Source organism: Actinosynnema sp. CS-041913, assembly GCF_050942485.1.
GTDB lineage: Bacteria > Actinomycetota > Actinomycetes > Mycobacteriales > Pseudonocardiaceae > Actinosynnema.
Genome location: NZ_CP192037.1, coordinates 1,645,965 through 1,700,724 on the forward strand (window position 1 = coordinate 1,645,965; position 54,760 = coordinate 1,700,724).

Annotated in this window: 59 protein-coding genes and 2 tRNA genes (1 of these 61 running past the window's edge); 37 read left to right on the forward strand and 24 right to left on the reverse strand. The window is 70.9% G+C overall.

Going from position 1 to position 54,760, the window contains the following annotated elements; genetic code table 11:
- Window positions 1–193: the 5' portion of a hypothetical protein gene (locus ACQPZF_RS08125; RefSeq protein ID WP_433269846.1), read on the reverse strand. The gene continues 77 nt to the left of window position 1, outside the view; only the first 193 of its 270 coding nucleotides appear in the window; the start codon lies at window positions 191–193; its stop codon lies beyond the left edge, outside the window.
- Window positions 194–210: 17 nt separating this feature from the next.
- Between ACQPZF_RS08125 and ACQPZF_RS08130 the strand changes: the two genes are divergently transcribed.
- On the forward strand, window positions 211–588 hold the full coding sequence (locus tag ACQPZF_RS08130) for an antibiotic biosynthesis monooxygenase family protein (protein ID WP_433269848.1): 378 nt from the start codon (window positions 211–213) through the stop codon (window positions 586–588).
- A gap of 102 nt (window positions 589–690) precedes the next feature.
- Window positions 691–2,076, forward strand: coding sequence for a glycine--tRNA ligase (locus tag ACQPZF_RS08135; protein WP_433269850.1), 1,386 nt, complete (start codon window positions 691–693; stop codon window positions 2,074–2,076).
- A 470-nt stretch (window positions 2,077–2,546) separates the two neighbouring features.
- Here the strand turns inward: ACQPZF_RS08135 and ACQPZF_RS08140 are convergent, their stop codons facing one another.
- Window positions 2,547–3,473: an AraC family transcriptional regulator gene (locus ACQPZF_RS08140; RefSeq protein WP_433269852.1), complete on the reverse strand. Its 927-nt coding sequence runs from the start codon at window positions 3,471–3,473 to the stop codon at window positions 2,547–2,549.
- Between the two features lie 47 nt (window positions 3,474–3,520).
- On the opposite strand from ACQPZF_RS08140, the gene ACQPZF_RS08145 reads away from it, so the two are divergent.
- From ACQPZF_RS08145 to ACQPZF_RS08160, 4 genes are all read left to right on the forward strand, one after another.
- Window positions 3,521–3,991, forward strand: coding sequence for a DUF1772 domain-containing protein (locus ACQPZF_RS08145; RefSeq protein ID WP_433269854.1), 471 nt, complete (start codon window positions 3,521–3,523; stop codon window positions 3,989–3,991).
- A gap of 159 nt (window positions 3,992–4,150) precedes the next feature.
- Window positions 4,151–4,504, forward strand: a complete 354-nt coding sequence (locus tag ACQPZF_RS08150) for a hypothetical protein (protein WP_433269856.1) — start codon at window positions 4,151–4,153, stop codon at window positions 4,502–4,504.
- Window positions 4,505–4,561: 57 nt separating this feature from the next.
- Window positions 4,562–5,149 (forward strand): carbonic anhydrase, encoded by a 588-nt coding sequence (locus tag ACQPZF_RS08155; RefSeq protein WP_433269858.1) that lies wholly within the window; start codon window positions 4,562–4,564, stop codon window positions 5,147–5,149.
- A gap of 15 nt (window positions 5,150–5,164) precedes the next feature.
- A complete protein-coding gene (locus ACQPZF_RS08160; protein ID WP_433274480.1) occupies window positions 5,165–6,619 on the forward strand; it encodes a SulP family inorganic anion transporter in 1,455 nt (484 codons plus the stop codon).
- Between the two features lie 108 nt (window positions 6,620–6,727).
- On the opposite strand, the gene ACQPZF_RS08165 is transcribed toward ACQPZF_RS08160, so the two are convergent.
- Window positions 6,728–7,648: a serine hydrolase gene (locus tag ACQPZF_RS08165; RefSeq protein ID WP_433269860.1), complete on the reverse strand. Its 921-nt coding sequence runs from the start codon at window positions 7,646–7,648 to the stop codon at window positions 6,728–6,730.
- Window positions 7,649–7,682: 34 nt separating this feature from the next.
- Window positions 7,683–8,408 (reverse strand): Type 1 glutamine amidotransferase-like domain-containing protein, encoded by a 726-nt coding sequence (locus tag ACQPZF_RS08170; protein WP_433269862.1) that lies wholly within the window; start codon window positions 8,406–8,408, stop codon window positions 7,683–7,685.
- A 47-nt stretch (window positions 8,409–8,455) separates the two neighbouring features.
- Here ACQPZF_RS08170 and ACQPZF_RS08175 point away from each other — a divergent pair, with 47 nt between their 5' ends.
- From ACQPZF_RS08175 to ACQPZF_RS08190, 4 genes are all read left to right on the forward strand, one after another.
- Entirely contained in the window at window positions 8,456–9,094 is a 639-nt protein-coding gene (locus ACQPZF_RS08175; protein ID WP_433269864.1) for a YdcF family protein, read from the forward strand.
- A gap of 600 nt (window positions 9,095–9,694) precedes the next feature.
- A complete protein-coding gene (locus ACQPZF_RS08180; protein WP_433269866.1) occupies window positions 9,695–10,951 on the forward strand; it encodes a deoxyguanosinetriphosphate triphosphohydrolase in 1,257 nt (418 codons plus the stop codon).
- 20 nt (window positions 10,952–10,971) lie between these two features.
- Complete coding sequence (locus tag ACQPZF_RS08185; RefSeq protein ID WP_433269868.1) at window positions 10,972–11,217, forward strand: hypothetical protein; 246 nt, start codon at window positions 10,972–10,974, stop codon at window positions 11,215–11,217.
- The gene (locus tag ACQPZF_RS08190; protein WP_433269869.1) at window positions 11,196–12,242 is read left to right on the forward strand and encodes a serpin family protein; all 1,047 of its coding nucleotides are present in this window, start codon (window positions 11,196–11,198) and stop codon (window positions 12,240–12,242) included. Before ACQPZF_RS08185 ends, ACQPZF_RS08190 begins: the two co-directional genes overlap by 22 nt.
- On the opposite strand, the gene ACQPZF_RS08195 is transcribed toward ACQPZF_RS08190, so the two are convergent.
- Window positions 12,212–12,418, reverse strand: a complete 207-nt coding sequence (locus ACQPZF_RS08195; RefSeq protein WP_433269871.1) for a hypothetical protein — start codon at window positions 12,416–12,418, stop codon at window positions 12,212–12,214. The two genes, ACQPZF_RS08190 and ACQPZF_RS08195, sit on opposite strands and share 31 nt — an antisense overlap.
- A 107-nt stretch (window positions 12,419–12,525) precedes the next feature.
- Between ACQPZF_RS08195 and ACQPZF_RS08200 the strand changes: the two genes are divergently transcribed.
- Complete coding sequence (locus tag ACQPZF_RS08200; protein ID WP_433269873.1) at window positions 12,526–13,092, forward strand: carboxymuconolactone decarboxylase family protein; 567 nt, start codon at window positions 12,526–12,528, stop codon at window positions 13,090–13,092.
- Window positions 13,093–13,156: 64 nt separating this feature from the next.
- On the opposite strand, the gene ACQPZF_RS08205 is transcribed toward ACQPZF_RS08200, so the two are convergent.
- Window positions 13,157–13,813, reverse strand: coding sequence for a dioxygenase (locus ACQPZF_RS08205; RefSeq protein ID WP_433269875.1), 657 nt, complete (start codon window positions 13,811–13,813; stop codon window positions 13,157–13,159).
- Between the two features lie 149 nt (window positions 13,814–13,962).
- Entirely contained in the window at window positions 13,963–14,853 is an 891-nt protein-coding gene (sigJ, locus tag ACQPZF_RS08210; RefSeq protein ID WP_433269877.1) for an RNA polymerase sigma factor SigJ, read from the reverse strand.
- A gap of 34 nt (window positions 14,854–14,887) precedes the next feature.
- Here sigJ and dnaG point away from each other — a divergent pair, with 34 nt between their 5' ends.
- Genes dnaG through ACQPZF_RS08225 form a run of 3 tightly spaced genes read left to right on the forward strand, consistent with a single transcriptional unit; the run spans window position 14,888 to window position 18,092 of the window.
- Entirely contained in the window at window positions 14,888–16,783 is a 1,896-nt protein-coding gene (dnaG, locus tag ACQPZF_RS08215; protein WP_433269879.1) for a DNA primase, read from the forward strand.
- Window positions 16,783–17,292 (forward strand): hypothetical protein, encoded by a 510-nt coding sequence (locus ACQPZF_RS08220; protein WP_433274482.1) that lies wholly within the window; start codon window positions 16,783–16,785, stop codon window positions 17,290–17,292. Before dnaG ends, ACQPZF_RS08220 begins: the two co-directional genes overlap by 1 nt.
- Window positions 17,293–17,345: 53 nt before the next feature.
- Entirely contained in the window at window positions 17,346–18,092 is a 747-nt protein-coding gene (locus tag ACQPZF_RS08225) for a trans-aconitate 2-methyltransferase (RefSeq protein WP_433269881.1), read from the forward strand.
- Between the two features lie 9 nt (window positions 18,093–18,101).
- Here ACQPZF_RS08225 and ACQPZF_RS08230 read toward each other — a convergent pair whose 3' ends face one another.
- Window positions 18,102–18,338, reverse strand: a complete 237-nt coding sequence (locus ACQPZF_RS08230; RefSeq protein ID WP_433269883.1) for a hypothetical protein — start codon at window positions 18,336–18,338, stop codon at window positions 18,102–18,104.
- A gap of 139 nt (window positions 18,339–18,477) precedes the next feature.
- Here ACQPZF_RS08230 and ACQPZF_RS08235 point away from each other — a divergent pair.
- The 3 genes from ACQPZF_RS08235 (at window position 18,478) to ACQPZF_RS08245 (ending at window position 19,724) form a co-directional block, all read left to right on the forward strand.
- A tRNA-Asn gene (locus ACQPZF_RS08235) sits at window positions 18,478–18,552 on the forward strand.
- A 167-nt stretch (window positions 18,553–18,719) separates the two neighbouring features.
- On the forward strand, window positions 18,720–19,565 hold the full coding sequence (locus tag ACQPZF_RS08240; protein ID WP_433269885.1) for an oxygenase MpaB family protein: 846 nt from the start codon (window positions 18,720–18,722) through the stop codon (window positions 19,563–19,565).
- Window positions 19,566–19,649: 84 nt separating this feature from the next.
- A tRNA-Ile gene (locus ACQPZF_RS08245) sits at window positions 19,650–19,724 on the forward strand.
- Window positions 19,725–19,817: 93 nt separating this feature from the next.
- Here the strand turns inward: ACQPZF_RS08245 and ACQPZF_RS08250 are convergent.
- The 3 genes from ACQPZF_RS08250 to ACQPZF_RS08260 are packed head-to-tail and all read right to left on the reverse strand — an operon-like array spanning window position 19,818 to window position 21,527.
- Window positions 19,818–20,543 carry a hypothetical protein gene (locus ACQPZF_RS08250; RefSeq protein WP_433269887.1) on the reverse strand — a complete coding sequence of 242 codons (726 nt, stop codon included), beginning with the start codon at window positions 20,541–20,543 and terminating at the stop codon, window positions 19,818–19,820.
- Window positions 20,544–20,594: 51 nt separating this feature from the next.
- Window positions 20,595–21,236, reverse strand: a complete 642-nt coding sequence (locus ACQPZF_RS08255) for a Crp/Fnr family transcriptional regulator (RefSeq protein ID WP_433269889.1) — start codon at window positions 21,234–21,236, stop codon at window positions 20,595–20,597.
- A gap of 21 nt (window positions 21,237–21,257) precedes the next feature.
- Window positions 21,258–21,527, reverse strand: coding sequence for a hypothetical protein (locus ACQPZF_RS08260; protein ID WP_433269891.1), 270 nt, complete (start codon window positions 21,525–21,527; stop codon window positions 21,258–21,260).
- Window positions 21,528–21,632: 105 nt separating this feature from the next.
- On the opposite strand from ACQPZF_RS08260, the gene ACQPZF_RS08265 reads away from it, so the two are divergent.
- Window positions 21,633–21,863 (forward strand): antitoxin, encoded by a 231-nt coding sequence (locus ACQPZF_RS08265; RefSeq protein ID WP_433269893.1) that lies wholly within the window; start codon window positions 21,633–21,635, stop codon window positions 21,861–21,863.
- Window positions 21,850–22,197, forward strand: a complete 348-nt coding sequence (locus ACQPZF_RS08270; RefSeq protein ID WP_433269895.1) for a type II toxin-antitoxin system PemK/MazF family toxin — start codon at window positions 21,850–21,852, stop codon at window positions 22,195–22,197. Before ACQPZF_RS08265 ends, ACQPZF_RS08270 begins: the two co-directional genes overlap by 14 nt.
- A gap of 90 nt (window positions 22,198–22,287) precedes the next feature.
- Here the strand turns inward: ACQPZF_RS08270 and ACQPZF_RS08275 are convergent, their stop codons facing one another.
- A complete protein-coding gene (locus ACQPZF_RS08275) occupies window positions 22,288–22,479 on the reverse strand; it encodes a ferredoxin (protein ID WP_433269897.1) in 192 nt (63 codons plus the stop codon).
- Entirely contained in the window at window positions 22,476–23,675 is a 1,200-nt protein-coding gene (locus tag ACQPZF_RS08280; RefSeq protein ID WP_433269899.1) for a cytochrome P450, read from the reverse strand. The genes ACQPZF_RS08275 and ACQPZF_RS08280 overlap by 4 nt, the downstream gene beginning before the upstream one ends.
- A gap of 185 nt (window positions 23,676–23,860) precedes the next feature.
- Between ACQPZF_RS08280 and ACQPZF_RS08285 the strand changes: the two genes are divergently transcribed.
- The 3 genes from ACQPZF_RS08285 to ACQPZF_RS08295 are packed head-to-tail and all read left to right on the forward strand — an operon-like array spanning window position 23,861 to window position 25,820.
- On the forward strand, window positions 23,861–24,733 hold the full coding sequence (locus ACQPZF_RS08285) for an ABC transporter ATP-binding protein (RefSeq protein ID WP_433274484.1): 873 nt from the start codon (window positions 23,861–23,863) through the stop codon (window positions 24,731–24,733).
- Window positions 24,730–25,584: an ABC transporter permease gene (locus ACQPZF_RS08290; RefSeq protein WP_433269901.1), complete on the forward strand. Its 855-nt coding sequence runs from the start codon at window positions 24,730–24,732 to the stop codon at window positions 25,582–25,584. The genes ACQPZF_RS08285 and ACQPZF_RS08290 overlap by 4 nt, the downstream gene beginning before the upstream one ends.
- Window positions 25,581–25,820 (forward strand): helix-turn-helix transcriptional regulator, encoded by a 240-nt coding sequence (locus ACQPZF_RS08295; RefSeq protein WP_433269903.1) that lies wholly within the window; start codon window positions 25,581–25,583, stop codon window positions 25,818–25,820. The genes ACQPZF_RS08290 and ACQPZF_RS08295 overlap by 4 nt, the downstream gene beginning before the upstream one ends.
- A gap of 571 nt (window positions 25,821–26,391) precedes the next feature.
- Here the strand turns inward: ACQPZF_RS08295 and ACQPZF_RS08300 are convergent.
- Window positions 26,392–27,540, reverse strand: coding sequence for a macrolide family glycosyltransferase (locus ACQPZF_RS08300; RefSeq protein ID WP_433269905.1), 1,149 nt, complete (start codon window positions 27,538–27,540; stop codon window positions 26,392–26,394).
- A gap of 135 nt (window positions 27,541–27,675) precedes the next feature.
- Window positions 27,676–28,260: a TetR/AcrR family transcriptional regulator gene (locus tag ACQPZF_RS08305; protein WP_433269907.1), complete on the reverse strand. Its 585-nt coding sequence runs from the start codon at window positions 28,258–28,260 to the stop codon at window positions 27,676–27,678.
- Window positions 28,261–28,321: 61 nt separating this feature from the next.
- On the opposite strand from ACQPZF_RS08305, the gene ACQPZF_RS08310 reads away from it, so the two are divergent.
- The 5 genes from ACQPZF_RS08310 (at window position 28,322) to ACQPZF_RS08330 (ending at window position 33,596) form a co-directional block, all read left to right on the forward strand.
- The gene (locus ACQPZF_RS08310; protein ID WP_433269909.1) at window positions 28,322–29,452 is read left to right on the forward strand and encodes an FAD-dependent monooxygenase; all 1,131 of its coding nucleotides are present in this window, start codon (window positions 28,322–28,324) and stop codon (window positions 29,450–29,452) included.
- A gap of 174 nt (window positions 29,453–29,626) precedes the next feature.
- Window positions 29,627–30,778, forward strand: coding sequence for a nitric oxide synthase oxygenase (locus ACQPZF_RS08315; RefSeq protein ID WP_433269911.1), 1,152 nt, complete (start codon window positions 29,627–29,629; stop codon window positions 30,776–30,778).
- 81 nt (window positions 30,779–30,859) lie between these two features.
- Window positions 30,860–31,969: an NAD(P) transhydrogenase subunit alpha gene (locus ACQPZF_RS08320; RefSeq protein ID WP_433269913.1), complete on the forward strand. Its 1,110-nt coding sequence runs from the start codon at window positions 30,860–30,862 to the stop codon at window positions 31,967–31,969.
- Entirely contained in the window at window positions 31,966–32,241 is a 276-nt protein-coding gene (locus ACQPZF_RS08325; RefSeq protein ID WP_433269915.1) for an NAD(P) transhydrogenase subunit alpha, read from the forward strand. Before ACQPZF_RS08320 ends, ACQPZF_RS08325 begins: the two co-directional genes overlap by 4 nt.
- Complete coding sequence (locus tag ACQPZF_RS08330) at window positions 32,238–33,596, forward strand: NAD(P)(+) transhydrogenase (Re/Si-specific) subunit beta (RefSeq protein WP_433269917.1); 1,359 nt, start codon at window positions 32,238–32,240, stop codon at window positions 33,594–33,596. The genes ACQPZF_RS08325 and ACQPZF_RS08330 overlap by 4 nt, the downstream gene beginning before the upstream one ends.
- Before the next feature lie 31 nt (window positions 33,597–33,627).
- On the opposite strand, the gene ACQPZF_RS08335 is transcribed toward ACQPZF_RS08330, so the two are convergent.
- Genes ACQPZF_RS08335 through ACQPZF_RS08345 form a run of 3 tightly spaced genes read right to left on the reverse strand, consistent with a single transcriptional unit; the run spans window position 33,628 to window position 35,762 of the window.
- The gene (locus tag ACQPZF_RS08335) at window positions 33,628–35,232 is read right to left on the reverse strand and encodes a diguanylate cyclase domain-containing protein (RefSeq protein WP_433269919.1); all 1,605 of its coding nucleotides are present in this window, start codon (window positions 35,230–35,232) and stop codon (window positions 33,628–33,630) included.
- Window positions 35,229–35,576, reverse strand: a complete 348-nt coding sequence (locus tag ACQPZF_RS08340) for a hypothetical protein (protein ID WP_433269921.1) — start codon at window positions 35,574–35,576, stop codon at window positions 35,229–35,231. Before ACQPZF_RS08340 ends, ACQPZF_RS08335 begins: the two co-directional genes overlap by 4 nt.
- Window positions 35,577–35,582: 6 nt before the next feature.
- Window positions 35,583–35,762, reverse strand: a complete 180-nt coding sequence (locus tag ACQPZF_RS08345) for a hypothetical protein (protein WP_433269923.1) — start codon at window positions 35,760–35,762, stop codon at window positions 35,583–35,585.
- A 182-nt stretch (window positions 35,763–35,944) separates the two neighbouring features.
- Between ACQPZF_RS08345 and ACQPZF_RS08350 the strand changes: the two genes are divergently transcribed.
- The 3 genes from ACQPZF_RS08350 to crcB are packed head-to-tail and all read left to right on the forward strand — an operon-like array spanning window position 35,945 to window position 37,186.
- Window positions 35,945–36,382, forward strand: a complete 438-nt coding sequence (locus ACQPZF_RS08350; protein WP_433269925.1) for a MarR family winged helix-turn-helix transcriptional regulator — start codon at window positions 35,945–35,947, stop codon at window positions 36,380–36,382.
- The gene (locus ACQPZF_RS08355; protein WP_433269926.1) at window positions 36,372–36,845 is read left to right on the forward strand and encodes a fluoride efflux transporter FluC; all 474 of its coding nucleotides are present in this window, start codon (window positions 36,372–36,374) and stop codon (window positions 36,843–36,845) included. Before ACQPZF_RS08350 ends, ACQPZF_RS08355 begins: the two co-directional genes overlap by 11 nt.
- Window positions 36,842–37,186, forward strand: coding sequence for a fluoride efflux transporter CrcB (crcB, locus tag ACQPZF_RS08360; RefSeq protein ID WP_433269928.1), 345 nt, complete (start codon window positions 36,842–36,844; stop codon window positions 37,184–37,186). The genes ACQPZF_RS08355 and crcB overlap by 4 nt, the downstream gene beginning before the upstream one ends.
- Window positions 37,187–37,325: 139 nt before the next feature.
- Here crcB and ACQPZF_RS08365 read toward each other — a convergent pair whose 3' ends face one another.
- Entirely contained in the window at window positions 37,326–39,578 is a 2,253-nt protein-coding gene (locus ACQPZF_RS08365) for a HelD family protein (RefSeq protein ID WP_433269930.1), read from the reverse strand.
- 226 nt (window positions 39,579–39,804) lie between these two features.
- Between ACQPZF_RS08365 and ACQPZF_RS08370 the strand changes: the two genes are divergently transcribed.
- The 5 genes from ACQPZF_RS08370 (at window position 39,805) to ACQPZF_RS08390 (ending at window position 44,328) form a co-directional block, all read left to right on the forward strand.
- On the forward strand, window positions 39,805–40,701 hold the full coding sequence (locus tag ACQPZF_RS08370; RefSeq protein WP_433269932.1) for an NAD(P)-dependent oxidoreductase: 897 nt from the start codon (window positions 39,805–39,807) through the stop codon (window positions 40,699–40,701).
- 164 nt (window positions 40,702–40,865) lie between these two features.
- Window positions 40,866–41,552 carry a hypothetical protein gene (locus tag ACQPZF_RS08375; protein WP_433269934.1) on the forward strand — a complete coding sequence of 229 codons (687 nt, stop codon included), beginning with the start codon at window positions 40,866–40,868 and terminating at the stop codon, window positions 41,550–41,552.
- A gap of 169 nt (window positions 41,553–41,721) precedes the next feature.
- The gene (locus ACQPZF_RS08380) at window positions 41,722–42,426 is read left to right on the forward strand and encodes a TetR/AcrR family transcriptional regulator (protein WP_433269936.1); all 705 of its coding nucleotides are present in this window, start codon (window positions 41,722–41,724) and stop codon (window positions 42,424–42,426) included.
- Window positions 42,427–42,462: 36 nt separating this feature from the next.
- Complete coding sequence (locus ACQPZF_RS08385) at window positions 42,463–43,839, forward strand: dihydrolipoyl dehydrogenase family protein (protein WP_433269938.1); 1,377 nt, start codon at window positions 42,463–42,465, stop codon at window positions 43,837–43,839.
- A gap of 117 nt (window positions 43,840–43,956) precedes the next feature.
- Entirely contained in the window at window positions 43,957–44,328 is a 372-nt protein-coding gene (locus ACQPZF_RS08390; protein WP_433269940.1) for a hypothetical protein, read from the forward strand.
- Here the strand turns inward: ACQPZF_RS08390 and ACQPZF_RS08395 are convergent.
- Window positions 44,322–45,596: a hypothetical protein gene (locus ACQPZF_RS08395; RefSeq protein ID WP_433269942.1), complete on the reverse strand. Its 1,275-nt coding sequence runs from the start codon at window positions 45,594–45,596 to the stop codon at window positions 44,322–44,324. The two genes, ACQPZF_RS08390 and ACQPZF_RS08395, sit on opposite strands and share 7 nt — an antisense overlap.
- Before the next feature lie 150 nt (window positions 45,597–45,746).
- Between ACQPZF_RS08395 and ACQPZF_RS08400 the strand changes: the two genes are divergently transcribed.
- Both ACQPZF_RS08400 and ACQPZF_RS08405 read left to right on the forward strand, forming a co-directional pair.
- Entirely contained in the window at window positions 45,747–47,168 is a 1,422-nt protein-coding gene (locus ACQPZF_RS08400; protein WP_433269944.1) for a S8 family serine peptidase, read from the forward strand.
- Window positions 47,169–47,407: 239 nt separating this feature from the next.
- Window positions 47,408–47,911, forward strand: a complete 504-nt coding sequence (locus tag ACQPZF_RS08405) for a DUF3145 domain-containing protein (RefSeq protein WP_433269946.1) — start codon at window positions 47,408–47,410, stop codon at window positions 47,909–47,911.
- A gap of 293 nt (window positions 47,912–48,204) precedes the next feature.
- On the opposite strand, the gene ACQPZF_RS08410 is transcribed toward ACQPZF_RS08405, so the two are convergent.
- From ACQPZF_RS08410 to lanKC, 4 genes are all read right to left on the reverse strand, one after another.
- A complete protein-coding gene (locus ACQPZF_RS08410; protein WP_433269948.1) occupies window positions 48,205–49,908 on the reverse strand; it encodes an ABC transporter ATP-binding protein in 1,704 nt (567 codons plus the stop codon).
- On the reverse strand, window positions 49,908–51,500 hold the full coding sequence (locus tag ACQPZF_RS08415) for an ABC transporter ATP-binding protein (protein ID WP_433269950.1): 1,593 nt from the start codon (window positions 51,498–51,500) through the stop codon (window positions 49,908–49,910). Before ACQPZF_RS08415 ends, ACQPZF_RS08410 begins: the two co-directional genes overlap by 1 nt.
- Before the next feature lie 153 nt (window positions 51,501–51,653).
- On the reverse strand, window positions 51,654–51,818 hold the full coding sequence (locus ACQPZF_RS08420) for a SapB/AmfS family lanthipeptide (RefSeq protein WP_433269952.1): 165 nt from the start codon (window positions 51,816–51,818) through the stop codon (window positions 51,654–51,656).
- A gap of 28 nt (window positions 51,819–51,846) precedes the next feature.
- The gene (gene lanKC / locus ACQPZF_RS08425) at window positions 51,847–54,378 is read right to left on the reverse strand and encodes a class III lanthionine synthetase LanKC (RefSeq protein ID WP_433269954.1); all 2,532 of its coding nucleotides are present in this window, start codon (window positions 54,376–54,378) and stop codon (window positions 51,847–51,849) included.
- Between the last annotated feature and the right edge of the window lie 382 nt (window positions 54,379–54,760).

Below are 54,760 nucleotides of genomic sequence, written 5' to 3' on the forward strand. Positions count from 1 at the left end.
TCAGCAGCCGCCAGGTCGCGGCGAGCAGCGCGGCCACGCCGAGGACCAGCACGCCGAGCAGCACCGCCCCGACCGTGCCCCGCAACCATACTCCGAGCCCGAACAACGCCAGGACCAGCAAGAACGCCGCCGGGCCGGGCACCCGGGCCAACGGTCCGGCGCCGGGGATCAGCGTCCGCTTCGAATCCGCCACCGTGGCATCCTTGCACCGTGCTCCTCGTGTGCCGGTTCACCGTCCCCGAATCCGACGTCGAGCAGTTCACGGCGCGCACCGCCAGGGCGCTGGAACTGCTCACCGCGCAACCGGGCTGCCGGCGCGGCGCGCTGAGCCGGTCCACCGACGAGGCCGACCTGTTCGTGCTGACGGTGGACTTCGACTCGGTGGTCGCCTACCGCCGCGCCCTGTCCCCGTTCGAGGTCCGCGAACACGTCATCCCGCTGCTGTCCGAGTCCTCGGCGGAACCCGCCGCCTACGAGCCGCTGCTGGTGGCCGATGACGGCGCGGTGGAGAAGCTGACCAGCCTGGTCGCACGGGACGCGGGCACGGTCCGGCTGGGCGAGGCGGCAGGCCCGACGACACCGCGTTAGATCCGCAAGGCTGGCATGGCCCCACCGTGGTCGCCGGACGGCGGCGGGGAGCCGAGGACTACGCTGGCAAGCCCGTTTGTTCGCCCCTCCGATGGAGTGTCCGTGGCAGCCGATCGCATCGAGACCGTCGTCAGCCTGTGCAAGCGCAGGGGGTTCGTCTACCCCTGCGGCGAGATCTACGGCGGCACCAGGTCGGCCTGGGACTACGGCCCGCTGGGCGTGGAGCTCAAGGACAACATCAAGCGGCAGTGGTGGAACTTCATGGTCCGAGGCCGTGAGGACGTCGTGGGCCTGGACTCGTCGGTGATCCTGCCGCGCGAGGTGTGGGTCGCATCCGGGCACGTCGAGGCGTTCGTCGACCCGTTGGTGGAGTGCAACTCGTGCCACAAGCGGTTCCGCCAGGACACGCTGTCCGAGGAGTACGCCGAGCGCACCGGCAAGGACGTCGCCGAGGGCGACGTGTCCGACGTGCCGTGCCCGAACTGCGGCACGCGCGGCCAGTACACCGAGCCGAAGATGTTCAATGGCCTGCTCAAGACCCACCTCGGCCCGGTGGAGACCGACGAGGGCCTGCACTACCTGCGCCCGGAGACCGCGCAGGGCATCTTCACGAACTTCCTGAACGTGCAGACCACGTCACGGCGCAAGCCGCCGTTCGGCATCGGCCAGATCGGCAAGAGCTTCCGCAACGAGATCACCCCCGGCAACTTCATCTTCCGGACCCGTGAGTTCGAGCAGATGGAGATGGAGTTCTTCGTAGAGCCCGGCACCGACGAGGAATGGCACCAGTACTGGATCGACGAACGCACCCGCTGGTACCACGAGTTGGGCATCTCCCAGGAGAACCTGCGGCACTACGAGCACCCGAAGGAAAAGCTGTCGCACTACTCGAAGCGGACCGTCGACATCGAGTACCGCTTCCGGTTCGGCGGCCAGGAGTGGGGCGAGCTGGAAGGCATCGCGAACCGCACCGACTTCGACCTGAACACCCACTCGGACCACTCGGGCATCGACCTGTCGTACTTCGACCAGGCCACCAACTCCCGCTACCGCCCCTTCGTGATCGAACCGGCGGCCGGCGTGGGACGCCCGATGATGGCGTTCCTGCTGGAGGCCTACACCGAGGACGAGGCCCCCAACGCCAAGGGCGGCGTGGACAAACGAGTGGTGCTCCGCCTGGACCGCCGGCTCGCGCCGGTGAAGGCGGCCGTGCTGCCGCTGTCCCGCAACGCCGACCTGTCACCCAAAGCGAAGGACCTGGCCAACGCGCTGCGCAAGCACTGGAACGTCGACTTCGACGACGCCGGCGCAATCGGCCGCCGTTACCGCCGACAGGACGAAATCGGCACGCCATTCTGCGTGACAGTCGACTTCGACACCTTGACCGACCACGCGGTGACAGTCCGGGAACGCGACACCATGTCCCAGGAACGCGTCTCGATGGACCAGTTGGAGGGCTACCTAGCTGCCCGACTGGTAGGCGCCTAACCTCGAATAATCTTTCAAAAAAAGAAAAATACGCAACGACACCACCGCAGAGGAACCACAACGCAAGGCGACCAGTACCTACGCAGGTCTGGTCTCAAGCCGGGAACGTTAAGCAGCGGGACCACATTATCGATAAACCCTGAAGCTGCCAGGGACGGCTGGAACGCCACACGCGCTACGGAGCGTGCACTTGCGGTTGCCAGGTCGCGTGCTTCTCGGGCCGAAGGCACGCGGCTTGGCACGCTGGGCGGGTTGCTTTGCGGGCGGCGTGTTGCGCTGACACCGGTCCCCCGGCGGCCTTTAGGGCTTTCGATGATGTGGTCCTTTTGCGTGCTGTTCCCGGCTTGAGCCCAGACCTGCTCAGGTACTGGTCGCCCTGCTTCGTGGCCACTCTTCTGCCGTCTTTTTGCGTAAAAGCCTTGAGGAAAAAAAGATTGCCGTCTTGCCGTCTTGCCGTCTTGGCGTTTTTGTCAGGCGGTTGTGCGGTATTCGGAGGGGCTGATGCCGCGTACCCGCTTGAACGCCGTGCTCAAAGCGAACGGGGTGCTGTAGCCGACCTGTCTGGCTACGGAGGCGACGGTTGCGGACGGTTCTCGTAGGAGGTCGGCGGCCAGGGTCAGGCGCCAGTTCGTCAGGTAGGCCATCGGGGGTTCGCCCACCAGGTCGGTGAAGCGTCGCGCCAGCGCGGCTCGGGAGACGCCGGTCGCGGTGGCCAGGGTTGCCACTGTCCACTGCCGTGCCGGGTCGCCGTGCAGGAGTTTCAAGGCGCGGCCCACCACCGGGTCGCCGTGTGCGCGGTACCAGCCGGGGGCGTTCGCTTCCGGGCGGCAGAACCACGACCGGAGCACGGAGATCAGCACCAGGTCGAGCAGACGGTCCAGCACGGCTTCCTGGCCCGGTTCGTCCTTGGCCACCTCGGCGGCCAGCAGTGGCACCAGCGGCAGGTCGGACTGCGGTGCCACCAGCAACGGCGGCAGGGCGGACAGCAGGCGGCGGCTCACCTCGCCGTCCAGTTGGTACGTGCCGGACAGCAGCAGCACGGAACCGTCCGGGTTGCCGCCCCACGTCCGCACGCCCAGGTCCCACACGTCGCACAGCGCCGAGCCGTCCGGGGTCGTGCTGACTTCGCCGGGGTGGATCACGGCCTGCGGCGGTGTCGACGGGTCGTCGGCCAGCGTGTACGGGTCGGGGCCGCGCAGCACGGCCACGTCGCCGGACCTCAGCGGCACCGGGTCGCCCGCGTGCGGCAGGACCCAGCCGTCGCCGCGCACCAGTGCCACCACGGACAGCGGTGCGCGGTCTTCGATGCGCAGGGCCCACGGCGGATCCAGCACGGTGCGCAGGAGGAACGCCCCGCGTGCCCGGGGACCGTCCAGGAGACCGGCTAGTGCATCCACGCCCTGGAGCGTAGAGACGATCGGATATGGAATCGAGCCTCAAAACGATGGCAAGACTCGCGCGCCCGGACTTGACTGTCGCCATGTTCTTCACGTTGACGATCATCGCGGCCCTCGGCTGCGGCCTGATGGCAGGCGTGTTCTTCGCGTTCTCGGCGATGGTCATGCCCGGTCTGCGCCGGGCGACGCCCGCCGAGGGCATCGCGGCCATGCGCGCGATCAACATCGCCGTGGTGAACCCGGCGTTCGTCGGCGTGTTCCTGGGCACGGCGGCGGTGTCGGTGGCCGCCGCGTTCGGCGGGACGACGGCCGGCTGGGTCGGCGCGGCGCTGTACGTGCTCGGCGGCATCGTGCTCACGGCCGCCTACCACATTCCGCGCAACAACGCATTGGAGCAGCAGGGCACACCCGAGTACTGGACGCGCTACTTGCGGGAATGGGTGCCGGCGAACCACGTGCGCGCGATCGCCTGTCTCGGTGCCGCACTGGCTTTCACGTTTGCCGCGACGCAGCTCTGAGATGCGTCACGCTCAGTAAGGTTCACGATTTCGGATGACATAGATCACGCACGAACGAGTGAATATCTGGTCGAAGTCACGAAGCCGCTTCACCATTAACCCTGATGTCACCCCGCGCTGTGAAACTGGTACCACAAGCGCGGCTCTTCGGGGGGTGTCATGGCGCGTGTCGTCGTCACCGCGGTACTGCTGGCGCTCGTCGCCGTGCTCACACCGTCGCCGGCCGGCGCGGACTACGTCGTGGCCGTCGCCGTGACCGCCCACCGGACGGGCGTGCCCGTCGAGGCGCTGTCCGAAGAGGACCCCAACCGCGAGTGCCGGAAGGGGCCGGAGCCGCGCGCGTTCTCGGCTGCCGGCCAACGGTTCGGCCACCAGCGCCAGACCGGCCAGGCCGACCGGGCGGCGGGCGCGTACCCGGCCGCCCGGCTGCCCGAGCCCGTGCTGCTCGGCGCGGCCACCGACCACCTGCACACCCGGCTGACACCGTCGAGCCTCCAGGTGTTCCGCAACTGATCACCGTCGCTGTGCCACAACCGCATCCTCGCCACTACTGACCTGTGGGGAAATCCGATGGAATTCCGTCACCTAGTTCAGCATGCCCGGACGCATTCGCAGCGGCGCTCCCCGGAAACGGGACGTCGACTCGCGGCCGGCCAGTCACCGACCGCCCTGTTCATCACCTGCGCGGATTCCCGCATCGTGCCCGCCGCCATCACCGGCGCGGAACCCGGCAGCCTGTTCGAGCTGCGCACGGCCGGGAACGTGATCCCCGCGTTCACGCCCTACTCGGCGTCCAGCGAGATGGCCACCATCGAATTCGCCGTGGTGCAGCTCGGCGTCTCCGAAATCGTCGTGTGCGGCCATTCGCACTGCGGCGCGGTGAACGCCCTGCACAGCGGGCGGCGGGCGCTGGACCACCTGCCGACCATGCTCCGCTGGCTCGCCACGCACGCCCCGTTCCGCACCGCGGCGTCGAACGACCCCGGCCTGCGCGTCGAAGGGCAGGACCACGTGCTCGCGCAACTGCGCACTCTGGAGGACTACCCGTTCGTGCGTGAGCGGATCGCCACCGGCGATCTCCGCACCCACGGCTGGTTCTACGACATCGAGTCCGGCGAAGTGTCGGCGTTCGCCGCCGACCGCTTCCAGCCGCTCTAGGAGCTTGGCGTGACCATGCACATCGAAGAACCCGTGTCCCGCTCGCCCGGCGGGACCTCCTACTGGCCCGACGTCGGGGCGTCGCTGGTGGTGTTCCTGGTGGCGCTGCCGCTCTGCGTCGGCGTCGCCGTGGCCTCCGGCGTCCCGGCCGAACTGGGCATCATCACCGGCGTGGTGGGCGGCCTCGTCGTGGGGCTGCTGCCCGGCAGCTCGCTCCAGGTCAGCGGCCCCGCCGCCGGCCTCACCGTGCTGGTCGCCGACACGGTGGCCGCGCACGGGCTCGCCGCGCTGGGCGTCATCGTGCTCGGCGCGGGCCTGCTCCAGGTCCTGATGGGGCTGCTCCGCCTCGGCCGCTGGTTCCGCGCCATCTCGCCCGCCGTGGTGCAGGGGATGCTCGCGGGCATCGGCCTGGTGCTGGTGCTCAGCCAGCTCTACCCCTTCGCGGGGCGGGAAGCGCCCGCCACCACCGGCGAGAAGGTGGTCGGCCTGCCCGGCCTGGTCGTCGACGCGGTCGGCAGCCCCGCCGGCATCGGCGTCGGCCTGCTCACGCTCGCGGTCGCCGCGCTGTGGAACCGGTCGCGACTGCGGGTCGTGCCCGGCGTGCTGGTCGCGGTGGTCGCGGCGAGCGCGGTCGGGCTGCTGCTGCCGCTGCCGCGCATCCAGGTCGGGCCGCTCGCCGACGTCGTGGCACCGGTCGACGTCAGCCTGGTGGACGCCGGCGTGCTCGGCGCGATCGTGACGTTCGCGCTGGTGGCGTCGGCGGAGAGCCTGTTCAGCGCCGCCGCCGTGGACCGGATGCACAGCGGACCGCGCACCCGGTACAACCAGGAACTGGTCGCCCAGGGCGTCGGCAACGCGGTGTGCGGCGTGCTCGGCGCGCTGCCGATGACGGCGGTGATCGTGCGCAGCGCGACGAACGTGCGGGCCGGTGCGCGCACCAAGCTGTCGCGGGTGTTGCACGGCGGGTGGCTGCTGGTGTTCGTCGTGGCGCTGCCCGGAGTGCTGTCGTACGTGCCGCTGGCGGTGCTGGCCGCGATCCTCGTGCAGGCGGGGTGGAAGCTGCTGGAGCCGCGGCGGGTGGTCGAGCTGGTGCGGACCGACCGCGCGGAGAGCGTGGTGCTGCTCCTCACGGCCGGGCTCATCGTGACGACGGACCTGCTCACCGGAACCGTGGTCGGCCTGCTGGCCGCGGTGGTGAAGACGGCGTGGGACGTGTCCCGGCTGACCGTCACCGTCACCCCGGACGGGCAGGAGCACGAGCACGTGACCTTGCGCGGGAACGCGACGTTCCTGCGGCTGCCGCGCCTGCTGGAGACCTTGGAGTCCTTGCCGGTGACCAAGCACGTGCGGGTCGACCTCAGCGGCCTGCGCCACCTGGACCAGGCCTGCCGGCAGGCCATCGAGCAGTGGGCCGCGGCCCACCGCACGGCCGGCCGCACCGTGGACCTGATCCGACCGGCTTCGAGCTGACCGTGCCCGGCCGGATTTCGATCGGCCGATGCGGAATCGGCGTCGCGGTCGGCTGAGCGGTGCCTGAGACGAGCGGAGTCCCGGAGGACGGCGTGGTCCTCCGGGATGTCAGGCGAGCGCGGCCAGCAGGGTTCGGGTGACGTCGGTCAGTTGTTCGCGGGCTTGGTCGGTGCTCGCGCTGCTCTGCACGGACAGCAGGGCCACGGCGTAGCGGTTCGCCGCCACGCCTGCGGTGTGCAGGTACAGCTCGGCCGGCAGGTACCACATCCAGCCCTGCTTGGCGTACGCGTCGAGGTCCGGCGCGAGCAGGCCGAACGCCTGGTCGAAACCGTCGGCGGCGGTATCGGGCGCGGTCGACAGGGCGGTGACCACGAAGTCCCGCTCGGATTCCGGCAGCGTGGTCAGGATGTACTGGTAGAGGCGCGTCAGGTCGTCCGCCGACGTCTCGACGTCGCCCCACTGGGACGCGTCCTCCGGCGCGTGCGTCGTGGTCAGCCCGACGAGTTCGGCGACCCGCCGGACCGCGCCGATGCCGTCGTGCAGGGTCCACAGGGTGTTCATGGCGTCGTCGTCGCTCGCGCTCAACGCCCGGGTGAGGCGGTCGCGGTCCTCGTCGTCGATCTTGCCACCGGTCAGCAGGTCGACGGCGACGATCAGCTTGCTCAGCGACGCCGAGCGGAACGGCACGTCGTCCTGGTGGCCCGCCCGCGCGCCGGTCGTCAGGTCGAGGACGGACACCGCGAGGTCGATGTGCCCGGCTTCCTCCACCGCCCGTGCCACCGCAGCCGAGAGGTCCGGCGCGGCGGGCTCGGCCGCGCGCGGCACGGCTGGCCTGAGCGTGTTGTCCGCGGACGGCGTGGCTGCTTCCACGGTCGGTGCGGCGGTGGGCCTCGCCGTGGTGGTGGGCCTCGGCGTCGTGGCGACGGTGGTGGGTTTCGTGGTGCTGGTGGGGATGTTGGTGCGTGGCGCGTCAGCGTGTGCTGTGCAGGCCGCCGTCGTCACCGCGACGGCCACTGCTAACGATGTCACCCATCCGTGTCTCCCCACCTTTTTAGAAGTAGTTTCACAACCGCCTGATGTCGAGCGATTCCTCCTGTGCGGTTGCTGAAGAACCGTCACGTCGCACGACGTACGCCCCACCGCTTCGGCGTTCCGAAACGGCCTCGACCAACTCCGTGCCCCGGTACAGCAGCCCCGCGCCGTCGTCGGTGCAGTACGTCAGCGGCAGCACACCACTCGCGACCGCCGCGTGGATGGTCGGCCGCCGCTGCTCCTCGGTGTCGTAGTGCACCCCGTTGCCGTAGGGCAGCAACGCCAGCCCGTTCGCGACGACCCGCAGTTCCGGCCCGAACGAGTCCGTCGCACCGCCGACGTGCCAGCAGATCGACCCGGCCGACACCCCGCCCAGCACGACACCCGCTTCCCAGGCCCGGCGCATCGCCTGGCCGACGTCGTGCACCTCCCACACGGCGAGCAGGTTGGCCACGCTCCCGCCGCCGGCCCAGACCACGTCGTGCTCCAGCAGGAAACCCGCGATGTCGGCGGTGGGTGGCATCGTGAACAGGTTGAGGTGGCTGACCTCCCAGCCCGCCAGCCGACCGGCCTCGTCGAGGTCGGCGTTGAACGACCGTTGGTCCCCGTTGGCCGTGCCCAGGTGGCACAGCCTGGGTTTCCCGGCGCCGGACAACTCGACCGCGTAGTGGACCAGCTTGTGGAACTCCAGGTTGGTGCGGCGACCGACCTTGAAACCGCCGGAAGTGGCCAGGATCGTGGGCTGCTCTGCGGGCATTCCGTGATCCTCGCAGCAGTCGCGGCAGGTATGGGATCATCGTCGCCGTGACCTTCCTGGCCCGACTCCGCCGACTGGTCCAACGCACCCTGATCGGAGCCCTGGTAGTCGGATTCCTGGTCGTGGGCGGCACGGCGTTCCGGGTGTGGCAGGTGGCGCGCGAAGACGACCGGACCCACGCCGACATGGCGGTTGTACTGGGCGCCGCGCAGTACAACGGGGTGCCCTCGGAGGTATTGGAAGCACGCCTCCAACACGCCCGACGCCTGTACCAGCAGGGTGTCGTGAACTACATCGCCACGACCGGCGGGCGGCAGCCCGGTGACAACTTCACCGAGGGCGAGGCAGGCAAGATGTGGCTCGAACAGCACGGCGTGCCCGAGGACCGGATCCTGGAGATCGGAGAGGGCGCCGACACCCTGGGCAGCATCCGGGCACTCGCCTCGGAGGCGCGCGGCCGTTCACTGAAGACCGCCGTCATCGTGTCCGATCCCTGGCATTCTCTGCGGGCACGGACAATGGCCGAGGACGAGGGCTTGGACGCGTGGACCTCGCCCACTCGCAGTGGGCCCAATGTGCAGACCCGTGAGACGCAGTTGTTCTACATCAGACGGGAAACCGGCGCACTGCTGTACTACCACTTGATGAAGGCCCCGGTGGACGCTTTCGACGGCATCGTCCTCTGACGCCAGCCTCGCCCAAAGCCGACGCGAGCACAGCAGCAGCCCGAGGCTTGCGCGAGCACAAAGAAGGGGCCTCGTGTTCTCCCCGTATGGCCTGCCCGCAGGGCAACCGCGCTTGTCAAGGAGGCGCAAGCACGCTCTTCGCTTGCGCCTCCTTGACAAGCGCGGTGGTCTTTGACCAGGTCATACGGGGAGAACACGACGCCTTGGCATTTCCTCCCCGGAGGCCTGCCTAGCGGCGAGCGTCGCTTTTCGCTTTTAGTCGAAGAGCTTCAAGCGTCCTCGCCGGACCGGCAGGCCGCCAAGGATGTACACAAAAGCAAGACTCGGGCGTCGTGCCATCCCCGCATGACCTGGTCAAAGACCACCACCCTTTTCCTGGGAATGCAAGCGAAAAGCGTGCTTGCATTCCCAGGAAAAGGGTGGTTCCCTGCGGGCAGGCCATACGGGGATGACACGCAGCCCACCGCGAGGTGTGCGCGCTGCGCGCGCCATTGCGAAGAGCGCGAAGCGCGTAGGGGGTGAAGAGCGCGGAGCGCGGTGGGGGGTCAAGCGTGGAGCGTGGTGTGTGCGTGGTGGGGTCTGGTTCCTTACGCTGGGTCGATGAGTCGTGGTTACACCAGGCATGAGTCGGCTCGGTTGGTGGTCGAGGGGCCCAAGGGGGCTGTGTTGCCCGGGGCTCGGGCTGAACGGCGGACTCCGTTCTCTCGGGATCGGGCTCGGGTTCTGCACTCTGCCGCGTTGCGGCGGTTGGCCGGCAAGACTCAGGTTGTCGGGCCCGGTGAAGGGGCTGAGGTGACCGGTGTGCCCCGTACCCGGCTCACTCACTCGTTGGAGGTTGCCCAGATCGGGCGGGGGATTGGCGAGGAGCTCGGGTGTGATCCCGATGTCGTGGACACGGCGGGTCTGGCGCATGACATCGGGCATCCTCCCTTCGGGCACAACGGGGAGCGTGCGCTCGATGAGCTTGCCGGTGGGTGTGGGGGGTTTGAGGGCAACGCCCAGACGTTGCGGATTCTCACCCGGCTGGAGCCCAAGACCGAGCGGGGGCTCAATCTGACTCGGGCCTGTCTGGATGCGGCTACCAAGTATCCGTGGCCTCGGCGGCCCGGGGTGGTCAAGTTCGGGGTCTACCAGGACGACCTGGACGTCTTCGCGTGGATGCGGGACGGGGCGCCGGGTGATCGGCGTTGTCTCGAAGCGCAGGTCATGGACTGGGCGGACGATGTGGCCTACTCCGTGCACGACGTCGAGGACGGGGTGCTGGCCCACCGCATCACGTTGGCGTCGTTGGGGGATTCCGAGGAGCGGGCCGCTGTCGCCGAGCTTGCCGCCAAGCACTTCTCGGACCAGCCGGTGTCGGTGCTCGAAGCCACTGCCGAGGAACTGTCGCGGTTGCCCGTCATCGCGGCGTTGGCGGACTACGACGGGTCGTTGAGGGCGCAGGTCGCGCTCAAGCGCCTTACCAGTGAACTGGTCGGGCGGTTCGCCTCGGCTGCTGTCGGGGCCACCCGTGAAGTCCACGGGGACGGGCCGTTGGCGCGTTACGAGGCCGATCTCGTCGTCCCGCCGTTGGTTGCCGCCGAAGTGGCGTTGCTCAAGGCCGTTGCCGTCCGGTACGTCATGAGTGATCCGCAACGGCTCCGGCTCCAGGAGCGGCAACGGGAGTTGATCGCCGAGTTGGTGCAGCGACTGCTCGCCGGTGCGCCCGGGACGTTGGACCCCGCGTTCGCGCCCGCGTGGCGGGACGCTTCGGACGACGCTGCCCGCTTGAGGGTCGTGGTGGACCAGGTCGCGCTGCTCACCGACGCGCAGGCCATCGCCTGGCACGCGGCGAACGGCTCACCCGAAACCCTGTGACCGGTGGCACACTCGGTGGCATGGCCGAAGAGTCGACACGACCGCCAGGCCGCCCGTGGCCGTGGCGCAGACCCAGTCGGGAACCGGTGTACGCCGGGGACTTCCCCGACGAGGGGTGGACCGAAGATCCCGACGACGGGTCCGCCGGGGTGCGTGAACCCCGGTACCCCAAGCCGCTCGGGCCGTCCAGCGGCGCGGGGGAGCGCCCGATCCCGGACGACCCGGTAGTGCTGAAGGAGACCCAGTGCCTGATCGAGAGCACCTGACGTTCGCCCTGACCCTGCACGGCGCGATCGCATCCGATCCGACGCGCAACGCGTGCTGGTCGCCGTATTCGGTGGCCAGTGCGCTCGGCATGCTCGCCCATGCCGCGCGTGGCGAGACGGAGCGCGAGCTGGTCGCGTTGCTCGGTTCGGACAACGCCAAGCTGCTCAAGGCCTCCGACGTGGGTGACGACGCGGAGTTCGCCGTCGCCAACACGCTGTGGTCGTGGGACGCGTTGCCGCTCAACGAGGACTTCCTCGTGGAACTCGGCGGGTGGCCCGGCGGGAAGTCGCGGCCGGCGCCGTTCGCCGAGGACCCGGACGGCGCGCGCAAGCTGATCAACGCCGACGTCGCCGACACCACGCGTGGGCTGATCCCGGAGTTGCTGCCGCCCGGCACGGTGACGACGGAGACGGTGGCGTCGCTGGTCAACGCCCTGTACCTGAAGTGCGGTTGGACCGAGGAGTTCCCCGCGCACGACACCGCGCCGCGGCCGTTCCGGGGTGTGGGTGACGTGCCGACCATGCGGCTGGAGTCCACTTTGCGCTACGGCCAGGCCGCGGGCTGGGAGGCCGTCGCGCTGGCCGCGCGGGGCGGTGTCGAAGCGGTCGTGTTGCTGCCGTCCGATCAGCTCACCGGTACCGAAGGCGTGCCCGAGGCGCTGGAAAGCCTTGAGTGGCAACGGATCGAGCTGTTCCTGCCGAAGCTGGACCTCACCGTGCCGGCGGTCCTGGGCGACGCGCTGCGGGAGGTCGGCGTGCGGAAGGTGTTCACGCAGGAGGCCGACCTGACCGGGCTGAGCCCGGACCCGCGGCTGCTGGTGGACGAGGTGGTGCACGAAGCCGTGCTGCGGTTGGACGAACAGGGTTTCGAGGGCGCCGCCGCGACCGCCGTGATGATGCGCCTGACGTCCTTCGTCGAGCACCCGCCGCCCTTGACGGTCCGGGTCGACCGCCCCTACCTGCTGCTGGTCCGGCACGCCGAGACCGGCGCGGTCTACTTCCTGGCCCAGGTCGTCGCGCCCTGATCGGAGAACCGGAGCTGGAGCCGCATGCCCTCGCCGCCCCGGCCGGGCAGGGCGCACAGCAGGACGGTGCCCCACTCGCCGTGGCGGACCCGGACGGCGCACGAGTCGCCGGTCAGCAGGGTGCCCGCGAGCAGGCCGGCGGCTTCGGCGTCGAGTTCCAGGGTGAGGCTGGTCATGGCCCTCGACGCTATGCCCTTCGTCACGCCGGACCCAGTCACTCGAAGGTGTCACGTTCCGCGTGGCCGTCTCGTCCCCGGTGGGTAGCCCGACCCGAGGAGGGAACATGGCCAGGATTCCGATGGTCACCACCAAGCAGGCGAACCCGCTGGTCAAGGTCGCGTACTGGTTCTCACGCCGGAAGTTCGGCGCCGTGCCGGAGCCGGTCGCGGTGTCGGCGCACCACCGGAAGCTGATGATGGCGAGCGCCCGGCACGAGCTGGGTGTCGAACGCGGCGCGAAGACGCTGCCGGTGTCGCTGCGCGAGCTGGTCGTGTATGCGACGGCGGTGAAGCTCGGCTGCTCGTGGTGCGTGGACTTCAGCACCATGCTGATCAAGCACGAGGGGCTGGACGTCGCGCGGCTGCGCGAGATCCACGTGTACCAATCCTCGGACAAGTACACGGAACTGGAGAAATTGGCACTCGCCTACGCCGACGCGATGACGGACACCCCGACCACCGTGACCGACGAGCAGGTCGCCGAACTCGACCGGCGGCTGGGGCACGCGGGACTGGTGGAACTCACCTACCTGATCGCGCTGGAGAACCAGCGCGGCCGGTTCAACTCTGCGCTCGGCATCACCGACCAGGGGTTCACCTCCGGTGACGCGTGCCGGGTGCCGATGCCCTGAGCGTGTTGTGCCCTGAGCGGCTCGGCGGGGATGGCCGTGTCTCCCGGACGGCCATCCGCCCGGCTCAGGCGGTGCGGACGACGAAGTCGTACGTGCCCTGGTAGCGGTTGCCGGTGAGCGGGCCGAGCTTGATCACCGTGTCGCGGATGTAGTACGCGTCACGGCGGTTGAGCGCGCCCATGTTCATGCCGTACGCCCTGGTGTCGTCCGGGAAGTAGAGCTGCGTGGTCAGCACCGGCCCGCGCGGGGCCTGCACCTTGACGTGGATGTGCGGTGTCCGTCCGGGGTAGTCCTTCGGGACGATGGTCTCCAGCGTGTACCTGCCGCCGGCGTCGGTGAACTGGTGGCCCCGCATCCGGTAGGCGGCCGTGGTGTTGTCGTACTGACCGCGCTGGTCGGCCTGCCAGAAGTCGAGCAGGACGTTGGCCAGCGGGCGGCACCGGACGTCGTACACGAAACCGGTCAGGCTCAGCAGCACACCCGACACCCCTGTCGTGCGCAGGTTGGTCCGCAGTGGCGAGTCGCGCCGGAAGTACGGACCCTCGATGACGGGAGGGGTGTCATCGCCGTCCGTGCACTGCGGCGTCAGGGGCAGGGTCTCGCCCTCCGCCACCGGACTTCCGGCCAGGCCCACGCCGGCGGCGGTCAGCGCCACGGCGGCCGAACCGGTGGCGATGAACGACCGGCGTGACGGGCCGTCGTCCTTGAACTCTTCGGTCATGTGAGGCGTTCCTTCCTGGTGGGAAAGGCGGCGCCATTCACGGTAGCGTGGTCTAGACCAACGCGGATCTGCCGTTCAGTTCACTCCCTGTGGAGGGGCGGTTGCTCCGCGTGGCAGCGCAGTCGAAGGGTAGCCGCGCGGCCCGGGTTTCAGAACCGAACGTGGGTCAGCTTGTCCGGGTTGGCGAAGTCGTAGAACGCCGCCACCTTGCCGTCGCGCAGCACGAACGTGCTGACGCGGGCGGTCAGCCTGCCCTGCGCCGGCAACTTGACCCCCAACTCGCCGTTGACCAGCACCGGCTCGCCGTCGGGCAGGCCACCGTACTTGCGCAGCAGCCCCATGATGAAGCGGGCCACCTTGTCCGCGCCGGTGATCACGTTGACCGCGGTGCTCACCTTGCCGCCGCCGTCGCCCACCACCACGACGTCCGGGTGCAACAGGCCCACCACCGCGTCCACGTCACCGGCCGCCATCGCCGCTACGAACCGCTCCAGCACCTCGCGCTGCTCGTCCAGCGCGACGCGCGGCGGAGGGGGAGCGGCCGAGGCCGCGCGACGGCCCCGGGACGCGTGCTGGCGGGCGGTCGCCACCGCGCAGCCCAACGTCTCGGCGATCGACTCGAACGGCACCCCGAAGGCGTCGTGCAGCACGAACGCCACCCGCTGCTCGGGCGTGAGCCTGTCCAGCACCACCAGCGCGGCCATCCGCACGCCGTCGTCCCGGACCACCGCCTCCAGCGGGTCGTCCTCGGCCGACGTGACCAGCGGCTCGGGCAGCCACTGGCCCACGTACCTCTCCCGCCGCACGGCCGCCGACCGCAGCCGGTCCAGGCAGATCCGCCCCACCACGGTGGTCAGCCAGCCGCGCAGCTCCTGGATCTCCGCGCGCGCCTGGTCGGACAGCCTGGTCAGCCGCAACCACGACTCCTGCACGGCGTCCTCCGCGTCGGCCACGCTGCCGGTGAGCCGGTAGGCGACGCCGATCAGGTGCGACCGGTGCTCGGTGAAGGTTGCGGCCAGGGTCTGCTCGGCTGCGGTCACGCCCTCCAGTCTGCCGGCACTAGACTCGCGCACCGTGGCAGGACGAATCCGGGACAGCGATATCGCGTTGGTGCGGGACCGCAGCCGGATCGACGAGGTCGTCGGCGACCACGTCTCGCTGCGGCGGGCGGGCGGCGGCGCGTTGAAGGGCCTGTGCCCGTTCCACGACGAGAAGTCGCCCAGCTTCAACGTCCGCCCCACGCACGGCACGTTCCACTGCTTCGGCTGCGGCGAGGGCGGCGACGTGATCGCCTTCGTGATGAAGATCGAGCACCTGGGTTTCGTGGAGGCCGTCGAACGGCTCGCCGACCGCGCCGGCATCCAGCTCACCTACGAGGGCGGCGGCGCGACCGTCCAGCGCGACCGGGGCACCCGCAGCCGGCTCATCGAGGCGCACCGGGCCGCCGCCGAGTTCTACGCCGAGCAGCTCGCGACGCCCGAGGCGATGCCCGCGCGCGAGTTCCTCGCGCAGCGCGGTTTCGACGAGTCGGCCGCCCGGACGTTCGGCTGCGGCTTCGCGCCAGCCGGCTGGGACCGGCTCACCAAGCACCTGCTGGGCCGGGGCTTCGAGCTGACCGAGCTGATCAAGGCGCAGCTTTCCAAGGAGGGCCGCCAGGGTCCGATCGACCGGTTCCACCGCCGGCTGCTGTGGCCGATCCGGGACATGGGCGGGGACGTGGTGGGCTTCGGCGCGCGCCGGATCTTCGACGACGACCAGATCCAGGCCAAGTACCTCAACACCAGCGAGAGCCCGATCTACAAGAAGTCGCAGGTGCTGTTCGGGCTCGACCTGGCCAAGCGGGAGATCGCCAAGCGGCGGCAGGCGGTCGTGGTCGAGGGCTACACCGACGTGATGGCCATGCACCTCGCGGGCGTGCCCACGGCGGTGGCGTCCTGCGGCACGGCGTTCGGGGTCGAGCACATGACCGTGCTGCGGCGGCTGCTGATCGACGACGACCTCAACGGCGAGGTGATCTTCACCTTCGACGGCGACGCGGCCGGGCAGAAGGCGGCGCTGAAGGCGTTCGAGGGCGAGCAGCAGTTCTCCGCGCAGACCTACATCGCGATCGCGCCGGACGACATGGACCCGTGCGAGCTGCGCCAGACCAAGGGCGACGTGGCGGTGCGCGACCTGGTGGCGCGGCGCACGCCGCTGTTCGAGTTCGCCATCAAGACCCAGTTGCAGGCCTACGACCTGGACTCGGTGGACGGCCGGGTCGAGGCGCTGAAGAAGATGGTGCCGTTCGTCGCGCAGATCAAGGACCGCGCCAAGCGGGACGGGTACGCGACCAAGCTCGCCTGGTGGGTCGGCTGGGACGACGAGTCGGCCGTGGTGCGGCGGGTGCGCGAGACGGCGACCGGGCGGGCCGCGCCGGCGAAGGGCCGTCCGCGCCCGGTGGACCCGAACCAGGGCGCGCTCGCCGTGGAGGTGGACGGACCGGCCAGGCCCGATCCGCGCGACCCCCGGCTGTGGCACCAGCGGGAGGCGTTGAAGGCCGCGTTGCAGTTGCCGGAGATGGCCGGGCCGTACTACGACTCGCTGCCCGACGAGGCGTTCACGCACCCCGTGTACCAGGCGCTGCACCGGGCGATCCGGGACGCGGGCGGCGCGTCCGGGGGCCTGTCCGGGCCCGCGTTCGTGGACGCCGTGAGCAAGCGGTGCGACCAGCAGGCCGTGCGGTCGGTGCTGACCGAGCTGTCCGTGGAGCAGTTGCAGGTGCGGGCGGACGACGAGTACCGGTACGTGCAGAGCGTGCTGACCCGGTTGCAGCAGCTCCTGGTGGCCGGGCAGATCGTGGAGATCAAGTCGCGGCTGCGGCGGGTGTCGCCGGTCGAGGAGGCCGACGAGTACCGGGCGCTGTTCGGCGACCTGATCGCGCTGGAGGCGTACCACAAGGAACTGGGCGAGCAAGCGGTGGGCGGGCTGTGATGGGACTGTGGCGCAGGCTGTTCGGCTCGGGTGCGCCGGCCGGGTTCTCCGGCGAGCTGGCGAAGGACGAGCACGTGCTGGCGTCGGCCGCGTCCGGTGACGGCTTCCTGGTCGCGACGACGCTGGGGCTGTGGCTGCCGGGTCCGCGCCGGGTGGGGTGGCACCTGGTCAGCAAGGCCTCGTGGAGCGGCACGGCGCTGGCCGTGATCGAGGCCGAGGAGGACGGGGAGGCGGGGGAGGCCGTGCTGCTGCGCGATCTGCCGCCGCAGCGGTTCCCGCTGCCCTCGCCGGGCAAGGTGCCGGAGGTCGTGCACGCGCGGGTGACCGGGTCGATCAGGTCGAGCAAGCGGAACGAGGACCTGGGCGCGTGGTTCGTGCAGCGCAAGGTGGCCGGCCGGGACGGTGTCGTGCTCCAGGTGCGGCCCGACGCGGGGGCGGACGTGGAGCGGGTCCGGAAGGTCGCCGCCGAGGTCGCGGCGAAGATCGCCGCGTTGCGTGCTGTTGACTAATAGCAGTACGCGCGTACGGTAGCAGTACGTCCGTACTGCTGCTGGGAGCGCGCATGTGGGATCCCGTCAAGTACCTGTCGTTCGCGGACCACCGTTCGCGGCCGTTCCACGAGTTGGTGGCGCGGGTGGGCGCGGACTCGCCGCGCCGGGTGGTCGACCTGGGCTGCGGGCCGGGGAACCTGACGTCCACGCTGGTCGACCGCTGGCCTTCGGCGGTGGTGGAGGCGCTGGACTCGTCGCCGGAGATGGTGGCCGTGGCACGGGAGCGCGGGCTGGACGCGCGCGTGGCGGACGTGGCTTCCTGGCAGCCTTCCCCGGACACCGACGTGGTGGTGACCAACGCGGTGCTGCACTGGGTGCCCGGACACGAGGACCTGCTGCGGCGCTGGCTGGCCGCGCTGCCGTCCGGGGCGTGGCTGGCGATGCAGGTGCCGGGGAACTTCGCCGGGCCCTCGCACTCGATCGCGCGGGCGCTGGTGGCGTCGTCGTGGCCGGCGCTGACGGGCCTGCTGCGGGTGTCGCCCGTGCTCGACCCGGCGGGGTACGCGGACGTGCTGGGCGCCGCCGAGGTGGACGCCTGGGAGACGACCTACCTCCAGCACCTGGAAGGGCCGGACGCCGTGCTGGAGTGGATCGCCGGCACCACGCTGCGGCCCGTCCGCGCGGCGCTGGACGACGCCTCGTGGGCGGAGTTCCGGGCGCAGCTCGCGCCCTTGCTGCGCGAGGCCTACCCGGAACGGGCGGACGGGACCACGTGGTTCCCGTTCCGCCGCGTCTTCGCCGTGGCGAGGGTGCGCTGACCGGCCGTCTCAGGTGGCGTTCGCGCGCGGGATGACGGGGTCGCGGCGGTGCCCGTTGGCCTTGGCGGCGGACCGCCCGAACCCGGTCTTCTCGCCGACCTTGGCCCGCACGATCCCGGCCGCGCCCTGCACCGCCGGGTGGTCGGCCAACGCCCGACAGGCACGGGCGATCTGGTCGTACCGCTCACGTCCGGCCCGGGCGCCGAGCACGTAGCCGACGGCCACGCCCAGCAGGATGCCCTTCATGACGTCTCCTCTCGTCCCGTAGTGCCTGGTCACATCCCATCCTGCCGCACGGGGGGAGGGGGTGTGCGCGAGCACTGTTCCGGATGCGCTAGAGTTGTCCCCTGTCAGGCCGACGAGGCCCGGCGAGACAACCGAACATTCCCCCTTAGCTCAATGGCAGAGCATTCGACTGTTAATCGAAGGGTTACTGGTTCGAATCCAGTAGGGGGAGCCACGGCCCAGGTCAAAGACCTGGGCCGCTGTCGTCTCAGAGGTCATGGCCCCGTTTACCCCGCGAAAACCCCGCGGAAACTCGGCGAAGCGGTCGGCGTTGCACCGCGTCGAGGGCGCCACCCGTTTGACGCACGTGCGAGCGGACGCTTTTGCGGCACGCTGGTCGACATGCCGGACCGCTATGCCAACCGCCGCCTCATCACCTCCCTGGACCCCGTCCGCGACCACCAGCGGATCATGCGGCTGTCCTCGGGCTACGAGTTCCCGTGGGACTACGTCCGGGCGCTGGAGTTCGCGCTGTTCAAGACGTACTGCGTGCCGTCGATCTCCGGCTTGCTGGCGAAGACCGGCGAATTCGAGCGGCGTGCTCAGAAGCGCTACGACGACACCGCGCTGCTCATGGCGGAGCTGGTGGACCACGGTTACGACTCGCCGCGCGGCAAGGAGGCGCTGCGCGTGGTGAACCGCCTGCACGGCCGGTACGGGATCGCGAACGACGACATGAAGTACGTGCTGTCGACGTTCGTCTACGAGCCCATCGACTGGCTGGCGAGGTACGGGTGGCGTCCGTTGACCGACCAGGAACGCCTGGCGGCGTTCCACTTCTACCGCGCCGTGGGCGCGCGGATGGCGATCAGGGACGTCCCGGACGGCTACGAGGAGTTCCGGTCGTTCAAGCAGGCGTACGAGGAGCGGCACTTCGTCTACAGCGACACCAACTGCCGGATCGGCGAGTACACCGTCGACCTGTTCTGCTCCTGGTACCCCGCGCCCCGCGCGGCGACGTCCCGAGCCGTCCTGGCGCTGCTCGACGACCGCATGATCAAGGCCTTCGGCTTCACCGCGCCCCCGACGTGGCTGGGCACGGTGGCACGGCAGGCCCTACGCCTCCGAGCCCGCGTCGTGAAGCACCTGCCGCCCCGCACCACCCCACGCCTGACCAACGACCCGCGCAACCGCACCTATCCGGGCTACCCGACCGGCTACCAGCCGTCGGACCTCGGTGCCCCGTAGGCGGTTGCACACGGCTTGGTCACGTGCTGCCGGGTTGCCGAGACGCGGGGACCGCTGATCTGTACTCTCCTGAACCGCACATCGGGGGCTGTAGCTCAGTTGGTCAGAGCAGCGGACTCATAATCCGTCAGGTCGTGGGTTCGAACCCCACCGGCCCCACTTCTCGCCCTGGTCAGGTGGGTGGCGATGAAACCCCGGCATGATCAACGCCACCCTTTTGACCCACATTACGGGCGGAACCCCTCGACGCTCTCAGCCGGTCGGGCCGCCCATGTGGACGCCGCCGTGCACGACGCCTGCCTGCACGCCGCTAACCGACCCGTTGACCACGTTCACCACCCGCCCGGCCGGCTCGAAGGCTGCGGGCTCGACAACCGTCGGCTCGGCAACGGCCGGCGAGGGCTGCGGGCTCCGCAGGGCGAAACCCGGCACCCGGACCCACGCCGTTTCGGCGAATTCCTTGTCGCGCACCGCAAGGGGGCTGAACTCGGCGCGTCGGACGTGCCTGGTGTAGTCACCGCCGAACACCGCCCGCCACACCCCGTCGGACACGATCAGCGCGGTGTTCATCCCGGCGCACCGCCGCACCAGCTCCTTGAACGCCGACGCCTCCAGCAGCCGGCACAGCGCGATCTTCGGCGCGTACAACCCGGGCTGCGCCCCCACCGGACCGATCTCGACGGCCAGTCGCAGCCGGATGTCGGGCTTGCGGTGCCGGTTGTGCTCCACCGCCAGCCCGTCCAGGTGGTGCGCCGCGTCCAGCACCGCGCCCAGCCGCTTGCTCGGCAGCGTCAGCAGGGCACCGTCCCCGGTCGGCTCCCACTCCACCACGTCGAGCCGGCCGATCCCGGCGACGGCGAGCGCGTCGCGGACCATCCCGTCCACCGCACCGCGCACGGTGTTGAGGTGGTAACCCTCGTTCCGCGCCGAACCCACCACGTCGACGCCCAGCAACACCCGGTGCTCAGGAACCTCCATGCGGGTGATGTTCCGCGCGGTCGGGTGGTCGTACTCCCGGAAACTGCGGGTTCAGCGGACCAGGGAGCGGGCCAGGGCCGCCGGGTCCGGGAGTGTGAAGCTCAGCCGGGACGTGCGCAGCAGGCCCCTCGCGCGCAGCGCGCCCAGCGCCGTCTCCACGCTCTTCTCCGACGCGGCGACGGCGTCCGCCAGGTCGCGCTGGCTCAGGCCGTCCAGCCGCAGGCCCGCGTCGGTCGGGCGGCCCAGTTCCGTCACCCACTTGAGGAGCAACGCCGCCACCCGCGCCGGTACCTCGCGGGTCTGCGCCAGTTGCCGCTCGTCGGCGTCGCGCTGCCGTTTCAGGCCGGTCTGGTCGACCAACGCGTTCACGTCGTCGCTCTGCGCGCGCAGCCGGAGGAACGCGCTCGCGGCCAGGTGCACGGCGCGGCCGGCGGACAGCGCGACGACGTGCGCGCTGCGCGGGCGCTCGTTGATCACGCCCAGTTCGCCGATCAGGTCGCCCGGTCCGAGCAGGCTGACCAGCGGCTCCACCCCCAGTCCGGGGAGCAGCGCCTTCAGCAGGCCGGCCTCGACGAGCAGCACCTCGTCACTGGCGGTGCCGGCAATGATCAGCCGTTCGCCCTTGCGGAACGGCGCGGGCCGCCCGGCGGCGCGGATCACCGCACGGCCCCGGTCGGGAGCGTGGTCGGGCATGGCCCACCATCGTGCCGATCGTCATCCGTCCGATGGGCGGGATTCCGCCGTGTTCACACGTTCAGGTGAGCGACCGGCGCGCAGCGGCTCGATCCGGGACCGGTTCCGCGAGCCCCACTCGCCCAGCGCCTCGTCGAGCGTCACGCCCGGCTCGGTCAGCGAGTACTCCACGCGGGCACCGTCGTCGTCCCTGCCCGCAGTGGCCGGGCAGGTGGGCAGCGGCGAGTACACCAGCCGCTCGGCCCGGCCGGACATGCAGCTATCCGCCGCCGGGAACGTCAGTTGACGCACGGAATGTCGTTGGCGGTGGACGGGCTGGTGGTCGGGGTCGGCCGGTGCGATGAGCCGGGTCGGCCGAGGTGGCCACCCGGTAGTACCGCCGGTAGCATCGGGGGTATGAAAATCAGTGTGAGCCTCCCCGAGGAGGACGTAGAGTTCGTTGATCGCTACCTCCGGCAACATCGCAGCTCCTCGCGGTCGTCGGTGATCCACCAGGCGATCCTGTTGTTGCGAGAGGCCGGACTGGAGAACGCCTACGCCAGCGCGTGGGACGAGTGGGAAGCCGACGGTGCAGCCGAGATGTGGGACGTGACAGCGCCAGACGGTGTCGTCGATGCGTCGAGGTGACATCTACTGGGTCGATCTGGAGCCCGCGCTGGGCGCGGAGGCGAACAAGATCCGACCGGCCGTGGTCGTGAGCAACGACGCGGCGAACCGGGCCGCCGGACGGGGTGGCCGAGGTGTCGTGACCATCGTGCCGATCACCTCCAACACGACCCGCGTGTACCCGTTCCAGGTTCTGCTGCCCGCCAAGGACTGCGGGCTCGGCGCGGACTCGAAGGCGCAGGCCGAGCAGGTGCGCACGGTCGCGGCGGCCCGGCTGCGCGCCCGGATCGGCGGTCTCCCGCCGGCGGTGCTGAAGCAGTTGGACGAGGCGCTGCGAGTGCACCTGTCGCTCTGACCCGCGCGAGTCCTCCGCGGTCGGTACGAGCGGGGCACGGCCGAGCCCACCGGGGGCCGCCTGGTGACGACCCCCGGCGAACGCGTTCCCCTACTCGATCACCTTGATGGCCCCGGCGGGGCACAGGTGCGCGGCTTCCCTGGCTTCCTTCTCATGCCCGACCGCGGTCGGGTCGAGCAGCACGACCGTGCCGTCCACCTCGTCCTGATCGAACACCGCCGGGTCGGTCAGCGCGCACATCCCCGATCCGGCACACCGGTCCGGGTCGACCTCGATCCTCATGTGAACTCCACTGGCAGACTGTGCACACCGTAGATGCCCATGTCCTTCCTCATCGGCACCTCCGAGACCGGCACCGCGATTCGCAGGTCCGGGAACTCGCGGAGCAGCGCGTTGTAGGCCACCCGCATCTCGATGCGCGCAAGCTGTTGCCCGAGGCACTGGTGCACCCCGTGGCCGAAGCCTATGTGCCCGGTGGCCGGCCGGCGGATGTCGAACTCGTCCGGCCGGTCGAACCGGTTCGGGTCGCGGTTGGCGGCCGGGACCGAGATCGTGACCGACTCGCCGGCCTTGATCTGCACCCCGCCCAGTTCCAGATCCTCCGTCGCGACCCTCATCGGGCCGATCTGGATGATCGACAGGTATCGCATCAGCTCCTCGACAGCGTTGTCGATGAGCGACGGGTCGGCCCGCAGCGCCGCCAGCTCCTCGGGGTTCTCCAGCAGCGCCAGCGTGCCGATGCCGAGCATGTTCGCCGTCGTCTCGTGACCGGCGATCAGCAGCAGGAGCCCCATGTTGGCGACTTCCTCGTCGGTCAGCTCGCCCGTCTCGATCAGCCCGGTCAGCATGTCGTCGCCGGGCGTCTCGTGCTTGCGCCGCACCAGGTCGGCGACGAACGCCTCGATCCGCTCGACCGCCGCCATGATGTCGTCGAAGTCGTTCGTCAGGCTGAACGCCGTCTTCGAGTCCTGCTGGAACGACGCGCGCTCCTCGTAGGGAACCCCGAGCAGCTCGCAGATCACCATCGACGGCACCGGCAGCGCGAACGCCGACACCAGGTCGACCCCCGAGCCCTCCGCCCGCATCGCCGCCAGGTGGTCCGCCACGATCTGCTCGATCCGGGGCACGAGCTGGTTCATCCGCCGGACGGTGAACTGCCCGGTGAGCAGCTTGCGGTACTTCGAGTGCTCCGAGCCGTCCATGTTGATGAACATGCCCGGCTTGGCCGGTGGCGGCGCCGGCGCGACCTTGCCGCCGACGCGCACCGGCGAGTGCATCAGTTCGGAGCGGTTGCTGAACCGGCGGTCGGCCAGGACCGCGCGGGCCAGCGCGTGGTTCGTGACGAGCCACCCCAGGTGCCCGTCCGGGTAGCGCAGCCTGCTGATCGGCTGTGTCTCGCGGAGCGCCCCCAGTTCCGCGGGTGGTTCCAGGATGGAGCTGCGTTCTAACGGCAGCTCCTCGTGCAGTGTTCCGGTCATCTCGCACACCTCCCAGTGCGTAAAGGGACCTCTTCGCAAGCTACAGAAGATTCACGAACCCGTGAAGTAAATATGCCGTAAGTACATTCCTACTAGTACGGGATGTAGTAGGTGTGCTACAAAATGGCCGAGGACTCTGACAGGGGGAGGTGAGTGCTTTGATCATCGACGTGCGCGATCTGCGCATGAGGTACGGCACGCTCGACGTGCTGCACGGGGTGGACTTCACCGCCGCACGAGGCGAGGTGGTCGCACTGCTCGGACCCAACGGCGCGGGCAAGACGACCACCATCGAGATCCTGGAAGGCTTCCGGATCCCGTCCGCCGGGCACGTCCGCGTGCTCGGCGTCGACCCGGCCAAGGGCGACGAGCTGTGGCGGGCCAAGCTGGGCGTGGTGCTCCAGTCGTGGCGCGACCACTCCCGGTGGAAGGTGCGCGACCTGCTGGACCACCTCGGCCGGTACTACGTGCCCTACAGCACGCCCGACCACGTGCGGCCGTTCGACACCGACGAGCTGATCAGGACCGTCGGGCTGGAGGAGCACGCGCTGAAGAAGTCCGGCAAGCTCTCCGGCGGCCAGCGCCGCAGGCTGGACGTGGCGATCGGCATCGTCGGCAAACCCGAACTGCTGTTCCTGGACGAGCCGACGGCGGGCTTCGACCCACACGCGCGCCGCGACTTCCACGACCTGGTGCACCGGCTCGCCGACCTGGAGGGCATGACCATCCTGCTCACCACGCACGACCTGGCCGAGGCGGAGAAGCTGGCCGACCGCATCCTGGTGCTCGCCGGCGGACGGATCATCGCCGACGGCAGTCCGGACCAGCTCGGCAGGCAGGTCGAGGGGCAGGCCGAGGTGCGCTGGACCCAGGGCGGCCAGCGGCACGTGCACGCCACCGAGGACGCCACGGCGTTCGTGCGGGGGCTGTTGGCGCAGCACAGCACCGGGATCTCGGAGCTGGAAGTGCGCCGCAGCACGTTGGAGGACACCTACCTGGCGCTCGTGCAGCGGCACGAGAGCGGCCAGGCGAACGAGGAGGAGGTGGCCGCGCTGTGAGCCCCGGCACCTACGCGGTCCGACTAGGCCTGGAACGGGGCTGGCGCGAGTTCCGGCAGTCCCTGGGCAGCTCGGACCAGTGGTACACCGTCTTCATCACCGTCGCCTACCTGACCGTGCTGTGGTTCCAGCGCGACTCGAAGGTGGACGGCACGACACTGTCCCTCGCGGCGTTGACGCTGCCGAGCATGATCGGCATGTCGGTCGCGTTCGGCGGCGTGGTGGGCCCGGCCAGCCAGTTGTCGGTCAACCGCGAGGACGGCACCCTGCTGCGCGCCAAGGCCGTGCCGAACGGGATGGTCGGCTACCTGGTGGGCCGGGTCGTGCAGACGTCCCTGGACACGTTCTTCAGCCTGCTCGTGGTGTTCATCCCGGGCCTGCTGCTGGTCCAGGGATTCGCCCAGGCAGGGGTCAGCGGCTTCCTCTACGTGATCGTGGTGTTGGTGGCCGGCCTGCTCGCGACCCTGCCGTGGGGCGCGGTGATCGGCTCGGTGACGAAGAGCCCAGGGGGCGCCATGGGCTTCACCATGCTGCCGATGATGGGCATCATCGCGATCTCCGGCATCTTCTACCCGATCTCCGCCATCCCCGGCTGGCTCCAGGTGGTCGCCCAGGCGTTCCCGGTGTACTGGCTGGGCCTCGGCACGCGCTCGGCCCTGCTCCCGGACTCGGCGGTGGCCGCCGAGATCGGCGGTTCGTGGCGGACGCTGGAGATGTTCGGCGTCCTGGGGGTGTGGGCGGTGGTCGGCTTCCTCGTCGCGCCTACCATCCTCCGTCGAATGGCCCGTCGGGAATCGGGCTCCGACATGGAGCAGCGCCGCCAAGCAGCGCTACAGAGGGGCGTTGGGTGAGCGAGACCGTCTACAACCGGATCGCGATGCTGCGCGCGGAACGCGGAGTCTCGCGCCGGCAGCTATCCGAGGCTTTGGGCATCCACTACCAGACCGTGGGCTACCTGGAACGCGGCGAGTACAGCCCCAGCCTCTACCTCGCACTGCGGATAGCGCAGTACTTCGAGGTGCCGGTGGAGGTCGTCTTCTCGACGGACCCGTTCCCCCGGCTGGGCAGCGAAGAACGATCCGCTTGAGACAAGGCCGGACAACCGGCACGCGACGCACCAAAGCCGAGGCACGCGCACCGAGTGACAGGCGCGCAGCGCCACACCTGCCGGTGGGCTGCGTGTCATCCCCGTATGGCCTGCCCGCAGGGAACCGCGCTTTTCCTGGGAATGCAAGCACGCTTTTCGCTTGCGTTCCCAGGAAAAGGGTGGTTGTCTTTTGACCAGGTCATGCGGGGATGGCACGACGCCCGAGTCTTGCTTTTGTGTACATCCTTGGCGGCCTGCCTGTCCGGCGAGGACGCTTTTAGCTTTTCGTCTATGGGCAGTCGCGACCGCTTCGGGTCGAGAAGATCAAAAGCGGGCGCTCGCCGCTGGGCAGGCCTCCGGGGAGGAAGGGCAAGGCGTCGTGTTCTCCCCGTATGACCTGTCAAAGACCACCACCCTTGTCCAGGGAGCGCAAGCGAAAAGCGTGCTTGCGCTCCCTGGACAAGCGCGGTAGCCCTGCGGGCAGGCCATACGGGGAGAACACGAGGCCCCTCGTGTCTGCTGGCGCAGGGCTTGGGCGTGTGGTGGTTGTGCGGAGGGGTTAGCGCAGGGGTTAGCGCAGGGCTTCTTCCACTACGTCTGCCGCTGCCTTCGTGCCGCCGGCCGAGCGGATTTCGTCTCGGATTGTTGTGAGGCGGGTGGTGACTTCTTCGTTGTCGGTCAATTCCCGTACGGCTTCGCGTAGGGCTTCTACCGTGACCTCTTCGCGTGGCAGGTGCTTGCCCACGCCCAGTTCGGCCAGGCGCTGGGCGTTCATTGTCTGTTCGCCGATGTTCGGGACGCCGATCATCGGTACGCCGTGGTAGAGGCCTTCCATGGTGCCGCCCATGCCGCAGTGTGTGATGAACACCTTCGCGTGCGAAAGGATTTCCAACTGGGGGAGCCAGCCGTGTAGTTCTACGTTGGTCGGGATTTCGCCCAACGACGCCGGGTCGACGTGTTTGCCGATGTTCATCACCACGTGCCAGTCCTGGCCTCCGAACGCCTTCAGGCAAGTCCGGTAGAACGCGGGTTCGTTGGTGTAGGCCGAGCCGAGCGAGATCAGCAGCACCGGACGGTTGTCCGTCGGAGGCTGCCACGTGCCCTGGAACGATCGGTCTCCGATGCAGGGGCCTACGAAGGTGTACTTGTCCGCCACCGTCTCCCCGTACTGGAACGAACGGGCGATGCTGACGATTGCCCGGTCCGGATGGCCTACGTAGGTCTGCGCGGGGGTGGTGCAGCCCTCGGCGTTGAGCCACGCGTCGATGTCGGCGTAGGTGGCCTTCATCTCCGGCGTGTCGTTGATCGCGCCCATGTCCTCCTCCCAGCCCTCGTACGCGACGAAGGTGGGGGAGAACTGGATCGCCTGGACGCCCCAACGGGCGGCGAGGATGCGGGCTGTCCATGCGCCGATGTCGTACACGACCACATCGGGGCGGTCGTCGGCGTAGGCCGCTTCGAGTACCGGTAGGACGGTGACTGCCTCGTCCAGGAACAGTTTCATGGCCGGGGCCATCTCGGTCGGCCATTCCTCGGCCTCGGTCGGCAGCGTGGTCGGGTAGACGACCGGGATTGCGCCGGCGTGTTCGACCAACGTGGTGAAGTCCGACGGGACCGCGTAGGTGACCCGGTGGCCGCGTGCGACCAGTTCCGTCACGACGGGGAGCGTCGGGTTGACGTGGCCGTGGCCGGGGATGTTGAGGAAAGCGATGTGGGACAAGGGTTTCTCCGGTGATTCCGAGGTTGGCTCAGGTGCCCCGTCACGCAGGGAGCGCGGGGGCGGGCGGCTGAGCCGGAATCAGAGGTAGAAGACCTTGTACGCGAACATGTGATCAACCCTAGCGGGTCCGTCGAGTCAGTTTCCGAGCACTGCTCGCAGTGCGGTGCGGACGGCGTCCACCAGCTCCGCTCGGCTTTCCGGGGTGCCGGGCTCGGGCGCGAACATGGCTCCCGCGCCCACCAGGCGGTCGAACAGCAGGCCGTCCAGGAACGCCACCAGGGCCCGGCCCTGGCGGTCTGCGTCGGCTACGCCGGCCCGTTCCAGCAGGTCGCGTGCCTGCGCTCGGGCCTGTGCGCCGTGCGCCAGGATGCCGCGCAGTTCCGGCTGGCGGGTTGCCTCGAGCAAGCACGCGTATCGCGCGAGGGTGCGTTCGCGGCCGGTGGTCATCCACAGGTCCAGCACGTGGCCGATGGCGTGGGCCAGTTCGTCCACGTCCGGTTCGCCGGGGAGGTCTGCTTGGGCGGCTTCGGCCAGGTCCAGTTCGGCCAGCCGCTTCACCACGCCCTCCACCAGGGCTTTCCGGGTCCGGAAGTAGGCCGACGTGGAGCCTTGCGGCAGGCCCGCCTCGGCGTCGACGGCACGGTGCGTCAAGCCGCGCATCCCCCGGGTCGCGACCACGTGGATGGCCGCGTCGGCGAGGACGGCCACACGGTCCGACAAAGCACCACCTCCTTCTACACCTGTAGAGTACGAGATCTCTACAGGTGTAGAAGGAGTGCTCATGCGCGCGGTGGTGGTCGGTGGCGGGCTCGGGGGGATCGCGGCGGCGGTGGCGTTGCGGAAGGTCGGGTGGGAGGTCGTCGTGCTGGAGCGGGCGGCCGAGTTCGGCGAGGTCGGCGCGGGTGTGGGGATGATGCCGAACGCGATGCGGGCGTTGGGCGCGTTGGGGCTGGCCGACGAGGTGCGGGCGATCGGGACGCCTCGGGTCGGGGGCGGTGTGCGGAATCCGAAGGGACGGGCGTCGACGCGGGTCGACGCCTCCGCGTTCGAGCACGTCGTGGCCGTGCACCGGGCGGATCTGCACCGGGTGCTGCGGTCGGCGCTGCCGGAGCGGTGCCTGGTCACGTCGACCGAGGTGACGTCGGTGGACGAGCTGGACGCCGACCTCGTGGTCGCGGCGGACGGGATCCGGAGTCGGATTCGTGCGGCGTTGTTCCCCGCGTTCCCCGAACCGGTGTACGCGGGGACCACGGCGTGGCGGAGCGTGACCACCGCCCGGTTCCCGCGCGACCTGGAAATCAGCCAGACGCTGGGTCCGGGGTCCGAGTTCGGCGTGCTGCCGCTCGGCGACGGCCGGGTGTGCTGGTACGCGGCGACGGTCGCGCCGGCGGGCGGGCGTGCCGACGACGAGCTGGGGCTGGTGCGCGAGCTGGTGGGTGACTGGCACCGGCCGATCCCGGACCTGCTGGCCGCCACGCCGCCGGACACCGTGCTGCGGCACGACATCCACGAACTCGGCGCGTCGTTGCCGACCTACGTGCGCGGTCGGGTGGCGCTGCTCGGCGACGCGGCCCACGCGATGACGCCCTACCTCGGACAAGGCGCGTGCATGGCGATCGAGGACGGGGTCGTGCTGGCCGCCGCGTGCGCCCGCAACGACACCGTCGCGGAAGCGCTCGCGGACTACGACCGGGAACGCCGGCCACGCACCCAGGCGATCGTCAAGGCCTCGCGGCTGATGGGCCGGGTGGGGCACAAGCTGCGCAACCGGGCGGCGGTCGCGGTGCGGGACGCGGCCATGCGGGCGGTGCCGCCGAGCGTGAGCCTGAAGGGCATGACGAAGTTCATGGCGTGGGAGGCGCCGAACCTGTCACCCGATCGGGCAGAACTGGACCGTGACGTAAATCACTGATCACTGCGGTGATTCGGACGGGTAACGATCCAATATCACTCGTTTTCGCAGGATCGGTCACCCTTTCGCCCGATCAAGCACTCACCGTGCGCCATCGATCGCCGGGCGTGGCGGCCCCCGGGTGCCCGGCACGGCGGTGCACCACCCCCCGGACTCCAACTACGGTGTCCCGCCATGGCCCCCGTCCCCTCGTGCCCGACTGAAGCCATCCCCCTGCGCCGCACCCACTTCGCCCTCGCCGAGGCCGACGACTTCATCCGCCTGCACCGCTCCGAGCACCCCGAGGAAGGTCCCGTCGAGCACCGCCTGGCCGAGGTGCACGCGGAGGTCGCCGCGACCGGCACGTACCGCCACACGCCCGCCGAGCTGGTGTTCGGCGCCAGGGTCGCGTGGCGCAACAGCGCGCGCTGCATCGGCCGCCTCTACTGGCGCAGCCTCAAGGTCCGCGACCTGAGGGACCTGCGCGACCCGAAAGAGGTCGCCGACGAGTGCGTCGAACACCTCAGGCTGGCCACCAACGGCGGCAGGGTCCGCCCCGTCATCACCGTCTTCGCCCCGGACGAGCCGGGGCGGCCCGGTCCGCGGATCCACAACGAGCAGCTAATCCGCTACGCCGGCTACCGGGGCCGCGACGGCGGCGTCCTCGGCGACCGCCGCAACGCCGAGCTGACCGACCACGCGATGGCCCTGGGCTGGCGCCCGCCGGCCCGCCGGGGGCCGTTCGACGTGCTGCCGCTCGTCGTGGAACGGGAGGACGCCGACGCCACCGTGGTCGAGCTGCCCCGGGACGCGGTCCTGGAAGTGCGCCTGTGCCACCCGGAGTTCCCGTGGTTCGCGGGCCTGGGGCTGAAGTGGCACGCCGTGCCCGCGATCAGCAACATGCGGCTGCGGATCGGCGGCGTCGACTACCCGGCCGCGCCGTTCAACGGCTGGTACATGGGCACCGAGATCGGGGCCCGCAACTTCGCCGACACCGACCGCTACGACCTGCTGCCGTACCTGGGCAGGCGGATGGGCCTGGACACCTCCCGGGTGCAGACCCTGTGGCGGGACCGGGTGCTGGTGGAGCTGAACCGGGCGGTCCTGCACTCGTTCGACCAGGCAGGCGTCACGATCACCGACCACCACACCGAGTCGGACCGGTTCCTCACCCACCTGAAGAAGGAGGAGGCGGCGGGCCGGTCGTGCCCGGCCGACTGGACGTGGATCGTGCCGCCCATGTCCGGCGGGATCACCAGCGTGTTCCACCGGTACTACGACAAGCGCGAACTGGTGCCGAACTTCTTCCCGGCCGACACCCGCGGCATCTGCCCGGTCATCCACTAGGGCGACGACAGTACGTCTGTACGGTTAACGTCAACGGCGTGGTGTGGTGTGGATCACCTTTGATCGACTACGGTGAGTCTTGTGAAAGTGGGCATCCCCGCGGAATCGCGGCCCGCTGAGCGCCGCGTGGCAGGCCTGCCGGACACGGTGGCCTCGCTGATCGGCGCAGGCCTCGCGGTCGACGTGCAGTCCGGGGCGGGCGCGCACGCCCACGCCTCGGACGCCGCCTACCGCTCGGCGGGCGCAGAGATCGTTCCCGACCACCCCGCCGGCCGAGCCGACGTCGTCATCTCCGTGCAGCCGCTGGACCTGGACCAGGCCCGGCAACTGCGCGCCGGCGACATCACCGTCAGCTTCCTCCAGCCGGCCAACGAACTCGACCTCGTCCGGGTGCTGGTGGAGCGCAAGGTCACCGCGTTCAGCCTGGACCTGCTGCCCCGCGTGACGCGGGCCCAGAGCGCGGACGCCCTGTCCTCGCAGGCCCTCGTCGCCGGGTACCGGGCCGTCCTGGTGGCGGCCCAGCACCTGCCCCGCTTCCTGCCGATGTTCACCACGGCCGCCGGCACCGTGCCGCCCGCCAAGGTGCTCGTCCTCGGCGCGGGCGTGGCCGGGCTCCAGGCGATCGCCACCGCCCGCCGGCTGGGCGCGGTGGTGGAGGCCTACGACGTGCGCAAGGCCGCCGCCGAGGAGGTGCGGAGCCTCGGCGCGAAGTTCCTGGAGCTGAACCTGGAGACCCAGGAGGGCGTCTACGCCGCCGAGCAGTCGGAGGCCTTCCTGGAACGCCAGCGCGAGCTGATCGCGGAGCGGGTGGCCGCGAGCGACGTCGTCATCTCCACCGCCGCCGTGCCGGGCCGCAAGGCCCCGGTGCTGGTCACCACGGACATGCTCAAGGCGATGACGCCGGGCTCGGTGGTGGTCGACCTCGCCGCCGAGTCGGGCGGCAACGTCGTGGGTTCCGCGCCCGGCGAGGACGTGTGGGTCGGCGAAGTCCTGGTGCACGGCGTGCGGAACCTGCCGAGCAGCATGCCGGTGCACGCGAGCCGCCTGTACGCCAAGAACGTGGCCAACCTGCTCCAGATGATGATCAAGGACGGCCGGGTCGAGCCCGACCTGACCGACGAGGTGCTCCGCGGAGCGTGCCTCACCCACGCCGGCGAGGTCCGGCACGCGCCCACCGGGGAGCTGCTGTGATCGAGCTGCTGACGATCTTCGTGCTGGCCGTGTTCGTGGGCTTCGAGGTGGTCTCGAAGGTCTCGACCATCCTGCACACCCCGCTGATGTCCGGCGCGAACGCGATCCACGGCGTGATCCTGGTCGGCGCGATCCTGATCACCGGCCAGGCCGACGGCGGCATCGCGCTCGTCCTGGGCCTGCTCGCGGTCTTCCTGGCCACGGTGAACGTGGTGGGCGGCTTCGTGGTGACCGACCGGATGCTGGAGATGTTCAAGGGGCACAAGCGATGACCTGGGAACAGCTCGCCTACCTGGCCGCCGCGCTGTGCTTCATCCTGGCGCTCAAGGGCCTCAGCACGCCCAGGTACGCCCGTGCGGGCAACCTGATCGGCGCGGCCGGCATGGCGCTGGCCGTGGTCACCTCGTACACCACCGTCGACCGCAACGGGCTGCTCATCCTGGTCGCCGTGGTGGTGGGCACGGTCGTCGGCATCCCGGCCGCCCGCCAGGTCAAGATGACCGCCATCCCGCAGATGGTGGCCCTGTTCAACGGGGTCGGCGGCGCGGCGGCGGCGCTGGTCGCGCTCACCGAGTTCCTGGCCGGCCACGACACCGGCGCGCTGTTCGCCATCGCGACCGTGCTCACCGTCCTGATCGGCGCGGTCAGCTTCTCCGGCAGCGTGGTGACGTTCCTGAAGCTCCAGGAGATCATGACCACCCGGCCGGTGCTGCTGCCGGCGGGGCAGGTCCTCGCCATCGGCGTGGCGGCGCTCAGCGGGCTGCTCGCGCTGGCCGTGCTGTTCACCGACTCCAACGTGCTGCTGGTGCTGCTGGCGCTGGCCGGCCTGGCGCTGGGCGTGCTGTTCGTGCTGCCGGTGGGCGGCGCGGACGTGCCGATCGCGATCTCGCTGCTCAACGCGTTCACCGGCCTCGCGGTCGCCGCGTCCGGGTACGTGCTGGGCAACACGCTGCTGATCGTCGCGGGCACGCTGGTCGGCGCGTCCGGCACCATCCTGACCCGGCTGATGGCGCAGGCCATGGGCCGTTCCCTGGCCAACATCCTGTTCGGGGCGTTCAAGGCCACACCGCCTGCCGCCGCGACCGACGAGCAGCGCACGGTGCGGTCCGGCACGGTCGAGGACGTGGCGATCCTGTTGGGCTACGCGCACTCCGTGCTCGTGGTGCCTGGTTACGGGCTGGCCGTGGCGCAGGCGCAGCACGCGGCGCGGGAGCTGGCCCTGCTGCTGGAGTCGCGGGGGATCAGCGTCGACTACGGCATCCATCCGGTTGCCGGCCGGATGCCCGGTCATATGAATGTGCTGCTGGCCGAAGCCGATGTGCCGTATGAGAACTTGAAGGAGTTGGACGACGTCAACCCCGGTATCGGGAGTGTGGACGTCGTGCTTGTGGTCGGGGCGAATGACGTGGTCAACCCGGGGGCGCGGGATGAGCCGTCCAGCCCGATCTACGGGATGCCGATCTTCGATGTGGATCGGGCCAAGGCCGTGGTGTTCATGAAGCGGTCGATGCGGCCTGGGTTCGCCGGTGTGGACAACAGCTTGTTGTACAACCCTAAGACGACGTTGTTGTTCGGGGACGCCAAGGATTCGCTGACCAAGCTGTTGGCGGCGGTGAAGCAGGTCTAGGTCGCGATGCGGTGAGGTGCCGTTCCGTGCCTCAGAGTTCGTAGCCGGGCACCGCCGGTCCGGTGAACGCGCCGAACGCGCCGTCCACCCCGACGTTCCGCCACCAGCCGGCGAGGTCGTCGGTGGGGATGTCCGGCACGAACACGGCTACCCCGGACTCCCGGATGGCCGCCACCATCTGGCCGATCGCCTTGTGCGGCAACGACTCCCGTTGCTCGGCGAGTCGGCGCACGACCGATGGCGCGAGCACCATCGCGTCCACGGACAGCTCGCCGAGCAGGGACAGTTCGGCCTGCCCGCCGTTGAACCGGGCCAGTCCGACCGCGATCCCGTTGTCCCGCAACACCTGCGCGTTGTCACCGTCCGCGGTGAGCATCGACCGGGTGTCCAGGAACAGTCGCAGGCCGGTGCCTGCTAAGCCGGTCTCCTCCAGGGCCCGCTTCACGGTGCCGACCAGGTCCTCGTCGCGCGACTGCATCGGGGACAGCTCCACGTGCAGTGTGCCGCCCGACCAGCTTGCCGCCGCCTCGGCTGCCTCGCGCAGCGCCCACTGGCCCATTGTGAGCGACAAACCGTTGGCCTCGGCCAGGTCCACGCACTCGTCGTGGCCCAGCTCGTCCCACCGCAGCCGGGCTACGTGGCCGGACGGCTTGCCGGACACCAAATCCACCACCGGTAAGTACTCGACCTCCAGCTCTCCCCCGGCCAGCGCGCCGGGCATGCGGGCCGCCCGTGCCAGTCGGGTTCGGGACCGGGTGTCCTCGTGCCGGTCGTAGGGCAGCCACTGCCGCTTGCCGTTGGCCTTGGCCCGGTGCAGGGTCGCGTTCGCCGCGCGCAGCAGTTCGTCCGCGCCCCAGTCGGCGGCGGGCTGGTCGACCACGCCGATGCTCGCCGACAGCGCCGCGCCGCACTCCAGGGGCGCGGCCAGCACGTCGTTGATCCGCTCGACCATGTCCGGCACCTTCGGCGTGGTCGGGGAGGTGGCCACGACGATCGCGAACTCGTCGCCGCCGATCCGGGCGACCAGTGCGTCCTCCGGTGACACCACGCCTTCCAGTCGCCGTGCCACCGAGCGCAGCACCTGGTCGCCGACCGCGTGCCCGAGACCGTTGTTCACCACCGAGAACGCGTCGAGATCCAGGTGGTAGAGGGTGATCCCGCCGCGTGAGGCGCCGTGCATGGCCTCCAGCCGGGTGACGAAGTGCTGCCGGTTGGACAGGCCGGTCAGCGAGTCGTGCAGAAGCTGGAAGTCCAGGTTCTTCTGCAACAGGTGCAGTTCGGTGACGTCCTCGGTCATCGTCACGTGGTACGCGGGTGTGCCGTCCTCGTCCCGCAGCAGCGACACCGCCAGGTGCACCCACACCGGCTCACCGTCGCCGCGCACCAGCCTGCGCTGATCGCGGAACCGGTCCACCCGGCCCGCGCCGGCCGCCCGGTATGCGGCGGACAGCATCTCCGCGTCCGCGGGGTGGAACAGCTCGATCAGCCGTCGCCCGGCCAGCTCGTCGTGCGGCAGGCCGAGCATCTCGCCCAGCGCCTCGTTCGCCTCCACGCACACGCCTTGCAAATCCGTGATGACGATTCCGAACCCCGCTGCGGAGAAGAGTTCGCGGAACCGCCCCTCGCTGACCTTCACACCCGCTCCACTCGCTGTTCCGCCCTCATTTGGCCTCTTCCTGCCGGTCGAACGCGTCCAGCCGCACGGCTTGGGCGAAGCTCGTGCTGACGCTGCCGGCCGAGCACGTCGACCGTGCGCCGCAACGTCTCCGGACCGGTGAAGCGCGCCTCCGCCAACCGTTCGCCGACCACCGACACCGCGGTGAACGGCTCCGCCCGAACGGCGTCGGCGATCACGTCCACCGGGGCGAGCAGGAACAGCCCGATCTCGGCCGGGGACGGCGGGACGTAGGCCGTCGGGCGCACGGCCCGCGTCCAGTCCCGCGCGAGTTCCCGTCGCCGAGGTCTAGCGGGCAGCGCCATGCGGTCTCACTCCCGGTGGCCCGCGCCGGCGAGGCTACCCAGCCGCGCCGGGTCGCCGCCCTCGACCGCGCCGGCCTCCGGCTGCCACCGCGGCGCCACTCCGGGTCCGGCGAGCCGGAAGCCGGCGAGCAGCTCCGTGATCTCCACGTGGGTGCGTGGGAACATCGGATTCGTGCTCTCCGCCACCGCGCACATCCTCGATTCCACGTAGGAGGGACAGGTCCCAGTGCCCGCGTGGAGGTTACTGAGCCGAGCCTGCGGAAGGCAGTGCCCGAGCGTGCTACTCCCTCGAACGGCCTACTGGCGAGGGGGCCGTCCCGCCATGCGGACACGGCGTCCGGAGCGACCGGAACCAGTACCATTCGCGCATGTCAGACGAGGCACGCACGCTGACCGACGTCGTCACGAGACTGCGCCGCGCGCTGCGCACCAGCATCCGCTCGGAATGGCCGTGGGACTCGCTGCCGATGGCCCAGGTTGAGCTGCTCCAGACGCTGGCCGAGCGTCCGCCGATGCGGGTCGGCGACCTGGCGGCGGAGCTGCGGCTCGCGCCCAACACGGTGAGCGGGCTGGTGGGCCAGCTCATCGAGGGCGGTCTGGTGGCGCGCGGCGGCGACCCGTCGGACCGGCGCGTGGCGCGGCTGTCCGTGACGCGGCAGGGGCACGAGCAGTTGGCCGTCTGGCAGGCCGCGCACGAGAAGCGCATCGGCTCCGCGCTGGACCGGCTGGAGCCGGGGGAGCGGGCCGACGTGGTGCGGGCACTGTCCGCGCTCGACCACCTGGTGGACCACCTGCGTGCCCACTGACCCCACCGATCCCGACCCCGAGTCTGCGCCGGCAGCGCCGGTCGATCCCGACCCCGAGTCTGCGCCGGCAGCGCCGGTCGACCCCGATGTCGGCCTCCGCAGCCCGGTACAGCGCCGGGAGGTCTCAGCACCCGTCCTGCTCGCCATCGCGCTCGGCGGCGGACTGGGCGGCCTCGCCCGGTACGCCTTCGCCGGCCTCGGGCTGCCCGGCACGGTCGCCGTCAACGTGCTCGGCTCGGCGCTGATCGGCGTCCTGATGGTCCTCGTGCCCCGCCTGCACCCGCTGGCGCGACCGTTCCTCGGCGTCGGCGTGCTGGGCGGGTTCACCACGTTCTCCGCCTACGCCCTGGACGCGGTGGAACTCGGCGGCCTCCGCGCCGTCCTCTACCTGATCGTCGTCGTCCTCCTGGCTCTCACCGCCACCGCCCTGGGCATGGCCGTCACCCGGAAGGTGATCGGGTGACGGCCCTGCTGGTGTTCGTCGGCGCGGCGGCCGGCGCGGTGGGCCGCTACCTCGTGGACCGGTTCTTGCAGGCCCGGCACGACTCGACGTTCCCGTGGGGCACGCTCACCGTCAACGTGGCCGGCTCGTTCATCCTCGGCTGCGTCGCCGGCGCCGATCCGGTCTGGACCGCGCTGATCGGCGTCGGCTTCTGCGGCGGCCTCACCACGTACAGCACGTTCAGCTTCGAAACCGTCCGCCTGCTGGAGGACGGCGCGTACAAGCAAGCGTTTGCGAACGTCACGGTGAGTGTCGTCGCCGGGGTCGCTGCCGCCGCTGCCGGGTATGCGATCACCCGATGAGCTTGGACCTGCGCAGTCGTCAGGCCCCCGCATCCCTTCGACCCGCGCGTGGTCGCGGTACTGGCCGAACACCACGGTGGCGGCGGTAAGGCCCGCCGCCGCCTCGGTGCCGGACACCGTTCACCCGGTGGCTCCCACCTCACACGGTGGTTTTCAACCGCCCCAGCACGGCCGGCAGCTCGTCCTCGTGCACGACGCCCAACCGCTGCGTGGCACGGGTCAGCGCCACGTACAGGTCGCTCGCCCCGCGCGGCGACTCGGCGAGGATGCCCGCCGGGTCGACCACCAGCACCGAGTCGAACTCCAGGCCCTTCGCGTCGGTCACGCCCAGCACGACGACCTGCGCGTCCAGGTCGTCCGACGCGCCCGGCACCAGCGCGCGCAGCGCGGACACCCGCGCGGCGGGCACGATGACCGCCAGTTTGCCGTCGCCGATCGCCGCGATCTCCGCCGACACCACGGACGGCAGCGCCGACGGCACCGAGTCGACCCGTGCGCTCCACGGCTCGTTGCCGCTGTCCCGCACGGAGGTCGGCGGCTCCAGAGCCGGGTCCACCGAGGCCAGCACGTCGGCGGCCACGGCCATGATCTCCGACGGCGTCCGGTAGTTCACGGTCAGCTCGGTCAGCTTCCAGCGGTCCATCACGTACGGCGACAGGACCTCGTGCCACGACGACGCGCCGGCGATGTCGCCGGTCTGCGCGATGTCGCCGACCACCGTCATCGACTTGCTGGGGCAGCGCCGCATCAGCGTCCGCCACGCCATCGCGGACAGCTCCTGCGCCTCGTCCACGATGATGTGCCCGAACGTCCACGTCCGGTCCGCCGCCGCGCGCTCGGCGGCCGTCTCGTAGCGCTCCGCGCCGTGCCGCTCGGCCAGCCGGTAGGCGTCCACCAGGTCGGTCGCCATCAGGATGTCCGGGTCGGCGTCGTCCTCCAGGTCGAGGATGTCCAGCACGCCCTGCGCGTAGTCGATGGCCTGCCGGCGCTGCCGTTCGGCGCGGGCCTTGGCCTCGGTGTCGTCCTCGCCGAGCAGTTCCGCCGCCTCGTCCAGCAGCGGCACGTCGGCGGGCGTCCACTCCGCGCCGCGCGGGCGGGCCAGCAGGGCGCGCTCACCGGCGGTCAGCTTCGGGGTGGCCTTGGCCAGCAGCTTCGGTGACGAGTACAGGTCCTCCAGCAGCTTCTGCGGGGTGAGCGTCGGCCACAGCCGCTCGATCGCCGCCTGCACGCCGGGGTCCTCGCGCAGCTCGCGGCGGATGTCGTCGATGTCGGCCTGGTCCAGCAGGTGGCGGCCCAGTCGGGCGACGGCCTGGGACGCCAGCGTCGAGATGATCTCCCGCTGGAACGTCCGGCGCGCCTCGTTGTGCGGCCGGCGGGTGCGGCGGGCGCGGCCCCGCGCGGCGGTGATCGCCCGGCGGTCCAGGCGCAGCACGTCCTGCTCGAACGGGACCTCGACGAGGGACGGCGCCTCCTGCCGGTCCTTGACGGCGTGCGACACGACGTCCGCCATCTCGATGCGGCCCTTCAGCGCGGCCGTCTCGGCGGACTCGCGGCCCACCGCCGTCATACCGGGGAACAGCTCGCCCACGGTCGACAGCAGCACGCCGGTCTCGCCCAGCGACGGCAGCACCTGCCCGATGTACCGCAGGAACGTCGGGTTCGGCCCCACCACGAGCACGCCGCGCTTCGCCAACTGCCTGCGGTGCGTGTAGAGGAGGTACGCGGCGCGGTGCAGCGCGACCGCCGTCTTGCCGGTGCCCGGACCGCCCTGCACGACGACGACGCCGTTCAGCTCGGTGCGGATGATCTTGTCCTGCTCGGCCTGGATGGTGGCGACGATGTCGCCCATCTGGCCGGTGCGGCTCGCGTTCACGGCGGCCAGCAGGGTCGCCTCGCCGGTCAGGCCCTCCGACGGGCGCGCCAGGTCGACCGAGTCGATGTCCAGCACCTCGTCGTCGAAACCGACGACCTTGCGCTGCTTGGTCCGCAGGTGCCGGCGGCGGCGCACGCCGTCCGGGGAGGCCGCGGTGGCCAGGTAGAACGGCCGCGCGGCGGGCGCGCGCCAGTCCATCAGCAGCGGCTCGTACTCCTTGTCCTCGTCGAACAAGCCGATCCGGCCGATGTAGAAGCGGTCGTCGGTGTGGAAGTCCAGCTTGCCGAAGCACAGCCCGTTCTCCACCGCGCTGTACTGCGCCAACTGGTCGGAGTACATGGCCACCGAGGTGTCCCGCTCGGAGCGCATCTGGTGGGTGCCGCCGGTTTCCCGGAGCGCTCCCGCCAGCCGCTTCGAGCTCTGTTCGCGGAGGTCGTCCAGCCTGCCGTACAGCATCGACACGTATTCCTGCTCCGCCGCGATATCCGCGAGTCGGAGGTCATCGGAGGGGCTTGACAACGTGCCTCTTTTCTGGATAGCGTGGTTTATCAGGCTGTGCCGCTTTTCGCCTGACCTCTCCCTGTGCGCGCAGAACGTCCAATCTACACGGTCTCTCCCCGCCGCGCCTCCACGTCTCGCGCCTCCAGGTCCCGGCCGACCGCGTCGGCCCGGCGGTGGCTCATCGCCCAATCATAGGAACCGCGCGTTGGTGGCAGTGCCGCTGAACGCGGGCCAGGATGCGCTCATGCGCCATGACCCGATCTCCGTCCTCGGCCTCGGGGCGATGGGCCGGCCGATGGCCCGCAACCTCGCCCGCGCCGGCTTCCCGGTCACCGTGTGGAACCGCACGCCCGAGCGGGACGGCGAGGTCCGCGCCGCCGGCGGTCGGGCCGCGGCCACACCCGCCGAAGCCGCGCTGCCCGCCGTCCTCACCGTCCTGCCCGACCTGCCGGACGTGGAGGAGGTGCTGGCCGGCCCGGACGGCCTGCTCGCGGGCTGGCGCGAGGGCGGCGTGGCACGGCCGCTGCTGGTGGTGATGGGCACGCACGCGCCGGGGGCGGTCAAGGCGCTCGGCGCGCGGCTGGAGGACGTGGGCGTCCGGCTGGTCGACGCCCCGGTCAGCGGTGGCGACGTCGGCGCGGACGCGGGCACGTTGAGCATCATGGCCGGCGGGCACGCGGACGACGTGCTGCGGCTCCAGCCGTACTTCAGCGTGCTGGGCACGACCGTCCGGCACATGGGCCCGCTCGGCGCGGGCCAGTTGGCCAAGGCGTGCAACCAGATCGTGGTGGCGACCGTGCTGAACGGGGTGTCCGAGGCGCTCGCGCTGGCCGTCGGCAACGGCCTGGACCCGGCCGCCGTGCTGGACGTCCTGGGCGGCGGCCTGGCGGGCGGCACGGCGCTGGAGATGAAGCGGGACAAGTGGCTCACGCACGACTTCACGCCGGGCGGCCGGGCGCGGCACCAGCTCAAGGACCTGGTGTTCGCGATCGAGGCGGGCCGGGAGTCGGGCGTGCCGCTGCCGGTGACCGCCGCCGTCGAGCAGATGTACACCGCGATGTGCGCGCTCGGGCTCGGCGACGACGACCACAGCGGCGTCTACCAGGTGTACGAGGCGCTCACCCGGTCGAGCCGGCGCTGAATCCGCCGAACTGCGGCGCGGCCGGCGAAACCTGTGGGCCTGCAACGCATCCGGGGCAGCGGCGGCACGGCGGGTGAGGGTCGGGACACCCGATGAGCGGCACTCCGCGGGCACGCGGGTGAAAGCCGGCGCGGGCGGCGGACCGACCCGGCACCCTGGGGAGGGTGAGGGAGCATCGCCGGGAACTGGTCCGGCTGAGCCGCATCGTGGTGGACCGGCCGCCGTGGCAGCTCGCGTGCGCGGCGCTGGTGTCGGCGTGGTCGCTGGCGTGGGTGGTGGCGCAGCCGTTCGGGGCGCCGAGCCCGCTGGACGTGGCGGGCGCCCTGCCGGCGTGGGCCGGTGTGCCGACCGGGTGGCTGGACGCGGCCGGCGCGTGGTGCGCGGACCGGACCGGGTGGCTCGCGGTGGCCGGCGGCCTGCTGTGGGCGATGACCGGCGCGCGGCAGCAGTCGACCGCGTTGCTCGGGTGGCTCGCGGTGATGTGCGCGGCGGAGTCGGTCGGATATGCCGCGGTGCACCGGGCGCTGCTCACGTTCGCGGTGTTCCTGGTGGTCGTGGGGTTGTTGTCGATTCCGGGCCGGCGCGCGTTCGTGGTGGACCGGATCGCGATCATCCCGAAGGACGTCGCACGGGCCGCCGCGACGGCGGTCGCGTTGTCCGCCGTGGTGCCGTTGATCGCGCCAGGCTTGGCCATCGCGGGATTGCTGAAACCGTATGTGACGAAGCCGCCACGCTCGCGTTCTGAACCGAAAGAGGACGGGGCGAAGTCAAGTTTCGATCACGCTTTGCCCGCGCCCCGCGGGACGGTCCGGACCCCCGCGCCCGCGACTTCCCGGCGGCCGAACGGGTAGTTCCGGCTACCGGCGGGTACCGGCGATTGTCCGGCGGTCAATCGTTTTGCCGACAATTACTTTGCCACCTGGCCGGCATAGGCCCAGGTCTATTCGGGGCGGACCGGATGAAAGTGAGTGTGTCTCACATGGTCGACCGCAGTCGTGCAGGTACGTGCGACGATCCGTGATGAAGCTGTCGCCAATCCTGTGTTTGGGCTTACTGGTCCGTATCCATCAAGATGGCGGAGTGCATGAAAATCCCGCCGAAAACCGCTTAGCCAAGGTGATGCGCCGTCAGCCTGTCCAGCAGCGTGGCGCGGCCACGGTGACCGCCATTGTCGACGCCTGTGCGGAGCTGCTGAACGAGTACGACTACGACGACATCACCACAGCCCGGATCGTCGAGCTCGCCGGCGTGCCAATTGGCTCGTTCTACCAATACTTCCCGGACAAGCGTTCTGTTGTGCACGCGTTGGCGCTGCGCGGCATGGAGGAGTACCTCACACGGGTCGAAACACTGTTCAAGGAAGGACAACTGGCCGCGAACTGGCGGGAAGCGGTGCAGCAAGTCGTCGGCGTCTACCTGCGGATGCTGGCCGAATTGCCCGGTTTCGGAAGGGTGCGGTTCAGCGACCTGTTCGACGGGCACCGCCTCGACGCCAGCGTCGACCAGTACGACCTCATGGCGGAACGGCTCCGCGACCTGTTCGTCGACCGGTTCAAGGTGCGTGGCGACGCACCGGTCGCGTTGACGTTCCGGATGGCCACCCAGACCGCCGACGCCATGTACAAGCTCGCCGAACGGGTCGAGCCCGCTGAACGCCAGGTGGTTCTCCGCACCACCGATGGCGTGATCCTGCGCATGCTGGCAGGAGTGTTCGACCCGGCGTGACTTGCCGCACCGGTCCGGGTGGTGTGGGGTGGACCGGTGGACGACTTCGACGTGATCGTGATCGGCGGCGGACCGGTGGGCGAGAACGCCGCCGCCCGGACCGCCGCCGGTGGCCTCAAGACCGCGTTGGTGGAGGCCGAACGGGTCGGCGGCGAGTGCTCGTACTGGGCCTGCATGCCGAGCAAGGCGCTCCTGCGGCCCGGTCACGCGCTCGCCGCCGCCCGGCGGGTGCCGGGCGTGCCGGTGGGCGAGCGGCTGGATCCGGCCGCCGTGTTGAAGCGCCGCAACGAGTTCACGTCCGACTGGGACGACTCGGGGCAGGTCGGGTGGGCGGTCGGCGCGGGCCTGGAGGTGATCCGGGGCCGTGGCCGGCTGGCCGGCGAGCGGCGGGTCGACGTCGGCGGTCGCGTGCTGACGGCGTCCCGCGCGGTCGTCGTGTGCACCGGCAGCGTGCCGCGAATCCCTTCGCTGCCAGGGCTTTCCGACGTGCCGTACTGGACTTCGAGGGAGGCGACCTCGGCGCAGGAGGTGCCCACGTCGCTGGTGGTGCTGGGCGGCGGCGTGGTCGGCGTGGAGATGGCGCAGGCCTGGGCGCGGCTGGGTTCGGCGGTGACGCTGATCGTCTCCGGCGAGCGCCCGCTGCCGAGGGCCGAGGCGTTCGCGGGCGACCTGGTGGCCGAAGGGCTGCGCGAGGACGGGGTGACCCTGCGCACCGGCGTGAAGGCGACCGGTGCGTCCGTTGTGGACGGTGAGCCGACGCTGTCGTTGTCCGACGGGTCCTCGGTTTCCGGCGCGCACCTGCTGATCGCGACCGGCCGGCAGCCCGCGACCTTCGACCTCGGGGTGGAGCGGTTCGGCTTCGCGGAGGGCGACGCACTGCCCGTGGACGACACCGGTCGGGTGGAGGGCGTCGAGTGGCTGTACGCGGCCGGCGACGTGACGGGGCGAGCGCTGCTCACCCACCAGGGGAAGTACGCGGCCCGCGCGGTGGGCACGGCGATCCTCACGGACGCCACCTCGCCCGAGCCCTGGACCGCTCCGGTGGCGACCGCCGACCACACCGCCGTGCCTCAGGTCGTGTTCACCGACCCCGAGGTGGCGTCGGTCGGCTGGACCGAAGCCGAGGCGCGGGAGAAGGGGCTGGAGATCCGGGTCGTCGACCTGGACATCGCGGTCGCGGGCTCCTCGCTGCACGCCGACGGGTACCGCGGCAAGGCGCGGATGATCGTCAACGAGCGGACCCGGACCCTGGTCGGCGTGACCTTCGCCGGTCCGGACACGGCGGAACTCGTCCACGCGGCCACCATCGCGATCGTGGGCGAGGTGACCGTGGACCGCTTGTGGCACGCGGTTCCGGCGTACCCGACGATCAGCGAGGTGTGGCTGCGGCTGCTGGAGGCCTACGGGCTCTGACCATCGGTCGACCACCGCTCACGCAGCGAAGTCGGCGGTACGCCAAGTGCCGTACGGTCCCTGCCCCATTGGGTGTCAGATCCCAAATGTGCGGCTTCATTTCATTACACTGTGGTGGTGACCAGAGGAACCGTTGCCCTCGCGACCGCGGCGGTCCTCTGGTGCGCGTTCCTCATCGGCACCGCGTTCCTGCCCAGCCCGCCCGATTTCGCGCCCATCGCGGTGTACCTGCCGGGTTTCCTGGTGGTGCCGGTAGTGCTGCTGACGTTGTCGCGGGCCCGCAAGAACGCGTTGCTGTGCCTGGCGCACGTGCCCAAAACCGTGCTGGCCCTGGGTTTCGCGATCGCCGTGGCGGGCTGGCTGTTCTCCTGCGGCGCGCTGGGCGGCCGGCCGGGCACCGAGATGCTGTGCACGGTGGCCGGACTGGTGATCGTGCTGCACGTGGCCTTCGGGCTGATCGCCGTCGGCCTCGTGCGCACGGGTTACTGAGTCACCGGCAGCCGCAGCGCCTGGTCGACCAGCGCGGCCAACTGGGGGTCGGCGGGATCGGACTCGCCGTCGGCCCACACCGCCTGCGCGATGCGCACCTGGGCGTTCTTCAGCGTGGCCCGGATCGCCGAGCGGTCGAACGACACCGGTCCGCCCGCCCACGCCTTGCCCTCCTTCACCAGCGCCGTGACCCCGCCGGAGCCGGCCGTCGACGTGACCTTGTGCAGCTCGCCCGCCCGCGTCGCGTCCGGCAGGTTCAGCTCGGCCACCGCGATGCCGACCTTCCGGCCGTCCACCGTGGTCTCGTACTGGGCCCGCCGCAGTTGCAGGCACATGTGCCCGGCCAGCCACGCCTGCACGTCGCCGAACGCGTGCTTCGCGCAGTCCTCCGAGCGGTCCGCGCCCTTCGGCGAGAAGTTCCGCCCGTCCACCACCACGGTCGTCGGCTCCGCCGCGGGGCTGCTGGACGACGCCGCCTCCGGCGCGCCGCCGGACGTCAGCGTGATGATCAGCGCCACCACCAGCAGCACGGCGACGACCGCCGCCGCCACGTACGCGGGCCACTTCGGGCGGCGTCGGGCCGGCTGGATCCTGGGCAGCAGCATGGTGCTGGCCGACGCCAGGTCCGCCGCCGCGTCCGGGAAGCCCTCGGCCCGCAGCTCCCGGAGGTCCGGCGGGCTGCCGGTGGGCGCGAGCACGGCCAGCAGCTTGGCGGCGTGGTCGGCTGAGCAGGGCCGGTCGCTGGTGGCCAGTTCGCGCGCCGCCGCGAGCAGCGTGGTCGGCTTGGGGTGCAGCACCCGCACGCCCCGGTTGAGGTCCACGGTCGGCTGCACGACGTGCGCCACGTACGGCCCGACGGCCACCACCGTGGTCACCGGCAGCGGCTCGCCGCGCATGTCCTGGATGCGCCGGGCCACCGCCGTGGTCGCCTCCAGCGCCTCGGCGGCCGGGCTGGTCGCGCCGTCGGGCCGGGTGAGCGGCCAGCCGTCGATCTTCCACTGGCCCGCGAGCGGGGCCTCCAACCGCATGGCGGGGTCCGGCAGGTCGACGCCGACCACGACCAGCACCCCGCGCGGCAGCACGATCAGGGCGTCCAGCGGGCGCGGGCAGTCCGGCGGGGTCACCCCGAGCATGGCGACGCCGCCCAGCACCGCGTCGCCGGTGCCCCACGTGCTCAACGCGGCCCGCACGTCCACACCGACTTGGGACGGCTCGGGGCCGAGCCGGATCAGCCGCACAAGACCACACCGTTCCACACGGTCGAACACCGTAGCGCCGTAGGGGGTGGCTCGGTGGCAAGGACGGCGAGTTGGCACTTTCAGTGATCGCCATCACCGGAATGGGTGTGACTCGTTGGACGCATTGCTCTGTCAGCGGACGCCGCTCCGCGGTGGCCATGCCTGAGAGGTTTGATCGCGATGCGCACCACCACCCTGCTCGCGGCCGGCGCCCTGGCGCTCTCCGCGATCGCCGCGCCCCCCGCGTCCGCCGGCCCGCTCGCCCCGGCCTCCACCCTGCTCACCCCCGGCTACGCCGGCACCGTGTTCGTCCACGGCACGGACCTGGCCGCCGCCGAACGCGCGGTCCGGCTGTCCGGCCTCCGCCGGGTCACGAGCTTCGCGCGCATCGGCGTCGTGGCCGCGCACGGCAGCGCCACCCAGATCGACGCCGCGCGCGCCGCGTCCGGCGTGACCTACGTGGAGGCCGACCGGCCGATCCGGTTCACCGGCTCCACTTCCCACGACGCCACCCGCGGCCTCACCGCGCGCCGGACCCTCACCGGTGCGAACGGCCTGCCGCTGGACGGCAGCGGCGTCTCGGTCGCCGTGATCGACTCCGGGGTGGACCCGACGCACCCGGCGTTCCGGACCGGGGACCGGACGAAGGTCGTGCGCAGCCTCAAGAGCGTCTGCCTGGACGAGTCCGCCGGCACCGGCTGCATCCTGGACGTGCCGACATCGGTCGACACCGACCTGCTGTCCGGCGGCGGCCACGGCACGCACGTGACCGGCATCGCCGTCGGCGGCGACGTGGCGCTGACCGACGGCACGACCGTCCACGGGGCTGCGCCCGGCGCGAAGGCCGTGGTCATCTCGACCGGCGCGGTGCTGTTCATCATCGGCGCGGACGCCGCGCTGAACTGGGTGCTGGAGAACCACCGCGCACCGTGCGGCGCGGGCGTGCCGGCCGCCACCTGCCCGCCGATCAAGGTCGTCAACAACTCCTACGGCCCGGCCGGCGGCGGCGCGTTCGACCCGGCCTCCACCACGGCGAAGCTCCAGCGGGCGCTGGCCGCCGAGGGCGTGGTCACGGTGTGGGCGAACGGCAACGACGGCGGCGACGGCTCGGCGAGCCTGTCCAACCCGCCCGGCCAGGACCCGACGCCCGGCGTGATCTCCGTCGCGTCCTACAACGACCAGGAGACCGGCACGCGCGACGGCGCGGTGTCCGACTTCTCGTCCCGCGGCCTGGCGACCGACCCGTCCACGTGGCCGGACATCTCCGCGCCGGGCGAGAACATCACCTCGGCGTGCCGGCCGTACCTGGTGGTCTGCGCGACCGGTCTGAAGCCGCAGAACGGCCCCGGACCGCTCGACCTGGGCACGTTCAACACGATCTCCGGCACCTCGATGGCCGCGCCGCACATCGCCGGCATCGTCGCCCAATTGTTCCAGGCGAACCCGTCGGCCACGCCCGCGCAGATCGAGGCGGCGTTGAAGTCGACCGCGCACAAGTACGGCGGCGGGTACGTCGCCGTCGGCCCGCACACCAGCAGCCACGACCGGGGCACCGGTCTGGTGGACGTCATCGCCGCCGCGGCGGCTTTGGGCGCGCATTGATCACGTGAGAGTGTCGGACTGATCTCGGAATGTGACCCCGTGGCCCGCAGGATGGGCCGCGGGGTCCGACTTTAGGGTCGAAAGTCCTGTATCTGACCCGCTCGGGTGATGAACGTGCTGGTTCTTCTGGCGGACCGCTGCGACAGCGGGCAGAATGACCAAGTCGGGAATTCACCGGATCGTCCGCTTGCGACAGGCCGTAGGGGAAGACGTCCCTCGTCGAGTAGCGGAGGTCAGCTGTGAGCACCCGTGGCAGCACCAGTGGCGTGGTCTACGTCCACTCGTCGCCGTCTGCGGTCTGTCCGCACGTCGAGTGGGCGATCTCGGGCACCCTCGGCGAGCGAGCGGACCTGAAGTGGGCGGCGCAGCCCGCCGCGCCAGGGCAGTTGCGCGCCGAATGCGCCTGGACCGGAGACGCCGGCACAGGCGCCCGACTCGTGTCCGCGCTGCGCGCGTGGCCGATGCTGAGGTTCGAGGTCACCGAGGACCCGAGCCCCGGGGTCGACGGCGTCCGCTACTGCTTCGCGCCGGTTCTCGGGCTGTGGCACGCCCGGACCAGCGCGAACGGCGACATCGTCGTGTCCGAGGACCAGTTGCGGGCACTGGCGGCCCGCAGTCGCGGCGGCGAGTCCTTCGCCCACGGCGTGGACGAGATCCTCGGCGCGGCGTGGGACGACGCCCTGGAACCGTTCCGCCGGGCGGGCGACGGCGCTCCGGTCACCTGGCTCCACCGCGTCGGCTGAGCCACGCCGACCACCCGTGCCCCCGCGGCGCGAGTGGTCGGCCGGCTCGCGCCTCCGGGCCCACCGATGGCCCCGTCACGCCCGGAACCGGCGGCCGAACGACACGGCACGAACGCGGACGCGGACGCGGACGCGGACGCGGACGCGGACGGAGCCGCGCCTTACCCACAAAACGATGTTCCCAAACCCGCGAAACCCACTTTGTCGGTGCCCGTCGGTAGAATTGTTACCGGGGGCCGCGGCCCGCAAAACGGCCGTAAACAACCAGCCGCCTCGGCCGGTTTCCAGGCGGCTCAGCCGGCCGCCACGGCCGGTTTCCAGGCGGCCATCAGCTCACCGTAAGTCGCCGAATCAGCCATCAGCCGCTCGTGCGACCCGAGCAGCGGCGCACCGCCGTCCATCACCAGCACCCGGTCGGCCCGCAGCGCCGACGACAGCCGGTGCGCGATCACGATCAGGATCCCGCCCCGCGCCGCGAACGCCCGCTCCACCACGGCCTCCGCCGCCGGGTCCAGGTTCGAGGTCGCCTCGTCCAGCACGACGACGTCCGCCTCGCACGCGTAGACCCGCGCCACGGCCAGCAACTGCGCCTCACCCGCCGACAGGCTCCCGCCCGCGTGCCCGACCGCCCCGTCGAGCCCGCCGAGCCGCGCGACGACGTCCGCCGCGCCGACCGCCTCGACCGCCGCCGTCAACACCGCGTCGGACGCCGACGGCGCGAACAGCGCCAGGTTGTCCCGCACGGTCCCGGTGAACAGGTACGTCTCCTGCGGCACCAGCGCGATCCGCCGATGCCGTTCCGCCGGCACCACCTCCCGCACCGGCACGCCCCCGAACAGCACCGTCCCGGCCTGCGGCGGCATCAGACCGGTGATCAGACCGGCCAGCGTGGACTTCCCGATCCCGCTCGGCCCGACCACCGCCAGGTGCGACCCGCGCGTGAGCGTCAGGTCCAGGTCGCGCACCACCGGCTCGGCGTGCTCGCCCCACCCGAACGTCACCCCGCGCAACTCGACCTCGTGACCCCCCGGAACGAGATCACCCGTCTGCTCCACCACTTCCGGCGCGGCCTCGGCCAGCCGCCGCAGCGCCACCGCCAGCCGCAGCACGACGGTGCTCGTCGTGTCCGCCAGCCGCCGCAGGGCCGGCTGCACGCTCGTGCTCAGGTACACCACCGCCGCCAGCACCTCGCCGACGGTCAGCGAACCGGCCGCGACCATCCCCGGCGCCATCACCAGCAGCAGCACCAACGGCAGGAACCCGCCGACCGAGATCACGATCCCGCGCAGCGACGAGGCCCACGCCATCCGCACGGTCGCCGTCGCCTGCCGGTCGACCTGCCGCAGGACGTCCGCCGAGGCGTGCGCCTGGGCACCGCACGCCACGACGTCCCTCATGCCCAGCAGCACGGTCCCGGCCACCTCGGCGGTGTTCTCGTCGGCCATCACCAGCGCCCGCTGACCGCGGGCCAGCGACGGCAGCAGCGCGCCGAACAGCACCAGGGCCGCCACCACGGGCAGCACCACCAGCCACGCCAGCGAGGACACCGTCGTCGCCAGTCCCACCAGCGCGGCGGTCGTGGTCACCAGCAGCGCCCGCGCCTGGACCAGCAGCCCGGCGGTCGCGTCGCGCACCACCTCCACGTGCCGGGTGATCCGCGCGACGGCGCTCGCGTCCGGCTGCCGCCGGTGCGACCGGCTGTCGTGCAGCACGCCGCGCACGATGGTGGTCACCAGGGCGTCCCGCAGCGGCTCCACGACATCGCCGAGCCGCGTGAACACCTGCCGCAGCCCGAACCCGCCGAGCACCGCGACGAGCGCGAACGCCACCAGCCAGCCGACCCCGGTCCACACGTCGCCGACCGCGAACCCCCGGTCCACCGCCAGCCCCACCAGCCGCCCGGACAGCAGCGCCGGCACGCCTTCCAGCACCGACCAGCCCAGCAACGCCAGCACGGCGCCGCGCCGCCCGGCCAACGCCCGCAGGTAAGGTCCCATCAGCCGAACACCGCCCGGTACTCCGCGTCTTCCCACAGCGAACCGTGCGGGGCCACCGCCCGCACCCGCCCGTCTTCCAGCCACACCACGGCGTCCGCCCGCCGCGCGGTCGCCGCCCGGTGGGTCACCACGACCCTGGTGCGACCGGGCAGCGCCGACTCGACCGCACGCTCCACAGTGGACTCGGTCACGGTGTCCAGGCTGGCCGTCGCGTCGTCCAGCACGAGCACCTGCGGATCGCGGACCACCGCCCGCGCCAGCCCGAGCCGTTGCGCCTCACCGCCGGACAGCGGCGTGTCCGCCATCGGCGTGTCGTAGCCGCCGGGCAGCCGCACCACCACGTCGTGCACCTGCGCGGCCCGGCACGCGGCCAGCACCTCTTCCCGGCCGAGGGACGTGCCGTAGCCGACGGCGTCCGCGACGGTCGCGCCGAGCAGCGCGGGACGTCCGAACGCGTACCCCACCGACCCGCCGCGCAGCACCTGTCCCGATGACGGCGCGCGCAGGCCGCCGATCACCGACGCCAGCGCCGACTTGCCCGCGCCGGACCGGCCGACCACGGCCAGGAACGTCCCGGCGGGCACCACCAGGTCCACGTCGTGCAGGGCGTCCCACACCGACACGCCACGCAGCTCCACCGAGCCGGGGGCCGCGTACCCGGGCGTGCCGACGGGAGCCTGTTCGGTGGTCAGCACCTCGTCGATCCGCTGCGCCGACGCCCGCGCCCGCTGCACGGCCGTCAGCACGGTCGCCTGTCCGACCACCGCCATCCCCAGCCCGGCGTAGCCGAGCGCGGCCAGCACGTCGCCGACGGTCAACCGGCCCGCGACCACGCCGAACCCGGCGGCGGTCAGCACGGCCAGTTCCACGGCGGGCAGCAGCAGCCCGGCCCGCCAGATCATCCTCGCCTGGGTGCGCCACATCCCGATGCCCGCCGCCGCGAGCCGGGGGAGGGGCCGCAGCACCCGCGCCGCCTCCTGGTCGGCCCGGCCGGACGCGGCGATCGTGCGCAGCCCGCCGACCGCGTCCAGCAGCCGTGCCGACAGCTCGCCGGAAACCTCCTGGTAGGTGGCCACGTCGTCGGCCGTCAGCTTCAGGTGCGACCGCACCAGCAGCAACGCCAGCGGCACGCTGAGCAGGAACACCACGGCGAGCCGCCAGTCCAGCAACGCCAACGCCGCCACCGCGCCGCACGCCGTCAGCACCGTGATGCCCAGGTTCACCAGCAGCACGGCGAAACCGCCCGCGATCGCGCTGTCCCCGGTCAGCCTGCTCACCGCGTCGCCGGCCTCGAACCGGCCCGGGTGCCCGAGTCCCAGCAGCTTGGCCGTGAGCCCGCGACGCAGCCACGCCGTGCCCCGCGCGGCGATCGCGGCGGCCAGGACGACGCCGATCGCGTCGCCCACCACCTCCACGCCGGCGAGTCCGACCAGCCAGAGCACGGTGGCGGTGTCCAGCCGTCCGCTCAGCGCCATGTCGACCGCCCCGGCCAGCGCGGTGGGCAGCAGCAGGCCGGCGGTGGTCGCGACCAGGGCGTTGCCGGCCAGCAGCAGCCAGCGCGGATCGCGCAGGACGACCGTTCTCAGCAGCATTCGTGCTCCAGCGCGTTCAGGGGCGCATCATGGGCGAGGGCCCGGCGCGGCCACCCGGATGTGAGCCGGGAGGCCGCCGCCGGACCCTGTGTGTGGCTGGGTGAGCGGCGCACTTCGCCTGCGCCGCTCACCCCGTCCTCATCGTGACGCTGGTCAGCAGAGGATGAGGCTCACGGTGGAGTGGCTGCAGGGCAGCAGCAGCGAGGCGTTGGACGCGGTCGTGCTGCCGCCGCCGCCACCGCTGCTGCCGCCGCTCGCCATCGCGTTCGCCTGGACCTCGGGGGTCTCCATGTCCTGCAGGTCGAGGATGAATTCCATGTCGAACTCCTTCTCGGGGGAATCGGGGTTACTGCGACCGACCCGAATGGGCCGGAGACTTGAGGAAGGGCAGTGCCGGCGCACCGTCCACGATGGACGCGATCGCCACCAGCACGCCCGCGCCGCCGGTGTTGAGGTCCATCGACAGCCTGCGTAGCTGGATGCCGGGGAACGCCAGGCCCTCCTGGTAGGGCACGGCGTGCCAGGCCAGCGCGGCCAGGTGTCGGTCGATGGCCTCGGGTGACCCGCCCGCGTGCGCGAGCGTGGCCAGCAGACCCGCCCGGCCCAGCATCAGGGCGGGCTGGATGACGAACTCGCCGGTGAGCGAGGAGACCAGCTCGGGCAGCCGCGCCGAGCAGTCGGCGGCCGGCGCCACCCGGGCGAACTCGTTGAGCGCCAACGCGATGCCGGCGCTGCCGACACCCACGTACGGCAGGGTGCGGAAGTTGCCGTCCCGGACCTGCGTCGAGCCGTCCAGCGCGGTCATGCACTCCGCGAGGTCGCGTTCCAGCGCCCGTTCGGCCTCGACCAGCCACCGCCGGTCACCGGTCCGCTCGTGCAGCCGGACGAACAGCAGCGCCGGGCCGGACCAGCCGTGCAGCAGGCCCGCGCGGGCCTTGTCGCCGGGCGGCGGGGCGTCCGCGAGCATCCCGACCAGCCGCTCTCCGAGCTGGATCGCCTGCGCCGCATAGGTTTCGTCGTCGCGGCTCGCGGCGAAGTGCAACAGGTTCAACGCCACCCCGGACAAGCCGGCGTTCAGCCCGTGGTCCTTGGTCGTCGGCAGGATCTCGGCGTACGCGCGGACCAGCTCGTCCGCCTCGTCGTGGTAGCCGAAGTTCTCCAGCACGTAGGCGATGCCGTGCGCCCCGGTGAAGAAACCGGGCTCCTTCGGCGGATCACGCCGCAACGAGTCCAGCAGCCACCGCTCGTGCTCGGGGTACCGGCCCTCGCCCGCCACGTCCAGCGCGTGCAGCACACCCGCCGCGCCGTACGCGAAGCACGCGCCGCCGACCTCGAACTGCTCCACGTCACCGGGGAACAGCCGGTCCGTGCGCTGCGGGGTGGCACTGGCCACGATCGCGGCGGCGATGGACTTGCGGACCACCTTCCAGTCCGGCTCCGGCTCGTCCAGCGCCGTGCCGACCTGCGCGGGCGGGTCCACCCGCGGGGTGAGCACGTCAAGGATGCGGTCGCAGTACTCGTCCGGCAGCCCGAACCGGCGGCGGATGAACTCCACGTGCGTGCGCAGCTTCACCGGCGCCAGCTCGATCACCGCGTTGAGCGGCAGGAACACGTACAGCCGCAGCGCGGCCAGCGCGTACTCATCGATCTCGAACTTGGACCGGTCCGGCGGGGCCTGGAAGCCCGGCGAGCCCAGCGTCGGCTTGCGGTCGTCCTCGACCGGGAACGCCAGCTCGAAGTCGATCAGCGACACCGCGTCGTCGTCGTCCACCAGGACGTTGAGCGGGTGCAGGTCGCTGAACACCACACCCCGCTCGTGCACGGCCTCCACGATCCGCTCGACGGCCTCGATGATCCGCATGGCCCGCGCGGCGTACGCGGTGACGTCGCCGACCTCGTGGTGGGTCAGCGGGTAGTGCTGCCCGAGCCACTGGCCGATCGGGCGGCCCGGCACCGGCTGCATCGCGATGAACTCGTGCTCCCAGGCGGTGAAGTGCTCGTAGACCTCCGGCACGCCCGGCACGCCGGCCAAGCGGGTGAGGATCCCGTGCTCCCGGCGCAGCCGCGCGACGGCGTCCACGTTCTCCCGGTCCAGACCGGCGTGCGGCCGGGCCTCCTTCAGCACCACCCGCGCGCCGTCGGACTTGCGGGTCGCCTGGTACACGCCGCCGCCGTTGGAGAAGTGCAGCGACTGGGTCACCCGGTACGGGAACGACTCGGCGTCGCCCGCCTTGCGCGCGGCCAGGTGCTCCTCCAGGAACGGGGGCAGGGTGATCCAGTCCGGCACCCAGAACGTGGGTTTGCGCTGGTCGGGCACCAGTTCGCCGGCCGGCCCCCCGATCGCCAGCACGCGCTTGCCGTCGACCTCCAGCCACTGCTCGACGAAACCGCCGTACCGCACGAACAATGGACCCGCGCCGTAGCGCAGGTCGCTGAGGATGTATGCGCCCGGTCTGCCCGAGAGCAGGGCGTCCAGCTCGCGGAGGACGGTCTCCAACTCGGCCTCGTCGGCCGGGTAGGCGGTGATCAGCTTGCCGCTCGCCTCGCGGGGGGCGTACTTGGAGTTCCGCGCCAGCACGATCGCCTGGGTGCGCAGGTACTTGAACGGGACGCGGCGCTCCACCAGGTGGTTGTAGACGGTCAGCAGCACCTCACCGGCGTTGCGCACGGTAGCCGAGACGTGGATCTTCCAACCCTGACGGGGGACCACGGCACCCGCCGGTTGGAGGTATCGCCAGATCGTGAGGTCGGTCTGCGCCCAGTCCTCCGGAAGTGCCGGCAGGACGTGTGAGAAATCGTCCTCGGCGGTTTCCGTGGAGCTTTGCACGTCGTAGAAGAGGCGGTCGGCGAAGCAGTAGGCCTCATATCGGAGATCCACCGGAATTCGCCTCCCGTTAATTGATGCGACCGGGATATTCCCGCACGCCGATGGGACGAAGCCAATCCGCCGAACCGGGGAGCCGATTGGGCCATTCGTGGTGGCTTGGACTGGGCTTACCAGCACTTTCGGTGGCATAGGCAGGAGCGGTACCACCCGTTTGCCAGGTTTGAGCGTCGTTCTGCGGATAGGCCGGGTGGGTGACGGCTAAACGGTACCGGAACGTTCAAGAGAAGCACCCGAGATGGCCTGCGGAATCGCCGGGAGACCCGCTGTATTGCGGCCTCGGTCACGTCCGGTGGCTCATTGGTCTCTTTGGGCGAAGGTGCCTCGGCTGGTGCCTTATTCCGCCAATGGGAGGTGGAATATACGCCGAAAATCG

Excerpts from the sequence above, each read along its gene's own strand:
- ACQPZF_RS08310 (WP_433269909.1), top strand. The coding sequence starts at position 28,322 with ATGCGCGCGGTGGTGGTCGGTGGCGGGCTCGGGGGGATCGCGGCGGCG.
- ACQPZF_RS08350 (WP_433269925.1), top strand. The coding sequence starts at position 35,945 with ATGTCAGACGAGGCACGCACGCTGACCGACGTCGTCACGAGACTGCGC.
- ACQPZF_RS08280 (WP_433269899.1), bottom strand. The coding sequence starts at position 23,675 with ATGACCGGAACACTGCACGAGGAGCTGCCGTTAGAACGCAGCTCCATC.
- ACQPZF_RS08205 (WP_433269875.1), bottom strand. The coding sequence starts at position 13,813 with ATGACCGAAGAGTTCAAGGACGACGGCCCGTCACGCCGGTCGTTCATC.
- ACQPZF_RS08185 (WP_433269868.1), top strand. The coding sequence starts at position 10,972 with ATGGCCGAAGAGTCGACACGACCGCCAGGCCGCCCGTGGCCGTGGCGC.
- ACQPZF_RS08420 (WP_433269952.1), bottom strand. The coding sequence starts at position 51,818 with ATGGAATTCATCCTCGACCTGCAGGACATGGAGACCCCCGAGGTCCAG.
- ACQPZF_RS08220 (WP_433274482.1), top strand. The coding sequence starts at position 16,783 with ATGGGACTGTGGCGCAGGCTGTTCGGCTCGGGTGCGCCGGCCGGGTTC.
- ACQPZF_RS08415 (WP_433269950.1), bottom strand. The coding sequence starts at position 51,500 with ATGCTGCTGAGAACGGTCGTCCTGCGCGATCCGCGCTGGCTGCTGCTG.
- ACQPZF_RS08180 (WP_433269866.1), top strand. The coding sequence starts at position 9,695 with ATGAGTCGTGGTTACACCAGGCATGAGTCGGCTCGGTTGGTGGTCGAG.
- ACQPZF_RS08285 (WP_433274484.1), top strand. The coding sequence starts at position 23,861 with ATGAGGTACGGCACGCTCGACGTGCTGCACGGGGTGGACTTCACCGCC.
- ACQPZF_RS08330 (WP_433269917.1), top strand. The coding sequence starts at position 32,238 with ATGACCTGGGAACAGCTCGCCTACCTGGCCGCCGCGCTGTGCTTCATC.
- ACQPZF_RS08240 (WP_433269885.1), top strand. The coding sequence starts at position 18,720 with ATGCCGGACCGCTATGCCAACCGCCGCCTCATCACCTCCCTGGACCCC.
- ACQPZF_RS08150 (WP_433269856.1), top strand. The coding sequence starts at position 4,151 with ATGGCGCGTGTCGTCGTCACCGCGGTACTGCTGGCGCTCGTCGCCGTG.
- ACQPZF_RS08265 (WP_433269893.1), top strand. The coding sequence starts at position 21,633 with ATGAAAATCAGTGTGAGCCTCCCCGAGGAGGACGTAGAGTTCGTTGAT.
- ACQPZF_RS08230 (WP_433269883.1), bottom strand. The coding sequence starts at position 18,338 with ATGAAGGGCATCCTGCTGGGCGTGGCCGTCGGCTACGTGCTCGGCGCC.
- ACQPZF_RS08380 (WP_433269936.1), top strand. The coding sequence starts at position 41,722 with ATGAAGCTGTCGCCAATCCTGTGTTTGGGCTTACTGGTCCGTATCCAT.
- ACQPZF_RS08315 (WP_433269911.1), top strand. The coding sequence starts at position 29,627 with ATGGCCCCCGTCCCCTCGTGCCCGACTGAAGCCATCCCCCTGCGCCGC.
- ACQPZF_RS08170 (WP_433269862.1), bottom strand. The coding sequence starts at position 8,408 with ATGCCCGCAGAGCAGCCCACGATCCTGGCCACTTCCGGCGGTTTCAAG.
- ACQPZF_RS08250 (WP_433269887.1), bottom strand. The coding sequence starts at position 20,543 with ATGGAGGTTCCTGAGCACCGGGTGTTGCTGGGCGTCGACGTGGTGGGT.
- ACQPZF_RS08270 (WP_433269895.1), top strand. The coding sequence starts at position 21,850 with ATGCGTCGAGGTGACATCTACTGGGTCGATCTGGAGCCCGCGCTGGGC.
- ACQPZF_RS08255 (WP_433269889.1), bottom strand. The coding sequence starts at position 21,236 with ATGCCCGACCACGCTCCCGACCGGGGCCGTGCGGTGATCCGCGCCGCC.
- ACQPZF_RS08370 (WP_433269932.1), top strand. The coding sequence starts at position 39,805 with ATGCGCCATGACCCGATCTCCGTCCTCGGCCTCGGGGCGATGGGCCGG.
- ACQPZF_RS08275 (WP_433269897.1), bottom strand. The coding sequence starts at position 22,479 with ATGAGGATCGAGGTCGACCCGGACCGGTGTGCCGGATCGGGGATGTGC.
- ACQPZF_RS08340 (WP_433269921.1), bottom strand. The coding sequence starts at position 35,576 with ATGGCGCTGCCCGCTAGACCTCGGCGACGGGAACTCGCGCGGGACTGG.
- ACQPZF_RS08195 (WP_433269871.1), bottom strand. The coding sequence starts at position 12,418 with ATGACCAGCCTCACCCTGGAACTCGACGCCGAAGCCGCCGGCCTGCTC.
- ACQPZF_RS08145 (WP_433269854.1), top strand. The coding sequence starts at position 3,521 with ATGGCAAGACTCGCGCGCCCGGACTTGACTGTCGCCATGTTCTTCACG.
- ACQPZF_RS08160 (WP_433274480.1), top strand. The coding sequence starts at position 5,165 with ATGCACATCGAAGAACCCGTGTCCCGCTCGCCCGGCGGGACCTCCTAC.
- ACQPZF_RS08225 (WP_433269881.1), top strand. The coding sequence starts at position 17,346 with ATGTGGGATCCCGTCAAGTACCTGTCGTTCGCGGACCACCGTTCGCGG.
- ACQPZF_RS08200 (WP_433269873.1), top strand. The coding sequence starts at position 12,526 with ATGGCCAGGATTCCGATGGTCACCACCAAGCAGGCGAACCCGCTGGTC.
- ACQPZF_RS08410 (WP_433269948.1), bottom strand. The coding sequence starts at position 49,908 with ATGGGACCTTACCTGCGGGCGTTGGCCGGGCGGCGCGGCGCCGTGCTG.
- ACQPZF_RS08400 (WP_433269944.1), top strand. The coding sequence starts at position 45,747 with ATGCGCACCACCACCCTGCTCGCGGCCGGCGCCCTGGCGCTCTCCGCG.
- ACQPZF_RS08155 (WP_433269858.1), top strand. The coding sequence starts at position 4,562 with ATGGAATTCCGTCACCTAGTTCAGCATGCCCGGACGCATTCGCAGCGG.